Source organism: Polynucleobacter sp. MWH-Creno-3A4, assembly GCF_018881885.1.
GTDB lineage: Bacteria > Pseudomonadota > Gammaproteobacteria > Burkholderiales > Burkholderiaceae > Polynucleobacter.
Genome location: NZ_JACXSA010000001.1, coordinates 1,259,547 through 1,317,217, shown reverse-complemented (window position 1 = coordinate 1,317,217; position 57,671 = coordinate 1,259,547). Strand labels below are relative to the sequence as shown.

Below are 57,671 nucleotides of genomic sequence, written 5' to 3'. Positions count from 1 at the left end.
CGATGATGTTTTCATCTTCGGTAAGCATGGATGAATCTTTTTGATTGGTGGCCTTAATTAATACTGGACGCCCTACTTCCACTGAGCGCACGCCAGATAAGTTCACGGTTTCTTCTGACTGAATCGGCCAAGGCAGATGCCAATTAATACCTGGCTTAGCGGTGTAGTCATATTTACCGAAAGTCAGGATGACGCCAGCTTGACCTTCTTGAATAATGAAAAAGCCACTGCAAACCCAAATGAAAAATACTGCGGCAGCGCCAATCAAGACACTGGCCTTCGAACCAAATGGATTGGTGAAATTGAAATTTGGCATACCACCATTACCGCCATTACTACCGTTACCACCATTGCCTCGCTGTGATGGTGGTGGAATATCAGTGCTATTCGGTTTGTTAGCAGGCTTACTGGGTGATGCACCTAGGCCAGGTTTTTTTGGACCGCCAAAAATTCCAGCAATCCTGTCATTGAAATCTCTCCAGAGCTCATCTAAGTCTGGTGGGCCACTGGGTTTAGTGGGTTGCTGTGTTGGCTGAGTCTCTACCGGTTTATTGCTATCGGGCTCTACTTTTGGCGCCTGCTCATTTCCCTGCCCATCTTTGGCATCTTTAGATCCGGTATTGGGGGTATTACCCCAACCTGGGTCATTGACCGAAAACAGGCCTGTAAATTTACGCATCATTAGGAAAATAGCTTCGGTTGGGAATCGGATTAAATTCAGAAGTTGCTGGTCGTTCAGGTAAAGGCTCTAAAAACTCGTCCGGGGCCAATTGCTTCTTGGCACGGTTGTGCTCGACCCTTATTCTATCAGTCATTTGAGAGCATTCCGCGAGGGCTGAGCGTAGTAAATCCAGGCCCAGGCCGGTCTTGGCTGATAGGAAAATCTGGCTCGGAAAGCCCTCCCCATCCCGCTCCAAAACTGCCCCACGGGTAAAGGTTTGGGGCATCTGGTCAATCTTGTTCATGACCTCAATCCGCGGGATGTGGTCAGCTCCAATTTCCTCTAAAACTGCCTCTACTTCTGCCTTTTGCTCTCTAGCAACTGGGCTACAGGCATCAATCACATGCAAAATCAGGTCTGCATGGATGGTTTCATCTAAAGTAGCTCTAAAGGCCTCAACTAACTGGTGAGGCAGATCTCGGATAAATCCGACGGTATCTGAGACCACAATCGAGCCCACATCCTCTAAATGTACTTTTCTGGAAGTGGTATCTAGGGTGGCGAAGAGCTGGTCAGCGGCATATGTCCCTGCTTTAGTTAAGGCATTAAAGAGCGTTGATTTACCGGCATTGGTATAGCCGACCAAGGATACCGAGAACACATCCTTGCGATTGCGCGCCCTTCTTTGAGTTCTTTGTTGGCGCTGCAGTTTTTCTAGTTCAAGCTCTAGACGCTTGGCCTTGGTTGCCAGCATACGGCGGTCAAGCTCCATCTGCGTTTCACCTGGACCACCACGCACACCAATACCACCACGCTGACGCTCCAAGTGGCTCCATGCTCGCACTAGTCGAGACATGCGATAACGCACTTGCGCCAGCTCTACTTGCGTCTTACCAATATGGCTTTGCGCTCTTTGACTAAAGATATCCAATATCAAGCCCGTGCGATCCATCACATGGCGACCTAGATGACGCTCCAGGTTACGTTGCTGCGTTGGGGAAAGCGGATGATTAAAGATTGCGAGCTCAGCATCATGCTCTTCCATAGCCCGTTTGAGCTCATTGGCCTTACCCGAGCCAATAAATAAAGCAGGGTCGGTGCGACCTTTGCGGGCAATGACACTCGCTGCGGGTATAGAGCCAGCACTATCAGCCAATAGGCTAAGTTCGGCCATGCTATCTGCGAAATCTTCGCGTCCGGTATCTACCCCAACCAGGATGGCGCGAGCCGCATCTACACCTGTTTTATACAGAGCTAGCTTCTTCTATGCGAAAGTCAATCGCACGAGCAGGAACGATCGTGGAGATTGCATGTTTGTAAACCATTTGGGTCACCGTATTGCGCAACAACACAACATATTGATCAAAGGATTCAATATTGCCCTGCAACTTAATGCCGTTGACCAAATAGATCGAAACAGGAATATGCTCTTTGCGCAATGCATTGAGAAATGGATCTTGTAGTAATTGAATTTTGTTATTCATACTGCTCCTTATTTATCTTTTCTGATGCGTTTTTTATTTTGGGAGTCTTGCTTTTAATGAAAAATAATTTACTGCAAACAAGGTGTTTTTACAGCTACTGAACACTCTATATTGAGCCTAATTTTAAAAAAATCAAGCCCAAAATCAGCGCTTTTTACCTTTTTTGCCCTTGTCCTCATCTACATAGGGGTTTTTAGCGGTATTCATCTGGATACGCAGGGGCGTGCCCCGTAATTTGAAGACATCTCTAAAGCGTCCTTCAAGGTAGCGCTTATAGCTATCCGTTACACCACTCAAGGAGGTTCCATGGATCACCACAATCGGAGGGTTCATACCCCCTTGGTGTGCATAACGCAATTTTGGTCGACCCATGCCAACCCGTTTTGGCTGTTGATGCTCAATAGCTTCTTGCAAGATTCGTGTTAAACGTGGAGTTGGCAATTTCGCCATCGCTGCGGCATAAGCAGCATCAACGTCTTTAAAGAGCTCTTTCAGACCAGTACCCTTCTTAGCTGAAATTGGATGCACGTTCGCAAAATCCAAGAAACGCAACTTTTGTGCGATCTCTAAACGGGCACGCTCTTTTACATAGGCATCAAGGCCATCCCACTTGTTCACAGCAACTACTAAAGCACGACCAGCTTCAACAATAAAGCCGGCAATATGTGCATCTTGCTCAGAGATATCTTGTTGAGCATCGAGCATCAAGATCACGACATTGCAATCAGCAATCGCTTGCAAGGTTTTAACCACTGAGAACTTCTCAATCGCTTCAAATACTTTGCCACGACGGCGTAAGCCTGCGGTATCTACGAGGATATATGGTTTGCCATTACGCTCAAAAGGAACTTCAATCGCATCGCGTGTTGTACCGGGCATGTCAAATGCAATCACGCGCTCTTCACCAATCAATTTATTGATGAGCGTGGATTTACCCACATTAGGACGGCCCACGACAGCAATCTTCATGGGGCGGTTCGGATCGTTTGCCTGCTCTTCCTCGTCTGGCTCTTCAATACCCAAGGCATCTAGGGCATCGTCGATCAAACCACGAACGCCATCGCCATGCGCAGAAGAAATTGGGAAAGGCTCGCCTAAGCCGAGCTCATGAAAGTCAGCCGTAACAACCCCTGCTTGCATGCCTTCAGTTTTGTTCACCGCCAAAATAATTGGGCGACCAGTCTTTCTTAAGAAATCGGCGATCACGCGATCTTGTGGCGCCATACCAAGGCGACCATCGACCAAGAAAATCACCACATCAGATTCAGCAACCGCTTGTTTGGTTTGCTTGGCCATCTCCGCAACAATGCCGGTCTTTGCGACAGGCTCAAAACCGCCGGTATCTACACAAATAAATGCGCGCTCGCCAATGCGACCTTTACCGTAGTGACGATCCCGCGTTAAACCAGAAAAGTCTGCAACCAATGCATCGCGTGAGCGGGTCAGGCGATTAAAGAGTGTGGACTTTCCGACATTGGGACGACCGACAATAGTGATGACTGGATTCATTTAGGACTGTACGCCGCAATTTTTCCACCCTGAGATTGAATCAAGATGAGGCCGCCCACTGCAATTGGAGCGGCGGTAATGGGGCTGCTATCGTGACGCATGCGTGCAACCATTTCGCCTGTGGCTTGATTCAGAGCATGCACATAACCTTGTGCGTCCCCCATCAATACCACCCTACCAATCGCTAAGGACTCACCTAAATCACGGTTCACGAGTTGGGTGTTTTCCCAAACTTGATTACCGTCCTTGGTGGCAAATGCGGTGACATAGGATTTTTCATTGGCAGAAAATACCAGCTCTGCACTTTGTGAAGTGCCGGTATAGCTTGAGTAATCCTTAAACCAGAGAAGTGCGCCAGTCCGGGCTTGACCACAACCAATGCGGCCTTGATAAGAAACTGCACAAATAATATCGCCTTCCATACTAGGCTTAGCAGTCACATCATTTAAACGCTCAATTTCAGAGAAGCCTTTTGGGAAAGAAACTGGTGTTTCCCAAATCAAGCCGCCATTCGCAATCGCAATCATGCCAAAGCGTCCGCCCGCAAAGCCCGTGACAATCACTTCATTGCCGATTGCCAACATACCATAACCTACCCGTAATGACAGTGAGGATTGTTGACGTTGATAAGTCCATTTGCGTGCACCAGTAAGCGCATCCAAACCAATAAAGCGGTTGTCTAAGGCGCGCACAACCACAATGCCCGCAGCCACAATTGGCTCGCTCAATACTTCGCTACCAACATTCACATTCCACAGTGCTTTGCCAGTGTCGTCATAGGCATAAACAGTACCCTTGGTACTCACGGCCACCGTAGTACGGCCATCCGAACCTGGGCCAATGGAGAGGCGCTCAGGCACTGAAACTTCCCAAACTTTATTGCCGTTCGCTAAATCAATTTTGGCCAAGTTGCCCCGTTGTGAAGCTGCATAGACAGCATCACCCGCAACGACTGGGTGGAAATTAAAACCTTCAGAAGCGCCAACACTGGTCGACCAGACTGGCTGCATATCAAATTGATTCGTTACAGCGACCAGCTCTGCTGGCTTGCGTACACGTGAGTTACCTGAACAACCGACTAGAGCAACCGCAATGAAGCTCGCTAGCAGCGCAATACCGGCAAATCTTGTTATTTGCTTTTGTGAAATCATCACTGCGCTACTCCCCCTACGGCATCCAACTTCACCTTCAAGAGACGACGCGCCTCTTCAGGGAACTCTTTAGCTTGGTCCAATTTCTTCCAGGCATCTTGATAGCTGACTTTTGCTTCTGCGTTTTTCTTTTGGGCTAAGTACCAATCCCCACGGCGCTCTAGCCATAGAGCCTCAAAGCCTGCAATCGGGGTTTCTTTCAAGATCTGATCGGCTTCTGCAAAGTCTTTTTCACTGCCCTGCTCAATTAACTGTGTCACTAAGCGCAATTTTGCTAAAGCAAGATAGCCATCATTGGAGGCATTCTTCGCAGCCCAACGCAAATACTCAATTGCTTGGGTGCTATCCCCAGCATCTGCTGCAATGCGAGCAGCAATTAGGCTGGACATTGCAGCATAGGGAGTGCGTGGAAAATCTTTTTGCAAGTCATTAGTAGCACGCATTGTCACTTCTTTATCGCCTTTGGCAATGGCGACAACCATCGTCTCGTAAAGCTTGGATGCCTCTAGCGCCTGACTATTGCGCCACCACTGATAGCCACTATAAGCAGCATAAGCCAATAAAGCGGCAGTCAACACCCCAGTAATGAGGTTGCGGTATTTTTGCCAAAACGCTTTAAGTTGGTCTAACTGTTCTTGTTCTTCTAGATCTAAAGGCATGTGAATCCAAGCTGATTAATAGGTAATTTATGACGATTGCATGCAATGAATAGACTCATTCTATTCGGAGCTGCCTACTAAGGCATCAATTACAGCCTCTAGTACCCCATCCAGAGGTACGGCTTTTTGCTCCCCAGTGCCCCGCAGGTCTTTGAGTCCAGCCTCATTCTTCGCCAATTCATCTGGGCCAATAATGACTGCAAAAGCAGCGCCGCTAGCATCCGCTTTTTTCATTTGGGACTTAAAGCTGGCAGTTTGGCCATCTGGAGGGCAGAAAAGAATGGTGTCGATACCAGCACTGCGCAATCGTTCGGCAATGATCATGGCGGTTGTGAGGGTCTCACCACCTTGATGCAATACAAAGGTATCGCACTGTGCCTGGGTTTCTGGCAAAGAACCAGAAACTTTCATGAGTTCGAGGACGCGTTCCATACCCATCGCCCAGCCGCAAGCAGGGGCTGATTTACCACCCATGCGTTCAATCAATGGATCGTAACGGCCGCCGCCGGCAATCGTACCTTGTGCGCCGAGCTCATCCGTGATCCATTCGAATACGGTGAGATTGTAATAATCCAAACCCCGCACTAAGCGCGGATTAATCTTGCAAGGAATATTGTTGGCTTTGAGTAAAGCCTGTACCGCATTAAAGTGCGCTAGCGATTCTTCTCCCAAGAAATCCAATAACTTGGGTGCGCCTTCGATCAATCCCTGCATCTCAGGATTTTTAGAATCCAAAATGCGTAAGGGGTTGCTCGTGAGGCGACGCTGTGAATCTTCATCCAATTGCGCTTGATGTTTCTCAAAGTAAGTTACTAAAGCAGCACGATGCTCAGCCCGCTCATTGGCTTGACCAAGAGAATTGATCTCAAGGCGCACACCTTTGAGTCCAAGCTCATCCCAGAGGCGTTGACCCATGAGAATAATTTCCGCATCGATATCCGGGCCAGCAAAGCCTAGTGCCTCAATACCAAATTGATGAAACTGACGATAGCGGCCGCGCTGTGGACGCTCATGACGGAACATGGGGCCGGTATACCAAAGGCGCTTTGGTCCTTCATACAACAAATTATTCTCAATCACAGAGCGCACTAGCGCTGCAGTACCTTCAGGACGCAAAGTGAGTTGCTCGCCATTGAGTCGATCCTCAAAGGAATACATTTCTTTTTCAACAATGTCGGTAACCTCGCCAATCCCCCGTTGAAATACTGCTGTTGCCTCAACAATTGGTGTTCTTAAAAACTCATAGCCATAAGCACGTGTCAAATCACGCAGAACATGCTCAAGATGCGCCCACTGCGCAGCATCTGCCGGCAGTAAATCATTCATGCCGCGTACGCCATTAATCTTTTGCGTCTTTTGAACTTTGGTTTGATCAGTCATTTTTATTCTTGTTCTACTAATTTGGATCTATTAGGCTTTGGCAGCGTAGTTCTGTTTAACGTATTCATCGACGATGACCTGAAACTCTTCTGCAATTTTCTCACCACGCAAGGTTTTTACCTTTACCCCATCCACAAAAACTGGTGCAGCAGGCGTTTCACCAGTTCCCGGCAAGGAAATACCGATATTAGCGTGCTTACTCTCCCCTGGGCCATTCACAATGCAGCCCATCACAGCCACATTCATGTTTTCAACGCCAGGATGGGTTTTCTTCCAGACAGGCATTTGTTGACGTAAATAGGATTGGATGTTGGCTGCCAACTCTTGGAAAGTGGTACTGGTCGTTCTGCCACAACCAGGACAAGCAATCACCATGGGCGTGAAATTACGTAGGCCCATCGTTTGCAAAATCTCTTGGGCAACAATCACTTCATTCTCACGTGGTGCACCTGGGTCAGGCGTCAGCGAAACACGAATCGTATCGCCAATGCCTTCCTGCAACAAAATACCCATTGCTGCAGTAGAAGACACAATCCCTTTACTACCCATGCCGGCTTCAGTTAAACCAAGGTGCAGTGGATAGTCAGAGCGACGTGAAAGATCGCGATAGACCGCTACTAAGTCTTGAACATTGCTCACTTTGCAAGAAAGCAAAATTTGATTAGGGTTCATACCCAACTCAAGGGCTTTTTCTGCTGATTGCAATGCTGATTGAATCAACGCTTCAATCATCACTTCTTGTGCAGTCTTTGGATTCTCCAAGGCTGCATTGCTATCCATGATGGAGGCTAGTAGCTCTTGATCTAAGCTGCCCCAGTTCACCCCAATCCGAATCGGCTTATCGTATTTGCAAGCTGCTTCAATCATTTGCGCAAACTGTGGGTCACGCTTGGCGCCCTTACCCACATTACCGGGATTAATGCGGTACTTCGACAGTGCTTTGGCGCAATCCGGAAAATCATTCAATAAGGTGTGGCCGTTGTAATGGAAGTCGCCAATCAATGGCACCAACACATCCATCTTATCTAGCTGCTCACGAATATAGGGAACGGCTGCTGCAGCTTCTGGCGTATTGACGGTAATGCGCACCATCTCTGAACCCGCACGTGCTAATTCTTTTACCTGAATGGCTGTCCCTACTGCGTCTGCCGTATCGGTATTAGTCATCGACTGCACGCGCACGGGTGCATCACCACCAACAGTGATAATGTTTGTTTTCCACACAACCTTCGCCTGACGAGTTGATCTCTTAGGAGATGGTCCTAAGGGAAGCGGTGGTAAAGAATGATTAGAGCTCATGGGAATCTATTGATCAGGGTCTCATTTTTAATTTAATTTTTTAAGCCACTCAATGGGCTGCTCATTCGGCTGTTCATCTGACTCAACTTCGGCGATATCGATCTCGGCTTTATGAACAGCGCGTTCACGTACTCGGGTGCGATCTACAACATCGCCTGCCAGCTGGCCGCAGGCGGCAGCAATATCATCACCGCGAGTCTTGCGCACAGTAGCTACCATGCCTGCATCCAAAAGAATGCTAGCAAAGGCGTTAACCCGCTGGGCTGAGGAGCGCTTGAGGCCAGATTCTGGGAATGGATTAAATGGAATCAAGTTAATTTTGCACTTGATGTTCTTGAGTAAGCGCACGAGTTCTTTTGCTTGAATATCCGAATCATTCACGCCATCAAGCATGCAGTATTCAAATGTCAAAAAGTCTCTTGGCGCAAATGGTAAGTAGCGCTCACAAGCATCGAGCAATTCACGTAAGGGATATTTTTGATTGAGTGGCACCAACTGATCACGCAAGGCATCGTTCGGTGCGTGCAAAGATACGGCCAGTGCAACTGGGCAATCTTGGGCGAGGCGATCAATCATTGGTACCACACCTGAAGTCGAAACCGTGACGCGACGACGTGACAAACCATAGGCCCTGTCATCAAGCATCAAACGCAAAGCAGAAACAACATTGTCGTAATTGAGTAAGGGCTCACCCATGCCCATCATCACCACATTGGAGATGACGCGCCCAGTGTGCTCCCAACCTGGAGTGGGGTATTTTTCTATTCTGCGAATCGCTTCTGGATCACTGCGCAAGAGATGTTCAGCGAACCACAACTGACCGATGATTTCACCGGAAGTGAGATTGCGTGAGAAGCCTTGATGGCCAGTGGAACAAAAGCGGCAATTGACTGCGCAACCTGCTTGGGAAGAAATGCACAAAGTACCGCGATCATCCTCAGGAATAAACACTGACTCCACCGCATTACCGGCCCCAACATCTAGCAACCACTTACGGGTACCGTCTTGGGCGTGCTCATCTTTAATAACAGGCAGGGAAAGAACTTCAGTCTTATCTAGCAAGGTTGCTCGAAAGCTTTTTGCCAGATCACTCATATCGTTGATATCAGATACACCACGTTGGTGTATCCACTGCATGAGTTGTTTTGCCCTAAAGGGCTTTTCATTCAACCCCGCGACATACGCCGCCATTTGGTCGGCGTCAAAATCTAAGAGATTTACGCGCGGGGAGGTCAATGCGACTACTTATTAATCAATAGCTTTAGGAATACAGCGGATTAACGATTGAAAACTTGCATGCCAGGGAAGAAGAATGCAACTTCCACTGCAGCTGTTTCAGGAGCGTCAGAACCGTGTACCGCATTTGCATCGATGCTGTCAGCAAAGTCAGCACGAATTGTGCCTTTCTCTGCTTTTTTAGGATCGGTTGCGCCCATCAGATCGCGGTTCTTTGCAATTGCGCCTTCGCCTTGCAATACCTGAATCATCACAGGACCAGAAATCATGAAGCTCACCAAATCTTTGAAGAAAGGACGCTCTTTATGAACTGAGTAGAACTGCTCCGCTTCAGATTGGGAGAGATGCGCCATTTTGGACGCGACAATCTTCAAACCAGCAGATTCGAAACGGTCATAGATTTTGCCGATGACGTTTTTAGCGACAGCATCAGGTTTGATAATAGAAAGGGTGCGTTCAATTGCCATGCAATACTCCAATAGTGATTTCAAAGTTATTTGTTGGGTGGCTAAGAATCTGGGCTCAATCGCCCTGCCTACGCCAACGACCCCCAAATTATACATTGCTTAGCGGTATTTACCCCTAGACAAGTAGGGCTAAGCCCTTGAATTTACTGGGCATAAGCCCTTGTTTTGTAGGTCTTTATTTAAGGTTCTTGAAATTTGGCTCTTTTGTCTATACTTAATGTCAACAGCCCTTGATGGGCTTATGTAATCACTAGACAGAAGGAGTCAATATGAGTGATCTGAACTCTTACGGCTTCGGGCAAACCAGCTCGATCAGCACAGTACAGGTACGCAACCGCGTCCTACGTAATACCTATGCCCTCTTGGCACTATCCATGGTACCTACCGTGATTGGTGCGTGGCTTGGCGTTGCCATGGGTCTGGACTTATTCTCTGGCAGCCCTTTTATCGGCTTTATCGTATTTATGGCGGTGGCATTCGGTTTCTTTTGGGCTATTGAAAAGAACAAAGAGACTGGCGTAGGTGTCCTACTCTTGTTGGGCTTCACCTTCTTCATGGGCATCATGATGTCCCGCCTGATCGGCTACACCCTCAATAGCTATAGCAATGGCGCTGCGCTCATCATGCTGTCCTTCGGTGGCACAGCCGCAATCTTTGCTGTGATGGCAACGATTGCTACCGTGAGCAAGAGTGACTTTGCTGGCATGGGCAAGTGGTTGATGGTGGGCGTACTACTGCTGATCGTTGCCTCATTGGCCAACATCTGGTTGCAGTTGCCAGCATTGATGTTGACTGTGATGGTTCTCGCAATCGCCATCTTCTCAGCCTTCATCTTGGTTGATGTGCAGCGTGTCATCAACGGTGGTGAGACTAACTACATCATGGCTACTCTGGCTATTTACTTAGATGTCTACAACGTCTTTACCAACTTACTAGCCCTATTGGGTATTGTTGGCGGTAACCGAGACTAAGCGAGATTCAGAGAGTCAAAGTTACCTAGCAACTCTCGGTTGCTAACGCATATTGCTAAAGGCGCCCTCGGGCGCCTTTTGTTTTACTCAAGCTTTATTCTAGGTAGGTAACAAAAGCTTGAACAGCGCAAGACAGGGCAATTAAGATCACTACAACAGTGATGCTATCTGCGGCCTTCATGATCAACTCCTCTTCGGGAAAACTGGTTAGCAGCAAGATTTCTCTGCACGATTCCAATGTACCCCTCTAGCGAAACCTCCTAAAACCATATTGCACCGCAAAAAACTGATTTGCACCCATTTGGTGCCAAAACCCGTAAAAATCATTCTCAATCCGGGATTTAGTGACTCTTTGCTAGATCAAATACCGCCATAGACTCTACATGGGAGGTGTGAGGAAACATATTCACAATTCCTGCACTGCTTAGGATATAGCCTGCCTCATGACACAAAATCTCTACATCTCTGGCTAAGGTCTTGGGATTGCAAGAGACGTACACAATCCGTTTTGGAAGGAGATCACTTTTCATCAACTGTAGTTGCGCAAGGGATCTGCAAATCTCCAACGCCCCTTCTCGGGGTGGATCCATCAACCAGCGCTCTGCTTTGCCCCAAGATGCAATCGTCTCTGGCGTGACTTCAAATAAATCACTTTGCATGAAACTCACTTGCTTTGCTAAACCATTATGTTCAGCATTTGCATTAGCTCGATTCGTTAAGGTTTCAAGACCCTCGATCCCCAAGACCTGCTGTGCTTTTCTGGCAAGCGGTAAAGTGAAATTACCAATGCCACAAAACAAATCGAGCACGCGATCACTAGATTCCACTTCAAGTAAACGAATCGCCCTACTCACTAATGCACGATTCATCATGTGATTGACTTGGGTAAAGTCTGTGGGCTTGAACGGCATCTCGATTTCAAATTCGGGTAAGCGATAACAGAGCTTGCCAGTCTCTGGGTAAAAGGGTGTTACGGTTTCAATACCCTTGGGTTGCAACCAAATCCACACTTGATGCTCGTCTGCAAAATCACGGAGCTGCTGCTCATCTTCTGGCGTCAAAGGCAATAGATTGCGAAATACCAAGGCGGTGACTGGTTTAGATTTTGACGGATCATTCGGATCTTCCGGCTCACCGACTGCAATCTCAATCTGCGGCATCCGATCCACAATCGATAAGCCCATCACCAACTTTCTCAACTCGGGCAATAAATCCGATACGTGCTTAGGCAAAATTTCGCAAGCCGTCATATCGGCTACATATGCACTCTTGCCCTCATGAAAACCAATCAGTACTGTGCCTTTTTTGATTGAGCGGTTCACAACACTCAGTCGAGCACGATGACGGTATTCCCAAGTGGGGCCACCCATGGGGCGCAAAATTTCTAAGGGCTTTACTTTGGCAATGTGTTGCAGATCATCTTCGAGCACGCGCTGTTTCATGGCAACCTGCGCACGGATATCCAAGTGCTGCATGGTGCAACCGCCGCACACACCAAAGGCCTTGCATTTAGGCTCCGCTCTGAATACTGCAGGTTTAAGAATATCGAGGACCTTGGCTTTACTAAAGCGAGCCTTGTCTCGGGTAATGACGTAGGTGACCCTCTCAGTCGGCAGTGCACCTTGAATAAAAATGACCTTGCCGCCTTGGCCTTGAATAATTTCTTCCTCATTAGGGGCTAAACGGGCAATGCCTTGGGCATCTAAATCGAGTGCTTCAACTTGTATTGGCTCAGTCACGATGATATTGACTGGCTTCTCACCTCTACGCATCCGCAGTAAAACCTTGGAGGTACTCTTGCCACTGAGCGCCATTCGGCTCTTTGGCAGCTTTTTCTAAATAGGCTTTTACAAAAGCGATTTCTTCTTGGTACTCCGCCAATGAAAAGCCACCACGCAACAACTGAAAGCGGCAATACATGAGATAGGTATTGACCACATCAGTTTCGCAATAGCGCCGGATGTCATCAATCTTGCCATCTTGATAAGCAGGCCAGACTTGGCTGCCATCCATACCCATCTTGCCTGGAAAGCCACAAAGCTTTGCTAAACCATCCAAGGGTGCATTTGCACGGCCGTTAAATTTAGCCAGTAGATCCATCATGTCTAGGTGACGCATGTGATAACGACTAATGTAGTTATTCCATTTGAAATCTCGACTATCGGCTTCTTGGCTCTCACCCATCTCCCAGTAGCGTGGTGCTTGAATGTGATTGGCGAGCGCACGGTAATGCAGCACTGGCAAATCAAAGCCGCTGCCATTCCATGAGACTAATTGCGGTGTGTACTTTTCAATGAGATCAAAGAAAGCTTGAACTAAGACCTTTTCATCATCCTGCGGTGTTCCGAGGGTGCCTACCTTCAGTTGAGGCAAGCCCTCTTTCGTAGTTCTCCGAATCACACAAGAAATCGCAATAATCTTTTGTAGATATAAAGGTAAAAATTCACTACCTGTTTTGGCGGCACGCTCAGCCATGGCAGTGGCAGCTACTTCGGCATCACTCATGGTGGCTGGGTAGTCTTCTAGACGACGCAATCCCGCAACATCAGGAATGGTTTCAATATCAAATACCAGTACGGTGGCCATAGGCTTTTGCCAAACCCTTACTGTAAATACGGTGTTGGATTGACTGGCTTACCGTTAACGCGCAACTCAAAATGAAGCTTAGTCATGGTGCTGTCTGTATCACCCATCTCAGCAATCTTCTGGCCCTTACGCACGGTATCGCCCTCTTTCACCAAGAGCTTGCTATTGTGCGCGTAGGCTGTGAGATAAGTGTTGTCATGTTTGATGATGACTAAGTTTCCATAGCCCCGTAAGCTATTACCGGCATAAACCACCTTGCCATCAGAGGCTGCCAATATCGGCTCACCAACCTTGCCAGCGATATCAATGCCTTTGTTGGTCTCGTTAAATTCTGCAGTAACCTTGCCTTTTGCAGGCCAAGATAAACGAATGCCAGGTTCAGCAACAACGTCAGGCTTGCTGGATTCTGGTGCGGGTGTATCCACTTTGTCACTTGCAGGCTTCTTATCTGCAGTCTTGTCCGGGGCCTTTTCAGTTGCCTTAGCTACTTTTGATGCTGTTGGTGGCTTCACCAAAATCAAATCACCCACCTCAATGACATTCGGATTGAAGCTTGGGTTCAAAGCCGTATTCCACTGCGCAACATCTCGTGGTGCTTGACCATGATCTAAAGCAATGCGTGCCAAGGTGTCACCCTTCTTCACGCGATAGTAACCAGGAGGTGCTGGCTCTGAAGAACCAGTGCGGTCAATCACGTTTGCTGGCTTTGCTCTAGGAGTGGTGCTACAACCCACCATTAGAAAGCAGGAGGCAGCCAGAAGTGCGACTAGGCAACTTTTAAACAGGGTGTTTAGCATCGATATTGGCTTCATTCTGAATAGATCTCGCTTGATCTCACACTACCCCTGATTGTAAGGGGACAAAAAAGACCTCGTCCAGCACAGTTCTTTGATAGCGCTGGGAGCTCATCCGCTCGACCATGATGAGCTGCTGCTCTTTCTCATTTTTGGCAACTGGGGCAACCAAACGGCCGCCAATCGCCAATTGATCCAATAAAGCGTCTGGAATACCTAAACCTGCCGCGGCCAGAATGATCCCATCAAAGGGAGCGGCTTGGGGTAGACCCAAGATACCATCGCCATAAATGAGGCGCAGATTATTGATCCGAAAAGGACGCAATTTTGCTCTAGCCATATCGTGCAAAGGACGAATGCGCTCAATCGAGTACACCTCTTGTGCTAGCAAACTGAGTACCGCTGCTTGGTAACCGCAACCGGTACCAATCTCCAAGACCTTACCCAATGGATGACGTGGTTTATGTAATAGCTCAATCATGCGCGCTACTACCGATGGCTTAGAAATCGTTTGCTCATGACCGATCGGCAGTGCCGTATCTTCATAGGCTTGTGCATGTAAACCGGCATCCATAAATGCATGGCGCGGTACAGTGGCAATCGCTTCTAAAGTTTTACCGTGCTTTACACCGCTAGCATGTACTTTGGCTGCTAGTGCTTGGCGATAAGCGGCAAAACGCTCGACGGGTGCCTTCAACCGCGATCCCAGCCGTTTGCCCGCATCGCAGCTAAGCGAGCGTGATGACTTAAATCCAATTGCATTGGTGTAATCGAGATGCAGCCATCATCAATTGCATGAAAGTCAGTGCCTTCGGAGTTGTCCTTGACATGTCCTGCTGCACCAATCCAATAAATTTTCTCACCGCGCGGGCTATCTTGCACCACTACGGGTTGAGAGTGATGGCGATTACCCAAGCGGGTCACGCGCCAGCGATACAAATCTGCGTAAGGACGATTTGGAATGTTGACGTTAAGCAAAGTGGCAGTGCCTTCAGTGCGAGTCAAATTAGAAACGAGCATTTGTGCAACAACATCATGCGCAGCCTTGGCAGCATCTTCAATACGATTCCAACCCCGATCAATTTGAGAAAAGGCGATGCCGGGCACACCAAACATCACGCCCTCAATCGCAGCCGCGACTGTACCGGAATACAACACGTCCTCACCCATGTTCTCACCCTGATTGATACCAGAGATGACAAGGTCAGGTTTGTCATCTAAGAAACCGGTCATAGCCACATGGACACAGTCAGTCGGTGTACCGTTGATGAAGAAGAAACCATCACGCTCACCACCAGCCACTCGATGAATCGACAATGGTCTAGATAGCGTTAAAGAATTGGAGGCGCCGCTGTGATTTTGCTCTGGGGCAATCACAGTAATGCGACCTAAGGGTCGCACTGCGTTCACTAAAGCCAATAGGCCTGGAGCCAAATAGCCATCATCGTTGGAGATCAAAATATGCATCGTTCAATTATCCAATGATTTTGGATTAACCCCAGGAAATACTAGGACTCAAGCCGAACGATGCTCCCGCGAGCGGATCCAGGCGTAGAGCACTGGCAACACCAGCAATGTCAGCAAGGTAGTGGTGACCATACCACCCACAATCACCAGAGCCAATGGCCGCTGGGCTTCAGAGCCAATCGCATGCGAAATCGCTGCTGGCAAGAGGCCTAAGCCCGCCAACAATGCAGTCATCAATACCGGTCGCATCCGCAAGGAGGCACCCTCCACAATCGTATCTTTAATGCTGTGATGATCAGACTTGGCAAGTTTATTGATGTAGGAAATCAGAATCACCCCGTCCTGAATCGCAATACCAAAGAGCGATAGAAATCCAATGCCCGCAGAAATACTGAAGGTTTCGCCCGTGAGCAGCAGAATCAGAATGCCCCCAATTGCCGCAAATGGTACGTTCAACAAGACGATGAAGGCGTCACGGAAATTACCGAAGGCGCTGTAGAGCAACAATGCAATTGCGAGCAAGGTCAAAGGCACGATCATCATCAGCTTCTTCTGTGCCACTTTCATCTGATTAAACTGCCCATCCCAAGTAATGCGATAGCCGCTTGGTAAAGAGATGTTGGCATTCACCAATTTTTGCGCTTCGGTAACAGCACTACCCAGATCTCTACCCCGAACACTAAATTTAACGGCGATGTAGCGACGGCCAGATTCTCGATAGATGTAAAACGGTCCATCTGAGACAGCAACATTGGCCACCATCGATAAGGGTATGCGACTGCCATCAGGAGTATCAATTAAGAGTTCCTCGATGGAGTCGACCGTATTACGACTTTCTTTATTGAGACGGACAGCTAAACCAAACGTTTTCTCGTTTTCAAGAATATTGGTAATGGGTGCCCCACCAATCGAATAAGCTACTAGAGCCTGAATATCGCTGACGTTGATGCCAAAACGAGCACATTTCTCTCGGTTAATCTCGACGTTCAGGGTCGGCTGGCCCAACTCGGTGAAGATACCTTCATCTTTAATGCCGGGCACCTTACGCAACTGCTTAATCACATCCCGCGCTTGTCGATCGAGAATCTCTAAGTCAGTACCGAAAATTTTGACCGAGTTCTCGCCCTTCACTCCAGAGAGAGCCTCATTCACGTTATCTTGAATATATTGTGAGAAGGTATAGTCCAGTCCCGGTATTCCCTCAAGGTATTTTTCAAGGCGTTTCATCAACTGCTTTTTACCAGCACCAGCAGGCATATCTTCTGGTGACTTAAAGTAAATCCCATACTCTTGGTTGAATACACCAGTCGGGTCAGTACCGTCATCGGGACGACCAATCTGCACTGAAACATACTTCACTTCAGGATTGTTCTTGAATTCATTACGCAATTGATTGGCTAACTCAACCGAGTACTTCAAGTCCACGGTATTGGGTAGCGTTACCCGAATCCATAGATTATTTTCTTCCAGGGTAGGCAAGAACTCGGTACCAAGCTGTGTAGCACCCGCAATCGTTATCAACAACAAGCCTATCGCGGTCATGAGAACTTGCTTTGGCCTATCCACCAGGTAACGTAATAATTTTTTATAGCGTACCAATAGGTTATCAACAAATTTGGGTGGATGATGCTCTTCACCTTCCTTAAAGATGTAGGAGATCATGACTGGTACGAAGGTCAGACTCAAGATAATGGAGGCCAACAAAGCAAAGCCCATGGTAAATGCCATCGGTCGGAAAATAATTCCTTCTACGCCACCCATTAAAAAGAGTGGTGAGTAAGCAGTAATGATGATGCCGGTAGAGAACACCATGGCACGTTGCACTTCACTCGTACCGAGCACAATACTTTGATTGAGTTTGGTGCGTCTTTCCTCAAGGTGGCGCATGACGTTTTCCATCACGATCACCGCAGCATCCACGATCACCCCAAAGTCGATTGCCCCCAAAGAAATCAGGTTGGCTGGGACCTTAAATTGATCCATATTGAAGAAGGAAACGCATAAGGCTAACGGAATCACTGCAGCAACCACAGCTGCCGCCTTGAAATTTCCCAAGAAGATATACAGAATGATCAACACTAAGGAGATACCAAAAAACAGTGTGTGCTTCACTGTCTCTAAAGTGATATCCAGCAGTACTTGGCGATCATAAAACGGGAAGATATCAATACCTGGTGGCAAGATAGAGACGTTAATCTCTTTAATCTTTTCTTTAACGCGATCGAGCACTTCAGAGGCATTCTCACCCCGTTTCAGGAGAACTACGCCCTCCACTGCATCGGGATTGTTTTGATACTGAAACATCCCTTGACGCAATGCATTACCAACCACTACATCTGCAACATCGCCTACGCGGACGGCAACACCATTATTGACCGCAAGCACAATACGCTTAATGTCATCAACGTTTTGTAATAAGCCTACGCCGCGTACCACTAACTGTTGTTCACCAACAGGTAAAAGACCGCCACCCACGTTAATGTTGGAGTTGGTTACCGCATCAACCAATTGCTGTAAGGTGACATTTTTCGCCTGTAAGCTACCCGGTTTAATAATGATTTGATATTGGCGAGTCTTACCGCCAAAAGAGGAGATATCCGGCACACCTGGAATATGCTTTAACTCTTTGTAAATCTCATAATCTTGTAAGGTCTTGAGTGCCATCGGAGAGGCATACTCACTTTGCAAGACGTAACGCATGATCTCACCCGTTGCATCAGAGTCTGGACTCATCGCAATGGTGGCACCCATTGGCAGGTTCAAATTGTTCAGCGAACTATTGATCAACTGACGGGCTTTAAAGTTGTCTTCACCGTCTTTAAACTTCACTGTCACTACTGACAAACCAAATAGCGATACAGAGCGGAATGCTTGCACCCCGGCAATGCCCGCCAAGGCATTCTCGACGGGAATGGTGATTTGTTGCTCAATCTGTGCCGTACTTGCACCAGGCCACTGAGCAATAGCTTGCACTGTTAATGGGGCAACTCCAGGATAAGCCTGCAAAGGGAGTTTTAAGAAGCTATGAATACCGGCTATCAATAGGCAAATCGCCAACAAAATAATCAGCAGGCGTCGGCGCAGGACGGTATTGATATTCATGAAAAAACCTTAGTCTTCTTCACGTAAGAAGCGTTGGTTTAGCAAGGTAGCGCCTTTAGTGACGACAGTTTGGTGCGCCTCTAAACCATCGGTTACAGCAAATTCATTTGCATTTAAAGCAAAGCCATAGATTGGACGGCGACTAAATGAAGTATCGCCAGTTTTAATAATGGCGTAACGGATATTTCTTCCCTGAATCACAGCAGATGTCGGAATAACCACCGCTTCGGTTTTGCCAATCTCCAGAGTACCGCTCACAAACATCTCAGGCTTGAGCAGACCATCGCTGTTATCAATCTCGCAACGCACCACTAGAGCGTGGGTGACCGGGTCAATAGCAGCACCAACATAATTGGCTTTAGCAATAAATTCACGATCGGGATAGGACTCCACTTTGAGACGGAAGGTATCCCCTACTTTGATCTTCCCAACATCTTGCTCGTACACATTGCCTAAAAACCAGAGGTTCTTCGGATCGGCAATGGTGGCCAAAATATCGCCGGTATTGAGATAAGCGCCTGGATCAACCGCACGCTTAATGACTACACCATCAATTGGTGCCCGAATCGGAAAGGTTGGGGAGGCTTGACCAGTAGAGCGCAGGCGATTGATATCTTCATTGCTCGCCCCGAGCACACGCAAATGGTTTGCTGCCGCCTCTGCCGTGGACTGTGCGTCTTGATACAAGCCGCTGACTTGATTCTTTTGCAAAGCAGCAACCATCTTGGAGGAAAGAATAAATTCAGTTTGCGCAGAAACATAATCAGGACTGAAGTAATCGGCTAAGGCTTGCCCTGTTTTGACGATGGCACCGTCAAAAGCATAGATCCGCTCTACTCGACCTGGCGCTCTTGCAGAGATGACTTTTAAGCGCTCTGCATTGAACGCTAAGCGGCCAGGCACAGATAAATACATTGGTGCAGAACCTTCTGCAGTTTGCATAAATTCAAAGTTATCGGGCGATAAAACAACTCCCGGTAAATTGATATTGATAATGCCGTTTTTTTCTACATCAATCACTTTCTTCGAGGCACTGGTATCCGGTGCAGGAGGCGCAATCATCTTGCCAATATTCACCCCAAGGATCAGAGCGATGATTAAATAAGAAACCAGACGAAAACGGGGTTGAGCCCAGTACTTTCTTGCCAAGCCATCAACATGACGATAGAAGTGCATGCCCTTCTCGCGCAAAGTATGCGCAAGGGGTTGGAGCTTTTCTAGATAGGGCTTCAGTTTGTCTAAGTATTTTTTGAACATATGCCTATGACCTAATCAATGGGATCTTTGCCAGCCGCAGCAAATAGATTTGCCTTGGATTGCAATAAATTACTTTGGGCAATTGCGAGCTGAATTTCTAGGCTACGCAATTGCACTTGTGCTGTTAATAAATCCGTAAAGCCTGCGCCGTTAGAGGCATATTGAGCGAGGGCAACGCGATAAGCCGCTTCAGCCTGAGGAACTTGGCGATCTTTTAAGAACTCGGTATAGCGCTTGGCTTGCTCATATGCAGCATAAGCAGTGCCAACACCCAGAATCACTTGCTGACGATTAGAGATATCGGTAGCCTCAGCAGCCGATTTAGTACGCATCGCCTGCTCTACCCCATAGCGCTCTTTGGTAAAGAAGTACAAAGGAATCACTAAGTCCACTTCAAACTGATAGTAAGCAGCGCCATTATTAGAGGTAAATGGTCCACGGGGAGTGTAAGAGCTCGCCACCACCTGAAAGTCAGGCAAGTAGGCAGTTTTCGCAAGCGTTACCCCTTTTTTGGCAGCTTCTAATTGCAAACCAGAGCTTTTGAGTACTGGGTGGGCGCCTTCAGCGTAGTTCTCTAACTCGATTAAGGTAGGTACCTGCGTTGCACGTAAGCCATGATCAGATGCAAGGATGAGCTTATCGCGTGGATCACGGCCAATCAGGGCATTGATATTTTTATAGGCAACCGTTAATTGTTTCTCAAGAATGAACTTGTCAGACTCAGCAGAGCTTTGGGCTACTTGAGCATTCAGATACTCAACGTAAGCGGCCGCATGGTTTGAGTAACGCGCCTTGGCGATGTTTTTAATCAGCTCAGTACGAATAACGGTGTCACTTAGTACTTGTAATTGGCGTTGTGCAGACAAGGTGCTGAAGTACAAGGTTGATAACTGTGCGCCGAGCTGAAGATAGAGATTCTCATTCTGGGCTTGCAATGCTTCTGCGCCCTTGTCCGCGATGTCGGAAGCGAGTGATTTCTTACCCGGAAACTTAATCGGCTGAGCAAATGAGTAGCCACTGTTACCAGCGGGGTTAGTACCCGCAGTTCCTAATGCAAATGCTGAGCCCACAGGCATGCCAGACCAAATCAAACCGACTTGTGGATTGTCGGGTGCAGCAATTTGTGGAACCGTTGCTTTTGCTGCTAAGTAGGTTTCACGTGCAGCAATGAGTTGCGGGTTATTACTACGAAGCTCATTCCACAACTGACGTAAGTCAAAAGTGTTGGGGCTGGTTTTTTGATTAATCGTTTTTGAATCAGCCAGCAGTCTTCTGTCTGGTGGGCTTTTTGGCAAATACGATTCGGTAGTCGGCGGAGCAGTCACCGCATCGCTACCAGTCAGCACCTGAACAGACCCCACTCCGCTTTGCGCGAGGGATTGAACAGCATATGCACAACAAAAACTGAAAGCAAGTACCCGAACAGAAAAACCTGTCACAGAAGAATGGCCACTGTTGTTTTTATTGCTTTTTATCAAAGGTAACTCTAATCGGTAAAGACGATGTATTTATCAAAAAACATCTAATTGGAATAATAGGCCGATTATAGGGTACAAGGCAAAAAAGTAAGTATTTTGACAATCCCTATCTATCTGATTCTAAAGGGATTAAGGACTTATCAACCGTTCTATACCGCACTGATTTTGGCTGCGGCGAACCTACATCTCAATATGCGCCCGAATACCAAAGAAATTGACTGGGCCGCGTGCTGAGTTGTAAGCGGGGTTAGCAATGCGCTGATAGTCCGCAGAAAGATAGAGATCCTTATAGACCTTAGCACTGTAATAGGTCTCCAAAATTTGTTCGGTTTTGTAGCTTAACTTGCCATCACCAATAAACGCGGTCATACCGCCCTGCTGCAAATAAGTAATTTGCGATGCAGAAATACCGTTCACGGCAAAGCCCAGACCCACGGTGTCACCTGGCCTTGACCAAGAGGATCCTTTGATACTCAAGCCACCCGAAAGCGACTTACTAATATCGAGCGTTTGGGTCTCTGTAGTTCCTGGGTTCCAGCTCCAACGACCAAACACACCAATATCATCATTGATCGCTTGCTCCACATTCAAACCATAACCCCAAGAATTTGTCGCTGCTTGGCGCACATTGACAATATTCGGCGGTGGTGAATTGGTTTGCTGAGCCAAGTTGATCGCGTTTTGGTAATTACCCATAAAAGCACGCTGTTGATAAAACAAACCTCTCACGGCACCCGGTTGACCCCACAGTTCATGTGAACGAGTAAGCTCGACTTGGTTGCTGTAATCTTTCGACAGCGTGTAGTCCAATTGAGCGGTATTGGGCACGGTTGGCATCGCCAATCGTGCGAACTTCAAGATGTAATTGTCTTGATACCACTCGACTACACCACCGTAGGTATAGCCTTTGGTGTCCGCCGCGTAGCCATAGGCGCCCATCGAGAAAATCGCAAAGTTCTGAAACTGTGTGCGGCCATCATGGCTATAGGTATTGTCATCAAAGAAATCTAAGGTGGCAAATTTACCGTAGCTCACCACAATACGATTCTTATCCAAGTTGCCTGCCAATTGATTGGCTTCACCTTCAATATGCTCTTTACCGCCACCTAAGCCAAAGGTCTGGCGTAAAAATGCACGTGCTGTGAAGTAAGTTGGCGGAGCATACGCACCCTTTTGTAATTCTCCATTCTGAAAGCCACCCAAACCAGTCAACTGGCCACCGAATGGAGTACCTTCAAACATCTCGCCGTTCCAGTAAACCTCAGCCCCTTCCCACAGGCGAGTACCAACAAATGCGGTTGCGCTCAAAGAGTAACTCTTACTGCCGCTACCTTCAGATTTATTTAAGAGACTGTTCTCTCCATAGTAAGGAGAGTTGAAATTATTTTTCTGTTGCGCAATGTAAGTTGCTTGTCCATGAATGCTCCACTGCTCAGTCTCGCCCGATACTGCTACTTGACTATCAACAATCGGCTCATCGCTCACCGGCGAGACTGCTTTTGCCACAGGTGAGAAGATGCTTGCCATCAACGCCACTAGCAAGGCAATCGCAAATAAGCGCTTACCTTGCAATACAACAGTGGCGGAATGTTGAACAGTAGCTGGCATAGGAAATTCTAAAAGTGATAGGATTGTAAATGATAATGAATCTCATTTACTAGAATTGCTGGTATCTGTGATATTCCAGCTCATTTGGACCCAAAAAAACGGGTTTAGGGCAAGAAAAGATGCTCTTGAATGAGCACTGAAGAATATTCATGAAGAGCCATTGCGATGGAAATCTACAACACTAAGTCAGTTTTGTGACGTGGTCATGAACCCAACAAACTAGGCTCGTTGAAACTCTTAACGTCGATCGAGCAACGCTCTAGCGAGGGTGCCCGCATCAACATATTCGAGCTCACCCCCTACCGGAATACCCCTTGCGATACGAGTAACTTTAATGCCCTTCGCCTTGAGTACCTCACCAATGTAATGGGCAGTTGCCTCGCCTTCGCTGGTGAAATTCGTGGCTAACACCACTTCCCGAATCGGAATACCGGTATCCGGATTTTCAATGCGCGTCAGCAAACGATCAAAATGAATTTCATTTGGGCCCATGCCATCGAGTGGCGAGAGACGGCCCATGAGCACAAAGTAATTCCCTTTAAAGCTCAGCGTCTGTTCCACCATCACTTGATCAGCGGGCGTTTCGACAATACAGAGCAGTGATGGATCACGGCGCTCATCAGCGCATGTGCTACAAATTTGGGTTTCAGAAAACGTATTACAACGTGCGCAGTGACCTACAGTCTCAACTGCTTCACCTAAGGATTGGGCAAGTACTGCTGCGCCATTACGATCATGTTGCAATAAATAGAAGGCCATGCGCTGCGCAGACTTGGGCCCTACTCCAGGCAAGACGCGCAAGGCCTCGATCAATCGACCCAGAGCATCTACCGGTGCTTCATGACGTGCCATGAATTAAAACGGCAACTTAAAGCCAGGGGGCATTGGCATCCCTGCCGTGGCACCCGACATGACTTGCGCGCTTGCTGCCTCTACTTGCTTAAAAGCATCTGTATAAGCAGTGACGATTAAGTCTTCCAACATCTCGCGATCGTCCATTGCGCCTGGCTCAATCTGGACACGCTTCATTTCGTATTTACCAGAGATGGTGACTTTGACTAAGCCAGCAGCTTGGCCAGTAACTTCAAGGGCAGCCAATTGCTCTTGCGCTACCTTCATCTTCTCTTGCATCTGCTGAGCCTGTTTCATGAGGCCAGCAAGTCCACCTTTCATCATCGCTTTATTCCTTAGTGCTTATGAGTATTGCTATTTAAATTAAAGAGCTTGTATTAGAGTGAGCGCATTACAAGGGTTTAACTGAACCACCAACCACTTTGGCACCAAACTCTTTTTCGAGTTGCTGAATAAAGGGGTCAGCTGCAATCATTTGCTCAGCGTTCATTCTTTTCTCTTGATGAATCTGTGCATCCACCTTAGCAACCGTCTTGCCTTCGACTTCACCCTTTTCAATCACGATCTTCACTGGCTTACCAAAGTGCGCAGTAAGAGCATCAGCCAAGCGGGCAATCGATGCTTCAGAAGCCAACTGCGGCATTGGCGTCACAATGGTGGCGCGCACTCCAGTGGCAGAATCATTCCAATCTTGTAGCTCAGTCTGAAAAGCCAATTGCTGCACCATGCCCTTCACAGGTAATTGACGCATCAAGCCATGCCAATCTGGACGATCTGCTGCGCTGGCAGCAGGTGCGGGAGCTGGGGCAGGCGCTGGGACTGGAACTGCAGCCTTCACTGGTGCAGCTGCTGCAGGTGCTGCAGTTCTGGCTGCTGATGCAGTAGATGAAGGTCTAGCAGTATTGGCTGGTGGTGCTGAAGGTGTTGGAGCAGAACCGCTGCCTCCGTTGCCACCAGTGCCTGCTGGGCGGAAGGCCAACATGCGTAGCAAGGTCATCGCAAAGCCGGTTTGTTCATCGGGTGCGAGTGATAAATCAGGACGGCTGGTAATCGTAATTTGATAGAAGAGTTGCGCTTCTTCTTTGGTGAGTTGCGTAGCTAGGCGACGAATCTCTCCTGCTTCTGGCCAATCCTCTAATACAGACTCTGGCACAACTTGTGCTGCTGCAATCTTTTGCAAGAGGCTGGAGAGGTCTTGCAATGCTAGTGAGAAAGACATGCTGCGCTCACCCATTTCATTTGCGACCGCTAAAAGGCTTGCGCCATCTTTGGCAATGAGGCAATCCAGAATACGAATGAGATACGCATCATCGAGTGTGCCAAGCATGCCGCGTACTGACTCTTCAGTTACCTTACCTGCAGCATAAGCAATTGCTTGATCTGTCAGAGAGAGTGCATCACGCATTGAGCCTTGGGCTGCTTTAGCCAGTACCCGTAGTGCATTGACTTCGTAGCCAACTGTTTCAGCAGCAAGGACTTTTTCAAGATGCTCAACGATGAGCGGTACGGGCATTTGCTTGAGGTTGAACTGCAAGCAACGGGACAAAATAGTGACGGGGATCTTTTGGGGATCCGTTGTCGCTAGAATAAATTTGACGTGCTCTGGAGGCTCTTCCAATGTTTTGAGCATGGCATTAAAGGCATGATTGGTGAGCATGTGCACCTCGTCAATCATGTAAACCTTGTAACGTGCATTGCTGGGTGCGTAAGCCGCTTTTTCTAGTAAGGCAGCAATATCATCAACACCACGATTACTGGCAGCATCCATCTCAATGTAATCAACAAAACGACCAGCATCAATTTCCATACAAGCTGGGCATTTACCGCAAGGTTCAGAAGTCATCTTGCCTGAGCCATCAGCGCCAGTGCAATTGAGCGCTTTGGCCATAATGCGGGCAATGGTGGTCTTACCTACCCCACGCGTACCGGTAAAGAGCCAGGCATGATGCAAACGACCTTGATCTAGAGCATGCGTTAAGGCTTTAACCACATGGTCTTGTCCTACTAGCGCAGAGAATGTTTTAGGGCGCCACGAACGGGCTAATGCTAAGGCAGTCATGTCTTACATTCTAACAAGCTAAAATGGAAGTGGATGGGCCTCCCCGCATGGTGGGTTGGATAACCTGGTCAGGTCGGGAACGAAGCAGCCAAACCCAATTTCTGCCAGTGCCGGGGGTTTGGCTCATCCACCCTTCTTCCCATATATAAGCACTGAAAATGGACTGATTTAGAAGATTTTCAGCATCCTCAGAATTCCCGAAATCATCCAAATGATTGCCAAAACTAGAACAGTGCGGGCATCTAAATGAATCTTAAATAGCTGTAATCGCCTGTGGGAACACTCAATAGAAACTCGCAAAGCTAATCTCCTCTATATATAAGAGTTCAGCGTAGAGGATTGAGATGATGATGGGTAGTGATTAAGGCTGAATTGAGTGTAGGAAAGCATAACGCTCTCCTAGGCCCAAGAATAAATAAGGGAATAAGGAGTCCGTGATTTCCTTATTCCCCGAAAAAACCTGCTACAGCAATATGTTTTTTAGACTTATCTCTTAAATCCCCGAGTGGGACTTGCGATTAAATGCCTGTTTTGTGGCACTTTCATGACGCTTGGTGTTCTTCAGCACTGCACAGTACGACAGCACCATAATTGCTGCCAATGAGATGCCATTAAAGTTATTTAGTATGTCCATTTGCTTCTCCTTTGTATGTCGTTGGGGTTCTTTTATCTAGCTACCGGTAATTCATCCCACTGCGTGGTGTAGTTAGGTGATTTATTGCCTGAGCGCATTTGCCAGGCTTGTTTAGTTCTGTTGGTACCTGCAGCTGCCGATTTGATGGCGGTATTACCAAAACGGTTATTGATTTCATCCACAGCTTTCATGAGCTTGGCTGATTTGCCTCTGCTCTCGACATCATCAAAGAGTGATTGCTGCATGGTGGGCTTATCACTGATGAGGTTCAGAATCACGCCTGCCTTCTTATATCGAAAGTTAGCTTGATAAATTTGCTTCAGACCTGCTAAGGCTGCATTAGTTAATGTCAGCGTGTTATCTGTTGGATTAGCCAGTGGAATGGTGACGCTTTGATGATGCTGCGGTTCATTTTGCTTAAACGGATTCGTCTGAATAAATACCGTGAGTGCACCCGTAGTGCTGTTTTGCGTTCTGAGCTTTTCAGCTGCGCGGGCGACATGGGTAGCAACGGACTCAGCAAGCTCTATCTGACTGGTGACCAACTTGCCAAAGCTGCGTGAGGCAATGATTTGTTGTTTGGCTGGCGCCACTTCCTCAAGCTGCAAGCAAGAGATGCCGCGTAACTCATAGCAAAGGCGCTCCATCACGACGCCAAATTGCTGACGTATCGCTTGGGGCGAGGCCTGCAAGAGATCGAATACGCTCTGAATATGTTGAGCTTTGAGTTTTTTAGCAATTTGTCTACCAACACCCCATACTTCACCTACTTCAGTCTCGCTCATCCATTGATAGAGCTCTGGTTTAGCCATGGCATTGACATCGCAGACTCCAGCAAACTGTTTGTGTTTCTTAGCTAAGTGATTAGCCAGCTTCGCTAAGGTCTTGCTAGCACCAATGCCCACGCAGACTGGCAAGCCCGTTGTGTCTTTTACTTGCTGCTTGATGGTTTTCCCAAGCTCAATGGTGTTTGCGTATTGCTTCAGTACCGTCTCGATTTGTAAAAAGCTCTCATCGATGCTGTAGACCTCAAGATTGGGGGTGAAGCTTCTCAGCACTTGTACGACACGACTACTCATATCGCCATATAAGGTGTAATTAGATGAGTAGGCTTTAATGCCATGCTTCTTTGCCAAGGCCTCCATCTGAAACCAAGGGGTACCCATCTTCACGCCCAAGGTTTTTACTTCGGCACTGCGCGCCACTGCGCAACCATCATTATTCGAGAGCACGACCATCGGCACCGCTTCTAACTTGGGCTGAAAGACGCGCTCACAAGAAACGTAGAAGTTATTAACATCTACTAAAGCGAATAAAGCGTTTGAAGAAGACATGCTCATCACCTGCTCTCCTTCTGATATCTCGTGCTGGCATTGCTGTACTTGCGCACTACGCCAACGACGACGCCCCAGATTTGCAACTCACTACCCTCGTTAAAGGTGATGGGTTGGTAGCTAGGATTTTCTGGTTGTAGTTCGATGCGACCACGTAATTGATAAAGCCGCTTGATGGTGTACTCACCATCCACTACCGCTACGACGATATCTTTGTGTTTTGGCTTCAGGGCCTTATCCACCACCACTTTGTCACCATCACAAATGCCGGCGCCAAGCATGGAGTCGCCCTTCACGGTGAACATGAAGGTAGCGGGTTTGTTCTGCACCAAGTAATGATTCAGGTCTAAGCCCTCTTCAGCGTAATCTGCCGCTGGACTGGGGAACCCAGCCGAAATCCGATGGCTTAATAGCGTGGTCTCATAAGGGGCGAAATGCGCCGCCAAGGCCTGTGGTGCCTGGCTTAGGTTCACGATGGTGGTCTGGGTTTGTTGCGTCATAGTCATTAATATACTGTATGTTTATACAGTATATATAAAAACCGCAAAAATGAGGTCTATTTTGTTGTTTTGGGACTATTTGCCTAAACTTTAGGCAACAAAAAACCACCCGAAGGTGGTCTAGTACTGCCCTCTTATCCTTTTTGTTTGTTCAACAAAAAGCAAACGCCAGGATGGCTGGGTCATCTAAAAAGGCATTTGACAGATAAATGCTGGCGCGGTAAATCCAAGGCTGCACAAGTTCTACTAGTTCAATGAGGGGCGGGCGTTCCATGATTTGATAATAGTGCTTTATTTAACATTCTAGTGGACTTTTCTGAGAATTCCCATAATTTTTGTAGTTATATTAATTCATTGATGTTATGATTTAACGTAACTACAATATTTCCGATGAAATTCACTTATGATTCGGCAAAAAATGATTCAAATCTCAGAAAACATGGCCTACCCCTCTCAGATGCAAGTCTGCTTGATTGGAATACAGCCTTAAGCTGGATCGATGAAAGAAAGAATTACGGTGAAGAAAGATGCATTGCCTTGGCCGCAATGCATGAACGTCTGTATTGCGTAGTTTATGTTGAGTCGAAAGCAACGATGAGAATCATCAGTTTACGAAAAGCAAATAACCGTGAGATGAAGATCTATGAAGAAGAAACTAATTAGGCTGAGTGCCGAAGAAGATGCTGCAGTTACAAAAGCGGCGATGTCAGATCCAGATAGCCTTCCATTTACCGATGAAGAGTGGGAGAAAATCAGACCTAGACTAGTTCGTGGTCGTGGTAGACCCTTGGGTAGCGGAGTCAAAGAGCAAGTTACTCTCAGAATTGATAAAGATGTTTTAGACTTTTATAAGTCTAAAGGTGAAGGCTGGCAAACATTTATCAACCAAGTGCTTGGCGAAGTAAAAAGAGAATCGAAATCCATCTCGACCGTTGAAAAGAAGCTCAATAAAGGCGCTTTGATCACTAACAAGTTCAAAGCTGCTGCTTAAGCACTTACTTCACTTCGACGATCTCGCCTTCAGCAGAGATCAAGTACGCCTTGTACGGCTTATCTCCTCTGATGCGGGTGAGTTCAGCCCGATAGTTTTGGAGTTGCTTGCGATATTGTTCGTATTTGTCACTACCGACTTTAGGAATAGTGAGCTTGTAATCAATGATGACGAGGTGATCATCAAACTCCACTAGACGGTCCATGCGATAGCTCTTGCCAGCTTCACTAGCAATATCGAGCTCATTCCAAGCTTGCAGCCATTCGCCTGATGTGAGATAGCGTTTGAGCTCTGGAGTATCTAAGACTGTTTTAGTGCGAGTGAGCAATGTTTTCGCATGCTCTTGATCTACGCCTAACCAATTGATGAGTTCTTGCTCACTTGGGATGGGCGGCTTTGTTTGATTGCTAGAGTCTGGAGTCAGGAACTCCAATAGCTTATGAAAGTTCGTGCCCTCTTCCAGAATTTCTGGATCGGGTTCGGTTGCTGCGGGCGCACTAGCTTGCACAGTGGTGCCATTTTCAATATCCAGCAACTGCTGTTGATGGCTAAGCTTTGCTGGCTCCCATGCAATCTGAAAATCTTCAATGCTAAAGATATCAGAAGCCACATCTTTAATTGGAGCGCTTGCTTTTGCTACGCTTTGATTTTTTGACTGCTCTGCTTTATCACCACTATCCTCAATCCACTCTAAAGTAGGCAGCTTGCCAAACTGTACCCTGGCATACCAAGATTTTGGATCTAGACCAGTCGGATTATTGGTAGTGGGCTCTTTTGCTACTCCGCTAATCCATAAGCCTTGCTTGGCACGGGTCATTGCGACATAGAGCAAGTTCCAGTTCTCATTCTGACTAATGAGCTCTTCCTCTTCCCGAATGTGACTGCGCGGTGAAGTTAAGCTGGCCTTGGTATACATCGATAGGTGTGATGGACTGCGCTCATTGGGTGACCACTCTAGTAAAACGCCAGAATGATCAGAAGCGCCCACCGTATGATTAGCATCCAAAATGATCACAAAGGGAGACTCCAATCCTTTGGCGCCATGAATCGTCATCAGACGTACGCGCTTATGCTTATCTTCCTCTGACATCTCACTATCCTCATCGACTTCTGCGAGCTCGATATCGGATTCTGCCTCTACATCGCCTTCGTCTGGAGTTTCATCATCATCGCTGCGACGCATGGCATTGATCTCATCAATAAAGTGACTCAAACTAGGATAACGGCCACCATCTTGATTGAGAGAAAGCTCCAAAAAGGCATCGAGGTTAGCGATGACCTGCGCACGAGCCAAAGGCTGCGCACTACTTGCATACGCCACACGTAAATTACTCTCTTGATAAACTTGATCTAATAGGTCATGCACTGGCAAACGCTCTGCCAATACCCGCCAATGCTCTAAAAAGCGGGCTGCTCTTTGCGCAAAGGCATCTGGACTATCTTGTAGAACATCCCACCAAGATCGATATTGTGGATGATTCGCCTTGGCAATACTGAGGCATTGCATTTGCTGATCAGTAAAGCCAAAGATGGGGCTGCGTAGTACTTGCGCGAGGGGTAAATCATGGCGCGGTGACAACAACACAGTCAGTAATGCAATTAAATCGTCAATCTCAAGAGTATTCAGCAGTCCACCCAGTCTAGAACTGTCATAGGCTAGATCCGCTTCTCGCAAAGCCCTTTCAAACTGCGGTAAATATTTACGGCGCTTCACTAGCAATAGAAAATCACTTTCTCTAGCGGGACGCCAAAACTTACGACCCTCTTCTTCATCAATCACCTGCTGTGTTGCCATGACTTGATGAATCAATCGACTAATCGCCTGGCCTTCTGCATAGCGCTGGGTTGCTGCCACGGTTTGATTGACATCGGTGATCGGTGCATCAAAGGCATTACCCTCTCGCGGCGCCAACTCTTCTTTGACGTATGGCACTAACGGTAAGAGCGCTGCCTCACCTTCTTTGGCATAGGGCGCATTTGGCAAGCCCTCAAATAATGGCTCCCACAAAGTATCTTGCTCATGGAACTCATACGTAGGCGGCAATTGCGATGGCGCAAAGGTCTCGTTCACTGCGGTATTAATTTTGGGCGCATTGCGGCGTGTAGTGTCTTGGTCTAGTGCTACCGCACCCATCTCTGACTGTAAAAACGCTTTGGCACTGGCAAACAAACGGGGGTCTGCTCTGCGAAAGCGGTAAATAGATTGCTTAGGATCGCCCACAATAAAGACACTCGGCTTATCTTTGGCTTGGCCATAAGCCTCAAACCATGAACGCAAAATTTGCCACTGCAATGGATTCGTATCCTGAAACTCATCTACTAGAATATGTTTGTATCTAGCATCCAGTCGTGCCTGCAAATAGGCTGCATTAGCGTAGTCGGCCATCAATTTACTGACACCGATTTCTAAATCATCAAAGTCACGCACGCGCATGGCTTCTTTTGCTGCAGCTGCATGATCCATCATGCGCTCACTCATGGCAAACCATGCCAGATTGAGTTCATAGATATCTTTTTCTGCTTGCCAAGCGAGGTACTCTACAAATGCTTGTGCCCAAGCTTGTTTGTAGGCCACGTGATCATCTTGCAGATGTGCTTGGCCTTCAGCTTTGAGGTATTCCTGAACCGCGCTTAGGGCTCGGTTGGTGTTATCGCGTGGCTCACCATCACCATTTAAAAAGACTGTTTGCAAGGTCGCAGCGATTTCCATCACATCACCACCCCTCTGCATGCACTCGAGTGCATTGACTAATTGAGGGACAAAAGCCAACTCTTGCTTGCTGCTATGCGCAAAGCAGCGTACTAAAAACTCGAGGTTTGCTCTAGCAGTAGGTGCATTCCACATCCGCAGCAATGGATTTTCTAGATGAAGTCTCGGTAAGAATTGCTGGAAGTGCTCTATCGGGGTAACAGCCTGCTTCTTGCATGCCTCAACAAAGAAAGTCCAGGCACCTCTTTGCTTCATCAGGCCGTAATTGCCCATCAAGAATTTCTCGGTATTGCTTGCACCCAACTGTTTCAGCAAAATGTCATAGTGCGCCCTCAGATCCGGTGGCAGGTCACCCCACCAATCATCTAAGCACTCTTCTAAGAGTCTTTTGCCGTCTTCTCGCAAACTAAAGCCAGGCTGCACTTCTGCTGAGACCGGAGCTGCGTTTAATAATCTGCCAAACCAGCCATGGAAGGTATCAATCACAATCGACTGGGGGCTTGCGAGCACTTTGCCATAAAGCCCTTTAGCTTGGGGCAGTAATGCTTTAGCCTCGTTATTGTCTAAACCTCTTTTGCACAATTCTTCTATGAGCGCTATATCACTCATAGTTGAAAATTGCTCGAGCAAACTGTAAAGCCGATCACGCATTTCTTGGGCAGCTTTGCGTGTAAAGGTTAATGCCAGAATTTCTGATGGCTTAGCACCCGCAAGCAAGAGTCGAATCATGCGTGCGACCAATAACCAAGTTTTGCCACTGCCCGCACAGGCAGAAACAATCACCGATTTATTCGGGTCACAGGCGATGGCATTATTAAACTGCTTCACCACATCCCCTTTCTGCAAATTCCTCTTGCTTCACAGTATTTGCAGACACCATCTGGTGCAAATGCCGTCATAGGTTTTCTGGACCACAGGTTTTGCATGTCTACGGTAATTTGCTGATCAAACTGAGGCATTAATTGAGAAACATCTTCGATCTCTAGTGCTCTCTGTAGTTTTTTATCGCGCTTGATATCCACTTTGAGTGATATCCACTGGGCATGATCGACCTGGCGCCCCTGCAGATGGGCGCTGGTGGGGCTTTCATTGGCGGCGCGAGCATAGATGAGTAGCTGTGGGTCATCCAGGACATGCTCGGCCCGCTTTTTAATCTTGGCCATAGACTGATTTTTGTAATCAATCACTTCTGCTTGTTCTGGGTTCTGAAGATTGATGTCAAAACGATCGGCGCGCCCTTCAATACGAATAATGCGATGTTCGCCATCAAGGCCAACAAAATGCAGATCAAATCCAACCTTATGCTCTGCATTGTGATAACGCCAGCCTTGACTCTCTCTTTGCAGTTGCCAGGCGACAAAACTCGGGATTTGTTTTTGCCAATCTCGTAAGGTACCTAGTACTCTGCTATCACCCTCAATCATGCGCTTAAATTCTTTTTCAGAAATTGCCGATAACTCATGCTCCATCCATGCACGCCGCGCGGACATGTTATCAACGATGGGTGAACCCGCTTTTTGTTCTTCAGTCTTGAGTGCCTGATAAAAATTGCGTAGCAAAGCATGCAAAGATTGCCCCGCTAATGAAGCATCAAAGCCGTCTTCAAATGTTTTGGCTTCTCTTAGACCCAAGAGACTGCGCACATAGTATTTATAGGGGCAATCTCTCAAGGCCTTGTAGGCACTGGGACTCACGGAAAGTGGCAAAGGCAAATCCCGCTCTAGGCTGGCAACTGCCTGCTCAACAGGTTTAGCTAGGCCACTATACGCATCTGGTTTAGCAAGGTTTACCTTCCAAGCAGGTAACTGGATTTGTAAGCGCTGTATCCAGGCTGAAGGTCTGAGTGGTTCACCATTTTTACTTTTACTTTGCCAAAGCAAATCGACATTGGCACAACTGATTAAGAGTTGCGAGAAATCGCGTGCTTGTTGTACATACTGCGCATTGATCGTTGAAGTTTTCAGTAGACGATTTAATGCATCTGAGAAAAATAATGGTGGCTCTGAGAACGCCGGCAATTGTTGCTCATCACAACCGATGACTACCACTGCATCAAACGTTCTTAAGCGGGTTGAGCTCAGCGGCAAGATGCTCAGGTTTGCTTTTGCTTCTTTACCCGCCTCTTCATAAGAGGCATCTTCCAGCGCAGATTTAATCAGGCTAATCCACTCCGGCAGGCGCATAGCTACCCTTTGATAATCACTTGATCCCAGATCAAAGTTGTTCATCACCTCTAGTAACTGCTTGCCTGCGGCATCTTTCTCCAAAGACTGAGCCATGCCAGTGTCTTGTAAATTACGCTGCAAGAGTGCGAACGCATTTGCACAATTAAGGTTTAACGCTTGCCAAGCATGATGGCGCTCACGGATAAATTGCAGCAGCTTTAATAAAGACTCATTGGGCGATGCCTCGTGAGTAGCTGCATATGCATTCGCGCGCTCGATGGCGAGGTAGAAAGTTTCCCAACCCGCTTTTGCTTGACTGGCAATCAAGATGTCTTCGAGCTGCGCTACTAGGCCAATGCAAAGCTCAGGTGGTTTTTCTAAACAGGCGGCGATATTTAAGTAAGGGTTTTGTAAAAACTCCAGTAAAGCACTAGCCGTTGGACCCTCTTTGGGGGCGCGGATCAGTTCTAACCAACTATTCATTGCCGCAGCAGCTCTCGTGGTATCAATCTTCCAGCCGGTCTCATCACGAATATTTAATGCAGGGCCTAAGCGCGCTAAGAGTGCGCGCACCCTTCTTGCAGCCAGACGATCTTGTGCCACTAATGCAATATTGGTTTTGCCAGCAATTAAATGGGATTCGATCGCTTTGGTTGCGGCCCAAGCCAATTCTTCAAAACGCCTTGCAGAAATCAAACGCCAATCTTGATAATGTGCCGCTTGAATATTCTGTTGCAGTTGTTCTTCTTGATCGGCCGTGAGTTCAGCTAATTCACCAGCAGCGTTCACTCCAGCTAGTGCTTCAGACCATAGAGCAACGGATTGCCAATCCAATGAGACATCGACTACAGGGGCGAATTGAGCATAGTCACTTAAGTACTGACGAATCAGCTCTTGATCAATTGGCTTGGGGTCTGCAGTCTGTACCCAAATGAAGGGGCGAGCCTGATCTTGATTGGCTTTGGCTGTCTGTAAATGGGCTGCCATCGCAAATTGTTTACGAAATACAGCATCCCCTGCGCTACTCAAATAACGCCAGAAGGTCAGCAGCACTTCTGATTCTTGATCAACAACTTTTCGAGAGAGCGTTGGATAAGATTGAGCGATGATTTTTTCTAACATGACTCCTAGTTGTTGCGACCATACTTCTGCATCGAGCGTATTAGTCTCAATGAGTTGATTTAATTCTGCCTGCAATTGCACCATGATGGCTTCGGACAAAATGTCGCACGCATCAATGACGGACTTTGCTAAACCCCACGCACCCGAATCACTTTCTGCTTTAAACCAAGCTTTGAGCTTGGGGTGCTTACGCAGATTGATGTAGACCGATAGCCATCTCTCTAAATCACTTTGCTTTTTTGGAAATCTCCATGCGCCTGGCGCTGCTTCCAACCAATCTGCAAAACTAATCACTTGCGGTAAGAAAGCAATCTTGGGATCAAGACCTGGGGGGCAGTGCCTTTCAAGTGCTGCCCTGACGCCAATTAACGGGCCTGCAGTACTGAGCACCACTAAGGGGCGTTGTTTGGTTTGCAGCGCACAATGCCATATCCCTTTTGCTAACTGCTCAAGCGCGCTGGCATCAGGCGTAATTGCCCATTGCTGCACTTGCTTTTGATCAGAAATGGTGGGAAAAGGCTGGGACATTAATGGAGTAATTTATCTATTTTGAGCAGAGTGTGTCGCTTATTGCTAATATAAGCGTTGTAACGCCACAATTAAATAACTCGCTAAATAAGCTTAAACAAGGAATTTTCATGAGTGCCGGCATTAAATATGTAACTGACGCCTCCTTCGAACAAGACGTCCTCAAGTCCGATAAACCTGTTCTGCTCGACTTCTGGGCTGAGTGGTGTGGTCCTTGCAAAATGATTGGCCCCATCCTGGAAGAGCTTTCCGGTGAATATGGCGACAAGTTGCAAATTGCCAAAATGAACGTGGATGAGAACCAAGGCGTACCTGCCCAGTTCAATATCCGCGGCATTCCGACCCTGATCCTATTTAAAAATGGCACAGTAGCTGCTCAAAAAGTAGGCGCTTTGGCCAAATCTCAGTTGACTGCATTTATTGATAGTCATCTGTAAATCGTCTCAGACCACAGGTTCACTAGCTGAGCCTGTGGTTTTTACCTGATTCTAGTACTTGTCAGACCCGTTTTTTAGTGTAGTATTGCGTTTAACAGTAGTTCAGTGCTTTCAGGATTTTTAAGAAACGCACTCCTTTCCAGCAATTTACCTCCCCCTTCTTTTAGCAAATTCCAAAATTCTGTTTTCCCACATCTGCGTGATCTCAATCAGCGCAGCAACACCCCAAAACTCTTTTCCCCTATTTATCTTTATCAACACCCGAGAACCACATGCAATTAACTGAACTCAAAGGCCTCCACGTATCTGCCCTGCTTGAAATGGCAGCTGGCTTGGAAATTGAAAACACCCAGCGGATGCGCAAACAAGAATTGATGTTTGCCATTCTGAAGAAACGCGCCAAGGCTGGTGAAACCGTTTTTGGCGACGGCACTTTAGAGGTCTTGCCTGATGGCTTTGGTTTCTTACGTTCTCCTGAAGCCTCTTACATGGCTTCACCAGATGACATTTATATCTCTCCTGCACAGATCCGCCGCTTTAACTTGCACACTGGTGACAGCGTTGAAGGTGAAGTGCGTACCCCGAAAGATGGTGAGCGTTACTTTGCATTGGTCAAGGTAGACAAGATCAACGGTTTAGCGCCAGAAGCGCTCAAGAACCGCATCATGTTCGAGAACTTAACGCCCCTGCACCCGAACCGCGTCATCTCTTTAGAGCGCGACATCAAGGCTGAAGAGAACTTAACAGGCCGCATCATCGACATGATCTCGCCGATTGGTTATGGTCAGCGCGGCTTGATTGTGGCATCACCGAAGTCTGGTAAGACCGTGATGATGCAGCATATTGCACATGCAATCGCAGCCAATAATCCTGAAGCCATTTTGATTGTTCTGCTCGTAGACGAGCGCCCTGAGGAAGTAACCGAAATGCAACGCTCCGTGCGCGGCGAAGTTGTTGCCTCTACTTTTGATGAACCAGCAGTGCGTCACGTTCAAGTGGCCGAGATGGTGATTGAGAAAGCCAAGCGTTTAGTCGAGATGGGTAAAGATGTGATCATCTTGCTTGACTCGATTACGCGTCTTGCTCGTGCATACAACACAGTTGTTCCTTCATCAGGCAAAGTCCTTTCCGGTGGTGTGGATGCTAATGCCTTACAACGTCCAAAACGCTTCTTTGGTGCAGCCCGTAATATTGAAGAAGGCGGTTCACTCACCATCATCGCTACTGCTCTGATCGAAACCGGTAGCCGTATGGATGACCTCATCTACGAAGAGTTCAAAGGTACAGGCAATATGGAAGTACATCTTGAGCGTCGTTTGGCTGAGCGTCGTGTTTACCCATCGATTAACCTCAATAAATCTGGTACCCGCCGTGAAGAGCTCTTGGTTAAAGCTGAGAACCTCCAGAAGATCTGGGTATTGCGTAAATTGCTGGCTGATATGGACGATATCGAGGCGATGAATTTCATCGTCGATAAGCTCAAATCGACTAAAAACAACGGCGAATTCTTCGACCTAATGCGTCGCGGAGGCTAATTTAGGGGTCTAGAGGGCTGTTTTAGCCCTTTTTAGACCCTAAAGATGCGCTTTGTTGTTGATTTCATGGCATAATTTCGCCTTTACTGCTTTTAACTTGGGTAAGTATTTAGGTTAAGAACTTGTCAATAACTTAAACGGCTACCCGCTCATAGGACTCAAAATGAAACCTGGCATTCACCCCGAATATCGTGAAATCGTCTTTGTAGACGTTTCCAACAACTTCAGCTTTAAGACTCGCTCCACTATGTCCACTAAAGAGACAATCAAGTGGGAAGATGGCAATGAATATCCATTGGCCAAGATCGAGACTTCTTCTGAATCACACCCTTTCTACACTGGTACCCAGAAAATCATGGATACCGCTGGTCGTGTTGAGAAATTCCGTCAGAAATTCGGTACCAAAGCCGTTGCTAAGGCAACTGGTGATGGCGCTGCGAAGACTGCTGAGAAAAAAGCGGCTGCTGCAGAAGCTAAAGCTGCTGAAAAGACAGCAAAGAAGAAGGCTTAATACCTTTTCATTCGCAGGGTATGGCAATGCCCTTCTCTGCGAGATAATCAAGGCAGCGTTTGCTGCCTTTTTTATTTTGAACTTCGCCCATGGTCAAACTTACCGCCGCTGCTACTAGATCGATTCCGCGCATCATTATTTTTGCGCTGACCTTGGTCTATGGTTTTGCTGGTCTCTTCTTTCGGGATCCCTGGAAGAATGAAGATGCCATCGGCTTTGGTGGCATGTGGACTTTGTTTCGGGGCAACTCCATTGATTGGATAGTTCCCCATATAGCAGGTCGAGATGTTTCACTAGGAGCACCACTTCCGTATTGGATGGGTGCCACACTCATTAAATTATTTGGCCCTTGGATTGGTGCTGCTAATGCTGCCCGAATTTATTCTGCCATCTGCTTCTTTGCTGCAGCGCTGGCGATTTGGTATGCCACTTATCTATTAGGTCGTCGTCGCGAAGTACAACCGATGGCACTGGCTGTTGGCGGTCAACCAGACTCTAAGAGTTATGGCATGACTTTGGCTGATGGGGCGTTACTCATCTTCCTCGCTTGCATTGGTCTTGCACAGCGTGGTCATGAGACGACCCCGATGATGGCCCAATTGATGGGTATTAGCATCGTGCTCTATGGCACAGTGCGTGGCTTAGATAAGCCCTGGCAAGGCGGCTTGTGGACGGGACTTGGGATTGCCATCGTGGCACTCTCAAGCAATCTCACTTTAAGTTTGATGATTGTCACTGCCACCATCATGGCGGTGATTGCAAGCAATGCTAAATTGCGTTTTCGCTGGACCGTAACGAGCACAGTCATTGGATTGATTGGTTTTGCGATCTGGCCAGCCCTTTGGTACCTCACTGCTCTACCAGCCGAATGGCGTCATATTGCTGAAGAAGGCTGGCGCAATTTACCAGACATGCAATTTTTCCCATCGATTGAATCCATCGGATTCTTGAGTGTGAACTTTTGGGCCTACGCTTGGCCAATCTGGCCTTTGGCGATGATCTCACTAGCGCACTGGGGCCGCGCTAAAGATGCAGGAGCTTGGCGCGCACCGCACCTGTGTATTCCACTGAGTTTATTTATCGGCAGTTTGATTTATGTCTTGTTCCGTTCTGAGGCCAATGAACATGACTTACTCATTTTGATTCCAAGCCTCTCGATCATTGCTGCCTTTAGCCTCCCCGTTCTCAAGCGCAGCATGATTAGTTTTATCGATTGGTTCGCGATGTTCAGCTTTACGCTGATCGCGATTGCTATTTGGGTCATTTGGCTTGCTAAGGTCACTGGCTATCCAGAATCGACCGCAGCCAACTTAGCAAGATTGTTGCCAGGCTTTCAATTTCAATTTAATTTACTCGCCTTTGTGGTGGCACTTGTCATTACTGGTGCTTGGCTTGCGGTAGTGCGTTGGAGAACTTCACGCGCCCCAAAAGAAATCTGGCGTTGCCTCATCATCTCCGCATCTGGCACTACTTTAATGTGGGTCTTGTTGATGACACTTTGGTTACCCACTATTAACTACGCTAAAACCTATCGTCAGGTATCTGCACGCTTAGCTCAAGTAGTGCCTTCAGGTGGTGGCTGTATTAATACCAGCAGCATTGGCCCTGCACAGTTAGCGTCATTTAGTTACTTCACTAAGCTGACCTTGCGTGATGATCCCGATTGCCCTTGGATGCTGACCCACAATCAGACCGAAGCCAAGGCGTATGCAAAGCTGAATAATAAAAAACTCCACCTCATTTGGGAAGACCGTCGCGCTGCTGACCGCGATGAACGCCTACGTCTTTACGAAGTCACACCGGAGTAAATAGTGCTGCACTTTAAGCTATCGCGCCTGCGCGAGGATGTTCCATCCCTACTCAAACTTGCTGGCCCCTTGCTGATTGGCCAATTAGCGGTCATCGCCTTTGGTGTATTAGATACTGCCATGACTGCACGCTACTCAGCAGAAGACTTGGCTGCACTGGCAATGGCTTCTGCCATCTTCATTAGCATCTATGTTGGCTTAACTGGAGTGGTCTCTGCCCTAGCACCGATTGCGGGTCAACTCTTTGGCGCAAAACGCTATTCCGAAATCGGCGAAGAAGTACGCCAAGCTACTTGGTTGGCTTTAGGTCTGACAATATTAGGCTGCTATGTCTTACTCAATGCCGATCATCTCTTAGCCATCTCCCAAATTAGTCCGGATATTGAAGGCAAGGCAAGACTGTACCTCAGCATCTTAGCAATTGGCTTACCTGCCAGTATGGGCATGCGCGTTTTAATGGCATTACACAATGCGGTCTCGCGCCCTGCCGTGATTACCGTCGTGCAACTGATTGGCTTAGGATTAAAACTGCCACTGAACTTGCTATTTATTTATGGTGGTTTTGGGATTGAGGCCATGGGCGGCCCTGGTTGCGCAGTAGCTACGGTCATCATTAACTGGTCTTGGCTATTGATGACCTTAGGCTTTGTCATCTTGGATCGTTTTTACAAGCCCTTTGCAATCTTTGCGCGCTTTAGCATGCCAGATTGGCAACGTATTTGGACGCTCCTAAGACTGGGTGCCCCAATCGGCTTTAGCTATTTGATTGAGGTGACTTCATTTACATTTATGTCACTGTTTATTGCCCGCTTAGGCACTACCGCATTAGCAGGACATCAAATTGTGGCTAATATGGGCACCGTCATGTACATGGTGCCACTCTCACTCTCGATTGCGACTATGACCTTGGTATCGCAATCGATTGGTGCCAACAAGCCCGAGCGTGCTGAAGAGATTGGTTGGTCCTCTGTAGTCTTTACAACTGCCACCTGCATCACCATCGGCATTGCAGTGTGGTTTTTCAGAATGCAGCTATTGGATTTATATGATCCACCGGCAGAGGTGAAGGTCTTTTCGATTCCACTATTTTTATTTATTGCTTTTTATCAAGTCTTTGACGCTTTGCAAGTGACCGCAGCATTTATCTTGCGGGCTTACCGTATTGCGTTCTGGCCTATGCTGATCTACGCAGGTTCTTTATGGGGTGTAGGCCTGGGTGGTGGCTACCTGATGGGCTTTAATGTGTTTGGTAACGTGCCTAGCTTCTTACAAGGTGCCAACGGCTTTTGGGCTGGTAACAGCATTAGCCTGGGATTGGCTGCCTGCTTCTTACTCTATCTCTTCAGAAAAACGGCGGAGCGCTATGAGAGAACGCATCCGCCAGTTGAAGTCTAAAAATAACTAACGATCTACTTATAGACTTTTAAAGTGGTTGCATCATCATTAAGACGACGCTTGAGATTTCTCTCGTAGCCAGCAGATCCTGGATTATTGGTAATGAAGTTCTGCGCCGCCAAGTTCTTACGAACGTCCTCTGCCAAGTCCAAAGAAGCAAGCTTCATCAACTTTGCGGTGCTGGGCTTGAAATTATTGTCCTTGCCATCAATTCGGACTTCTTTACCCTCACCAGAGGCAATAAACGAGGCAACAATTTGATTGGATTGGGTATCCACTACATGAAAGTCTACCGTTACCTCTAGCGTGACTTGCTGTGCACTCGATTTTGTACCCGGAATATCGTCTACGTTATCCGTTACCGATAGCTCTGCCAATACACCATAGAGCACATAGTTGGCATCTCCAAAGTCGCCTGCTTTAATGCGCTTCACAATGTCAAAATACTCATCGCCTTGATTAGGAGTTGCTACTGAAGGCTTAGCCTGAACTACCTTATAACCAGACTGAATGAGTAATCCTCGGATGGGATTTGCTAGATAACGAATCTCGCTGTACTTCATCTTGCTCTCATAGCCTGATTTTTTGGAGCTTTGCGTTTCGCTATCGCTACTATTGCTTGAGCTTTGTGGGTCAACAGGAGTTACGGTTGGCGCAGTTGACTGTGGGTCTGCCAAATTAGTGAACTTCACTGGGAATTGCGAAGAATTAGGGCCACCGCTTAAGGCAGAAGCATTGGCTTTATCTGCATCTACCTCAATGGTCTTGGGAGTAATCGTTGAAGTGACGTTGTTATTGGTTTTATGACGAGTCTCTTCAATAAAGACTAAGTTCTTACCCTCTTTTTTAAAATAGATGTCTGTGACAGCAATCGATTTGGACTCCGTCTTCAGAGCTTCCGCAGTGATGACTGGATTCTTGGGTGGGTCTGCTGGCACCTGACCAACAATAGCCTGCTCTGGCGCAGCAGCAGGCAGCTTAGAGGCGCATCCAAGTAGCGATACCAGGCTAACACCAACACACACTAATAAAGTTCTGTTTATCAATTGCATAAAGTAATTCCTAAATTAGCGAGTGGCAGTCTTACGAATCTCTTTTTCGTCAGACCATTCCAGCAAGCCTGATTCATTATTAATGAGATTTAAGTTAAAGACGTAGTACACATCCTTCACGTCTTTAGTATTTTTCACAATAGATGCGATCGAGCCTTCAATGCGATATTGAGCGCCCTGCATATTGCCAGTTTTAGCTATTGTGCTTCCCTTGTAAAGACCAGATTGGTTCTGACGCTTTAATTCATCGGTTTGGTTTTGCATTTCTGTAACACTGACTGCAAAACGCACCTGGCCACTCTTCATGAGTTGCGTACGGATCTTGTCTGTAATCACCCGCGTGTCGATATATTCAGAAGTTTTGTTCTTGACGTCCGCCAAAGTCACGATAGGCGCATCTTTGCTGCCTGCAATTGCTTTTGACTGCAATAAGGAGCGCGTCATTGCTTCGGCAATCATCTGTAAATCTGTTGACCCATAATTGGCGTTCACTGTTTCTACTGCTTTGGGATCACCATATCGAACTTGAGGGCCAGAGCAAGCCGCTAACAAGACTGCGGTGAGTGCAAAAACAGATAAGTGAATAGTTTTAGTGTGCATTTTCATGATCATTCTTTAATTAACAATGAGAATAAATAGAGATTTACTTATATTGATTTAACTCAAAACGAAAATCGGTAGCATCAGGTGTTGGGGCAATCCCCATAATAACGGTCGTTTGACCTTTACCAACCGTTACCGGCTTCCAAGCTTCTTCATCAGTTACCACCATACCATTCTTACCAAGCCACTTAAATCGATAGGCAACTAAATTGGATTTGCTGTCATTGAGAATGGTGACTTGTGCGGTCAATACGCCATTGCGCATCAGACTACGCATATCAGTAATTTCAATACTGTCAGTATCACCCGTACGAATCGTCATCTCCTTCATGGAGGGAGTTGAGCTACAGGCAGCCAATACGAATGCTGACAATAAGATCAAGAGGTATTTTTTCATGCTCGTTTTCCTAATTAAAAAGCTGCTGAAGGCTATTGAGAAAGCTGGGTGACTCTTCGGGCTTCAACCCTTCCATATTACTGCTTGCAGGAGTTGGGGTGGTAGCCGGGTTTTCAGACACTGGCATAGCTACCGGGGCCACCGCAGGTGCTGGAGGAGTCGCTAGGGCTGTTGGTGGACTGACTAGAGGTTTTGGGGGAAGCGCTGCAGGGTCATTGGATGTCAGAACAACTGCCCTATTTTTGAACATCCGAATATAGACCACGTTATAGCCACCCACTAAATTGACAGTCTGATTTTGTGTCACGCCAGAAGGCAAAGTAAATTTCAAGGAAGTAGGCCCAATAGGTAAGCCCATTCTGGCCATATAGGTCTGGGCAGGCAAGGTTGACCAATGGCGTACATCTGCCACATTAATAGATTGCAGGCCATAGCCTGTGATCATGGCTGCAATGGCACCAACAATTGCTGCCCCACCACTGTTTTGGTTGTTCTGATTATTTCTTCTCGCTGCTTGTTGTGCAGTTTGATCGGCCATATATTGCGCCGCCAAAGATACCAAAGCCCTACTGGTCGCCCTCAAGACATAAGCTGGCATCTCATCTTTGAGATTTTTGCGTGCCATAGAATCAATATTGGCAACTAACTCCAGATTGGCGGTGCGATCACCTAACTGCACAAAGCTGGGCGTATAGTGATCAGTCGATTTTTCTATCACGGGTAATGTCAGCGTCACCAATCTTGAGCCTCCGCCAAAACCAAAAGATTGGCTGAGTTTTTGAGAGCTGATCTTGGGAATGTAGCCCGTATCCACAATCAATAAAGTATCTGCAAAACTTTTCTTGCTCTGGTTGGCGATATTGGAATCTAGCTTCGCAATACTGGTTTTAAAAAAATTCACATTTGGGCGCAACTCAATCGCTAAGCGATAGCCAGGCGCAGCCAAACTCGCCTCCCCTTGGGATTCGTGAATAAAGCCGGATAAGTAATAGGCGCCTGGATTTTGATAGGAATTTTTGAGATTGCGGGTTTCTTCATCATCCAATAAATCGACTGGGTAGCCCTGAATGTTTTGAATGCGGCTAGTGGATCCGCGAGTAGTGTGATTATTTTGCTGATCTTGCTCTACTTTAGAAACAGCAGCAACCTGACGTGCAATCAACTCTTCAATAACCTTTTCACGCTGCGCCATCTTCTTGGCTTCAACCATCGCATCATTCCAATGGCCTTGCGCAATATGATTCAATGCAATCGTTTGACTTAACATGCTCACTTCATAGGGCTTAGGATCATACGTACTACTAAATCCTTCGGACAGGACATACGAGCTTATATCTGAAAAAGAGCGTTTCAGCTTATCGCTAGTACTGATCTCCCATTGCCCCACCAATTGATCTGCTGCCAATAAGTTTTGCGTGCTATTGGGGATCTGCGAGGGGCCCTGAAGTCTTTGTACCTCTCCGAGCTCCATGTAGTACAGCGTATTTTTATCTTTAAATACACTTTGAATAGTAGCCGCGGTACTTTGCATGTCACCATTTTTGAACTGGTCCTTGGACTGATTCATCTTAATTTGCTGCGTTTGCGTAGCGCAACCCGCCATCAGAAAAATGCCTGATAGCAAGATTGCAAAGCGGAATTTAGAAAAGTCTAATGCTATGAATTTAAGCAAATTGGATCGATTTTGAAGATAACAAATGATGCTGTATCCAAAGAAATAGAATAACCACGCGACATCTGATGAGGTCCATTGCCTAATAACGCCCTAGATACACATAAGCTGACAAATAAACCGAATATTACTGGTCTAATTTAGCCCCAGATTGGATTACTACTCTACTCCACTTGCGTGACTCGGAAGCGATCAACTTACTAAGCTCTTGCGGGCTGCCAGGAGCGGGTTCTAGCCCCCCGGCCAAGAGCCGATTTTTAACACCCTGACTCTCTAAAGCTTGAAAAGTTGCGCGATTGAGTCGCTTCTGAATAGCGGGCGGCAAATTTGCAGGGGCCATCAATGAAAACCAGGAAACCGCTTCAAAACCGGGTAGACCCTGCTCTGCAAAAGTGGGGATGTCTGGTGCGGCTGGAGATCGTTTTAGGGTAGTGACTCCCAAGGCTTGTACCTCCCCAGCTTTAATCAGAGCCAAGGATGAAGACAAGTTATCAAACAGCATGGAAATTCTGCCGCTGACTAAATCCGGCAGAGATTGTGCGCGCCCTTTGTAAGGAATATGACGAATATGGATACCAGCCATCTCCTTTAATAACTCGCCCGACATGTGCAAGGAAGTGCCAACACCGGAAGAGCCAAAGGTCAATTGATTGGGTTTGGCTTTAGCCAATTCGATGAGCTCATGCAGATTACTCACTCCCAGCTGCTTATTCACAATCAACACATTGGGGGTGCTCGCTAGAAAACTAATGGGCGTGAAATCTTTTACGGGATCATAAGAGAGCTTTTGGTAAAGAGTGCCATTGATTGCATGGATACCTACAGTACCAATGAGCAAGGTATAGCCATCTGGCTCACTCTTTGCCACTAGATCAGCGCCAATATTGCCACCAAAGCCTGGGCGGTTTTCTACAAGCACTGGGACACCCAAACTTTGTTGCCAACTTTCCGCTAAAACGCGTGCCAATATATCGGGGGCACCACCAGGAGTAAAGGTCACTATGATCCGAATTGGCTGATTTGGCCAAGGACGAGTTGAAGACTTATCTTGAGCCTGCGCATGGCCGACACCAAACGCTAGCAAGCATAGAAACAAAAGGCTTTTTAACAGCCTAACCAGTAGCATCACAACAGTAAATTAGAAGCCTAGTCGACTGCGTAGCCAAAGCCAGCCATCGTATTTGACGGGATCATCCGCGCATGGGCCAAGGCCACACTCAAGTAATGTAGATAGTAAATTAGCAAAGACAATCAAAATAAACATGATGATTAATGCATTTGTAAACAGTGAGCGTGAACGCACATCACGATTAGGTAGCATTAACAGAATTGCCTGGCCTGCTAGGAGACCCATATAGCCGACAAAGGCCCAGGTGTAGAAATGCAATTCCAAGAAAGTGCTGCCAAATCCCTTATCGCCTGGCAAGATATGCAGGAAGACTTGGCGTAGTGAAACCATCATGCCAACTAAGCCACCGAGAATCCCCCAGCCGTAGTGAGCACTGTGCGCTCCACAACGAAGATTGAGAACCAAGGCAAAACCAATGATGACAAAGCCAACGCGCTGCATTAAACAGAGCGGGCATGGCAATTCACCAAAGTACAGTTGATCGACAAAGGCATACGATAAAACACCGATCACTGCCAGCAGAGATAGCTGATTACCCAGAGAGGCAAGCGAAGGAAGGCTAACTTTACTCACAGGCTAATATTGAGGTGAGAAGTTGCATGAAAGCGGAACCAGACCATCAGAATCCCGACAGTAATTGCCAAGACGAACATCCCTGCGATACGTTTCTCAAACCAGACTAGGATCAGTCCGAGAAACGCTGTCAGAAAAGGGAGGAACATATACATAAGGTAATTCTATCTCAGCTATTTGACCAATTAACGAATAGTGGTTTTTAGGCTTTCTAAGCCCTCAACGCTAGCCTCCAATACATCCCCTTTTTTCACTGGCCCTACTCCGGCAGGGGTGCCTGTAAAGATCAGGTCGCCAGGCAGCAAAGAAAATAAAGTCGATAGATAGGCAATCGTCTCTGGCACATCCCAAATGAGTTGATTGAGATTACCCTCTTGGCGCACTTCCCCATTAATGAGCAATTGAACCGTGCCTTTTGATAGGTGGCCACACTGCGCTACCGGTGTAATCGCGCCGCAGGGAGCTGCTTGATCAAATGCCTTACCAGTATCCCAAGGACGGCCAAGCTTTTTGGCTTCACCCTGAAGATCACGTCTTGTCATATCTAAGCCAACACCATAGCCATAAACATGCTCTAAAGCTTGATCGGCAGAAATATTCTCTCCACCTTTAGCGATGGCAACCACCATCTCGATTTCGTGATGAACATCATTTGAAAGATGGGGATAGTCCATATCTTTTCCATCCGTCACGATGGCACTAGCCGGTTTCATGAAAAAGAATGGTGGCTCCCGATCGGGGTCATGACCCATCTCACGTGCGTGCTCAGCATAATTACGACCAACGCAGAATATGCGATTCACAGGAAAGCGGCGGGCATTCCCGGCAACTGGTAGAGAGATGACTGCTGGCGGATCAATCACAAATGCTGAACTCATAGAACCTTCTGTAGGCGATACGAACAATCCATGTTTATGGCTTGCGTTTTAAAGAATGACGCAATTTCAGGATCAAGATACTCAGAGCCAAAGCAAACGTCAATGCATTTGCCAATATCAAGGGCCACTTTTCAATAATCAGTCCATAGATGAGCCATAAACCCACTCCAGTGGTAAACAGGCAATACATTCCTAAGGAAGCACCCGATAAGTCTCGCGTGCGCCAGGACTGAATGGCCTGAGGTAAAAAAGCAATCGTGGTTAAGAATGCAGCGCAGTAGCCAATGATTTCAATTTGGTGAGATACAAGATTCATTGATAAACTTTAACTCACCCTTAATCCAAGGGAATTGAAAAAATAGCCTTCAAGGTCAGAGAGTCCGTGCTGTTTGTAAAGCCTTTGCCGATACCCGCCTGAAACGCAAGGGGTTTGCCGTCGTAATACATCATTAAGAAACCTAATTGCTGAGTGTTTTGATAAGTAGTCGGTTGGCCAATTTGATTCAGGTTAGAGTAATACTCAACACCGAGCGCCAAATCAGGCATCACCTCTCGAGAAAGACGCGTAGCGGTTGAAAAATACGGCGCTTGATGGACATAAGGCTGAGACAGCGGCATATCAATAATCGGATTAAATGAGAACAGCCATTCATCAAATTGTTTACCAATAATAAAACGGGCTTCGCCGTTATATCGAGACTCATCAAACTGTGGCTGCACATTTGCTACTTCAAAGTTCACCCCTGCAAAAAAATCATCACCTTTATCCTGTCGGATTGGCAACCATTTCATGCGCAATTTAGTCGCAGCATATTGAAACTTGCTATCGTAGTTGACGTAAGAGATATAAAGACCGGCCTCAAGATCATGACCAAGGCCATAAGCCAGTTCTGGTGTAACACGCACCCCATTGTTATTCATCACCTCACCCGGGTAGGAAGGTGTTTGCACACCACGCGGGGTGCTATTCACATGAAGCTCAAGACTAGCCTCGCCCTTAGCATTAATTTCACTATCATAGACTTGAATCTCATCTTGCAAGACTGCAAAAGAGATCGCTGGCAGGCAAGAAAAAACAAGCGCCACCAAAAGGCTTGGCAGAATATGGATGGAAGAGTTTGCGCGAGTGGGCATAACCCATCATTTTAATGATTTGCATAACTTTTGCTTGGCCGCCCTATGATGGCGAGCAGTCAAATCCCAGCTAGGAACACTAGCCTAGGCCAAGGGCAACCGCGGTATGGTAGGTAACAAATGAAGCAAGGTAGGCCAAACCAAACAAATAGCTCACCATAATGACGGGGATCTTCCAGCCACCCGTTTCCCGCTTGACTGCAGCAATCGTCGAGAGGCATTGAGGTGCAAAGACAAACCAAGCCAGCAAAGAAAGTGCAGTAGCTAAAGGCCAGCTTGAGGAGATTAAGGGAATCAGTGCTTCTGCCGCATCTGCACTGGAGGTAGATAAGGCATATACGGTTGCCAATGAGCTCACCACCACTTCACGCGCAGCCATGCCTGGCACAAGGGCAATGCTAATTTCCCAATTAAAACCAATCGGTGAAAAAATATGGGCTAATAATTTACCCAGCATACCGGCAAAGCTATATTCAATCGCTGAGCCTGTAGCGCCCTCCGGTGGAAGTGGGAAGCTCGATAACACCCATAAAACCAAAGTCATGAACAAAATGATGCCGCCGACTCTACGCAAGAAGATCTCTGCACGTTGCCACAAGCTCATCGCCAAATTACCTAAGCGTGGCAGGTGATAGCTGGGCAACTCCATCATCAGTGCATTCATCCTGAATTGCGTACTCGTAAAATGTTTCAATATCCAAGCAATTGCCATCGCACCCAAAATTCCCGCTAGATACAGCGAGAACAGTACTAATCCTTGTAGATCGATACTCCCCCAAAGTTTTTTCTCGGGAATAAAGGCGGAGATTAGTAAGGCATACACCGGTAGGCGTGCTGAACAGGTCATCATAGGTGCGATCAAAATGGTAACCAAGCGATCGCGCGCATTAGAAATACTTCTAGTTGCCATAATGCCCGGAATAGCACAGGCAAAGCTCGACAACAAGGGAATAAATGATCGGCCTGATAGACCTACCGATCCCATGACACGATCTAGCAAGAAGGCAGCTCTAGGCAAATAACCAGACTCTTCTAACAAGAGAATGAAGAAGAACAAAATCAAGATTTGCGGCAAAAAGATAATGACTCCGCCAAGACCAGCCAAAATACCGTTAATCAATAAACTCCGTAGCCAAGTATTCGGCATGATCTCTGCGATTTGCCCACCTAGCAACTCTACACCTGCCTTAATCAAGTCCATAGGCAAAGTTGCCCAGCTAAATACGGCCTGGAAGATGAAGAATAGGAGCGCCACCAAAATCATCGGGCCAAACACCGGATGGAGTAATACTGAATCTAAGCGATCGCTGAGATGATCAGGAATAATTTGATCTAAGTTCAGAGTTTGCAGAATTTTCTGGACTTGCACATTGTCTGATTCAGTATGCGCGATATGGGATGCGGCATTTTCTAGCGTGGCATCACTGCTACCCGTTTGATATGCACTCAGATTGCGCCAATCTAGGTTGGATAAGAAATGTTTAATCTCATCTGCACCATCAGTTTGAATGCCAATACTCGTCAGTACTGGTAAACCCAATTGACGTGAGAGTGCAGCTGTATCAATTTGCAAGCCTTGTCGCTTGGCAATATCAAGCATATTCAGAACTACGATACAAGGTAAGCCCAAACGCTTGGCTGCAAGGACTAGCCGCAGATTGCGCCGCAAGTTCATTGCGCTCAGTACGCAGATAACTAAATCAGGACGCTTCTCCCCTTCAGCTCTACCTAGCAATACATTGCAGGTAACCCGCTCATCGAGAGAACGCGGATAGAGACTATAGGCACCAGGTAAATCGAGAATTCGGATTTGCTTGCCAGAGCTCAGACTTAACAGACCTTCCTTGCGCTCAACTGTCACACCAGAATAATTTGCTACCTTCTGACGACTGCCAGTGAGCAAATTAAAGAGTGCAGTCTTTCCACAATTTGGATTTCCCAGAAGCGCAACAAGTGGCTCATTGGGGAAAAAATGAATTTTAGATTCAGGCATGGGGTGCACATTCAACCGAGATCATGCGCGCCTCAGATTCACGCAATGCAAATGTCGAGGTGCCCACTCGAACCATGTAAGGACCTTTGCCAAGCAGTCCTTTACGCAAAACAGAAACCTGCTCGCCCGGTAAGAAGCCAATATCCTCCAACTGACCCTTTATTTGAGGGGCACCCTGAGGGGCAATGACCTTGATAACACGGTACAGAGCGTCGAGTTCGACTTGATCCAAATTCATGCAATCTGCTTATTTAGTGGCTTATAGCGCGATTATATCCCAAATGAGAATGAATATCATTCATGGAAAATCAGCGTTGTTCAGCTCATCATGGACCCTCTTGACTCAATGGAGCTTGATCTGCAACAAAAGAAAGTCGCTAATTGGGGTCGAGAGAAAACTTAGGGGGTGCTGTAACCGTACTTTTGCAGAATCGATTTAGCTTGGGGAGTTTGAATAAATTGATATAAAGCGATCGCCTCTCGGGGTGCGCCTTTGATTAAGACCATGCGCTGCTTGATAGGTTCATAAAGCTTGCTATTGACCAAGATGAAATGTGTATCTTTAGAAACTTCCGCAGACTTTGCCAACGATAGCGCAGTAAAACCCAGATCAGCAGCACCAGAGACAACATACATCGTTGCCACACCAATATTGTCGCCATAGATTAACTTCTCTTTAGCAAGATCCCACAGGCCTTCAGCCTTGAGATATTCAACGGCAGCCTTACCATATGGCGCCAATTCCGGCTTAGCAATCGCGATCTTATTTGCTTTGGAAATAGCTCTTGCTAAATCAGCCTTACTATCGAGCAACTTCATGTCAGAAGAATTCTTTGCAATCAGCGTCAATTTACCAATGGCATAAATTGCTCCCTCATCCACTGTCTTGCCCTGCTGATAAAGCTCCAGCGGGAAATGCTCATCTGCGGATATGAACAAGTTAAAGGGTGCTCCATTCATAATCTGAGCAGCAAAGTTTCCAGATGATCCATAGACCACCCTCAAGTCAGAGCCCCCTTTTGTTTTAAAAGCGACATTGATCTCGGCAAAAGCCTCTTTCATATTTGCGGCTACAGCAACCGTTACCGGTTGAGCGTAGAGCCCTTGAGAAAGGAAAAAGACGAGGGATAAAATAAATTTACGCAATGCAGCCCCAAGTAAAATTTTCAAGTCAGTTTATATTATTTAGCAGAGGTAAACTATCTCTTCCATCTTTCGTCACCCAAACAAATCAGGGCACAGATTCATGACATTCACCACCTGCCGTTTATTGGCCATCACGATTGCCGTATGCAACTTACTCATCACGCCTGCTCTAGCTCAAGAGAAGAGCATTGTGGTGTCCTCCACCACATCCACCGAACAGTCTGGCCTATTTGGTTTCATCTTGCCAATCTTCAAAATGAAAACCGGAATTGATGTAAAGGTGGTTGCGGTTGGAACTGGGCAGGCTTTAGATATTGGTCGTCGTGGCGATGCTGATGTCGTGTTTGTGCACGATAAGCCTGCAGAAGAGATTTTTGTACAGGAAGGTTATTCGACCAAACGCAATGAAGTGATGTACAACGATTTTGTCTTGATTGGACCTAAATCGGATCCAGCCAAAGTAGGTGGCGGCAAAGATATTCAAGTCGCTCTCCAAAAAATTTCTGCTGCACAAGCGCCATTTGTATCGCGTGGTGATAAGAGCGGTACGCATGCTGCTGAACTACGCTATTGGAAAGGTGCCAGCATTACTCCGACGGGCTCTTGGTATAAGGAAACAGGCTCAGGCATGGGCCCAGCCCTCAATACTGCTTCCGCTATGAACGCTTATATTTTGGCTGATAGAGGAACCTGGTTAAGCTTTAAGAACCGAGGTGATCTCGTGATTCTGGTTCAAGGGGATCCAAAGTTATTCAATCAATATGGTGTGATGTTGGTAAATCCAGCAAAGTTCCCGCATGTGAAAAAAGCGGAAGGCCAAGCCTTTATTGATTGGCTGATTTCTAAAAATGGTCAAGATGTAATTGCTAGCTATCAAATTGGTGGCGAACAACTCTTCTTCCCGAATGCTAAAAAATAGTTAGGCATACTTTATGCCAAACAAAAAGCCCGCATTTGCGGGCTTTTTTACTGCTTTCTGGCTTAAACCAGTAGGCGTAGATTACTTCTTCGGTGTTACGAAACCAATTGCTGTGTCATCAACAAACTCAACAATGACATCATCACCCGCCTTGAATTTCTCAAGACCTAAAACAGCCTGATCCACTTTCACTTTTTGCTTCTCGCCGCTTGGCAATGTGAAAGTCACGATACGGGTTTTCTGATCGATTGTTGAAATCTTCACTGTTGCATAAACAGTATCAGTCACTTCTTCAAATGGCTTAGCAGAACCTTTGCCAGCTACTGATACAGAACGTACACCAGAAACACCTGGCTTAGCATCTTTACCTGCTGCCGTTAAGCCAATAGCAATCGCTTGAGCATGCTCAACAACAAATACATCACCCTTTTTAACTTTATCCAAATCATTTACAGATTTAGCAACGTTCATTTGTACCAAATTACCGTTAGCATCTTTCAACACAACAATGCGCTTCTTTACATCAACAGAATCTACAGTAGCCGTCAGTACAGCAACTTCGGCTGCCAATGGCAACATTTTTGCAGGCAACTGAGCAGATGCAGATGCTGCAAAAGCTAGGCCAGCGGCAACAAACAAACCAGCAAGTAATGATTTTTTCAAGATAACTCCTAAGCAATTAAAAGGGTTCAAACGGAGCCCATCAGGCACCTGATTTCATTGTAACCATGGAAACATGACTGCCTGTCATATTCCTACATGGCCCTAATCAGCCCCTACGCTTTGGTACATTAAGGAAAAATCCCTATTTGGAGCATGGATCAAGGTGGAAATTGTTATTAAATCCTGGCAGCAAGCCTTTGAAGAGGCTTTCTCGATACGCAAGGAGGTGTTTATTGAGGAACAGGGTGTGCCCGAAGCCATGGAGATCGATGAATTTGACGCCCCGTCTCGGCATGCCTTAGCTTACGTAAATACCCTAGGTGTCGGCACTGCACGCTTAGTCAAAATAAATACGCATCGAGCTCAAATTGGTCGAATGGCAGTACTGATTGCCTTTCGGAAACAGGGCATTGGCACAGCATTATTAAGTAGCCTCATGGATTTAGCAAAAGCAGAAGGTCTGCAGACACTGTCATTACATGCTCAGGTATATGCGATACCCTTTTATGAAAAGCACGGGTTTGTTGCGGACGGTCCTGTCTATGATGAGGCCGGCATTCCCCATCGTAATATGATGCTCTTATTGCCACAGAATACTTAATCCGCCTTATCACCTAATGAATACTACCCACACACCTACTCCGTATATCCACCGCGTTTGCTATTCCGATACTGATGCTGCTGGATTTGTTTATCACGGCCGCTATCTTGAAATCTTTGAACGCAGTCGTGCGCAATGGTTGGCGCAGCGTGATCTGACCCCGACTATCCTCATTAATGAACATGGCATCTTGCTACCGGTGCGTGAACTGAGTATGCATTTTTATAAACCAGGTCGCCTTGATGATTTACTTTATATTGATCAAACGATTGAACATCGTGGGCGCTCTCAAGTTGTCGTTAAACAAAATGCCCAGCGAAAAGTTCTCAATGAAGGTGTCGAGGAGATGCAAGTCATTGCAAGCGCAACGCTACATATCGTTTGTGTCGATACGACCACCCTTAAGCCCAAAGCCTTACCTGACTGGCTCTTTTTGGTAGACCATACCCAATGACTTAAAATAGGGGCTCTTACTGCAAACGCTCTAGCGTGGCAGCTCACCCCATTGACCGGGATAGTCGTTTAATTGAATACGGGTCAATACTTTATTGGCCCTTATGTTATTTACAGATCTTGGTTTATCAGAACCCATTCTTCGCGCTATTGCAGAAGAAGGCTACACCAGCCCCACCCCAATTCAAGCGAAATCGATTCCTGCCGTTCTGCAAGGCGGTGATCTTTTAGCGGCTGCACAAACAGGTACTGGCAAAACTGCAGGCTTTACGCTGCCGATTTTGCAACGTCTTAGCACTAGCAAATCAAACTCAGGTAAGCGTCTACTGCGCGTCCTCATTCTGACACCTACTCGCGAACTGGCGGCACAGGTTCAAGAATCAGTTGTTACCTATGGCAAGTACACGGGTCTTAAGTCCACAGTGATTTTCGGTGGTGTTGGTGCGAATCCCCAAATTAAAGCCATTGCTGCTGGCTTAGATATCTTGGTTGCTACACCGGGACGACTGCTTGATTTGATGTCGCAAAAATGTGTCTCACTAAATGAGATTGAAATTCTTGTCTTAGACGAGGCAGATCGCATGCTGGATATGGGATTCTTGCGCGATATCAAAAAGATTTTGGCTGCCCTGCCAAAGCAACGTCAGAACCTCTTGTTCTCTGCTACCTTTTCGACCGAGATTAAGGCGCTTGCTGATGGGCTATTAAATTCTCCTGCATTAATTGAAGTAGCGCGGAGCAACAGCACTAACGAAGCGATTGCACAGCTCATTCATCCAGTTGATAGAAGCAAAAAGCATCCCCTACTGGCGCATCTCATTAAAACGAATGATTGGAAGCAAGTTTTAGTATTTACACGCACCAAGCATGGCGCTAATAAGCTTGTCACCCAATTAGAAAAAGATGGCATTACGAGTATGGCCATCCATGGCAATAAGAGTCAAACAGCTCGTACCAAAGCGCTGGCAGATTTCAAGGCAGGAAAATTGACTGCTCTCGTGGCGACCGATATCGCTGCGCGCGGTATTGATATTGACCAATTACCCCATGTAGTGAACTATGACCTACCGAATGTATCGGAAGACTATGTCCACCGTATTGGACGCACTGGTCGTGCAGGATCCAATGGCGTTGCAGTTTCTTTAGTCTGTGTAGATGAGCATCAGATGCTACGAGATATTGAAAAGCTGATTAAGCAAAAACTGCCACAAGAGATCATTGCGGGATTTGAGCCGGATCCAAATGCAGTAGCTCAGCCAATTCAGTTGCGCAGCCAACAACATCAACAATCGAGAAAGCCAAAAACGGCTGGTTCTGGTGCGGCGTCAGCCAAACGTAGCAGCCCACCTAAGCGAAGTTTTAATCGTTAATTCATGAGGCTATTCAGTAAAATAACAAAATATTGTTCTACTTTTTATATTGATCCAGACTACATTCAAAGAGACCAGATGACTATTACCCGTCGCTCCGCCATCAAAACCATTGCTAGTGCGAGCCATGTCGTGAAGAATTTGAGGAGCTCACTGAGCTACAAGAAAAATATGGGCTCAAGGGGCTCGTCGTCATAGCAGTGAATCTCGCAGAAATGAATCCACGCATCATTCAGTTTTTAAAAGGGAATGGCATTTCAGAAAACGCTATGGAGATATTGCTTGATCGCAATAGCATTGCCTATAAAACTTGGAAAGCACGTGGGATCCCAACAACTTTCTTGGTGGGTAAAACAGGAAAAATAGAAGGTGTCTGGATTGGCGCAATTGAAGACGTTGATAGCAATGAAGTCAAAAGCAAAATCGATGCTCTTTTACGTCAATAACCCCTGTTCTCATCTCTTCTGATACCCTTCAACCATGAATACCTCCAGTCAAGCAATGGAACCTCGTCTTACCTCCTTATCCCATGGTGGTGGCTGCGGCTGCAAGATTGCTCCTGGCGTCCTTTCTGAAATCCTCAAGAATGTTCCGCAGCTGCCCTTCCCCAAGGAACTGCTGATTGGTATTGAAACTTCAGATGATGCGGCGGTGTATCAAATTAGTGAATCTCAAGCGATCGTTGCAACCACCGATTTCTTCATGCCGATTGTGGATGACCCGTTTGATTTCGGAAAGATTGCCGCGACCAATGCCATCAGCGATATCTACGCCATGGGTGGTACCCCGCTATTTGCACTTGCCCTGGTGGGTATGCCCATTAAAGTCTTATCGAATCAAACGATTGCCCGAATTTTGGAGGGTGGCTCTGAAGCATGTCGCAGTGCTGGCATTCCGATTGCTGGTGGGCACACGATTGATTCCGTAGAGCCCATTTATGGTTTGGTAGCGATTGGTCTCGTCGATCCCAAGCGAGTAAAGAGTAATGCCAGCGCACAGCCTGGTGATGTCTTGATCTTAGGAAAACCGCTTGGCGTCGGAATTCTGTCTGCAGCCTTGAAAAAGGATTTGCTTGGTCCGGATGGTTATCGAGAGATGATTGCTAATACCACCAAACTCAATATTGCTGGACCTGATTTAGCCAAGCTCGCTGGCGTACATGCGCTGACTGATGTCACAGGATTTGGTTTAGCCGGCCACACTCTAGAGTTAGCCAAAGGTTCTGGCTGCACTGCCCATATCGATTGGAGTCAGGTGCCCCTGCTTTCCAATGTTCAATCACTAGCTGACGATGGGATTATCACAGGTGCATCTGAGCGCAATTGGCAAAGCTATGGATCTCAAGTAGGCCTCCCAGCAAGCTTTACTCCGGCACAACAGGCTTTACTGACTGATCCG

General features: G+C 47.0%; 54 protein-coding genes, 1 other RNA gene and 2 pseudogenes (2 of these 57 cut by a window edge). 15 read left to right on the top strand and 42 right to left on the bottom strand.

Annotated elements, in window-relative coordinates:
• From hflK to ndk, 10 genes are all read right to left on the bottom strand, one after another.
• A protein-coding gene (hflK, locus tag IEN92_RS06755; RefSeq protein ID WP_216161823.1) for an FtsH protease activity modulator HflK crosses the window boundary here: on the bottom strand, positions 1-682 show its start. It extends 821 nt beyond the left edge of the window; the window shows 682 of its 1,503 coding nt (coding positions 1-682); the start codon lies at positions 680-682; its stop codon lies beyond the left edge, outside the window.
• Positions 672-1,880 carry a GTPase HflX gene (gene hflX / locus IEN92_RS06750; protein ID WP_370623906.1) on the bottom strand — a complete coding sequence of 403 codons (1,209 nt, stop codon included), beginning with the start codon at positions 1,878-1,880 and terminating at the stop codon, positions 672-674. The genes hflK and hflX overlap by 11 nt, the downstream gene beginning before the upstream one ends.
• A gap of 25 nt (positions 1,881-1,905) precedes the next feature.
• Positions 1,906-2,145, bottom strand: coding sequence for an RNA chaperone Hfq (hfq, locus tag IEN92_RS06745; RefSeq protein WP_215376134.1), 240 nt, complete (start codon positions 2,143-2,145; stop codon positions 1,906-1,908).
• A gap of 144 nt (positions 2,146-2,289) precedes the next feature.
• Positions 2,290-3,654, bottom strand: a complete 1,365-nt coding sequence (gene der / locus IEN92_RS06740) for a ribosome biogenesis GTPase Der (protein WP_216161820.1) — start codon at positions 3,652-3,654, stop codon at positions 2,290-2,292.
• Positions 3,651-4,805 (bottom strand): outer membrane protein assembly factor BamB, encoded by a 1,155-nt coding sequence (gene bamB / locus IEN92_RS06735; RefSeq protein ID WP_215376128.1) that lies wholly within the window; start codon positions 4,803-4,805, stop codon positions 3,651-3,653. Before bamB ends, der begins: the two co-directional genes overlap by 4 nt.
• A complete protein-coding gene (locus tag IEN92_RS06730) occupies positions 4,805-5,464 on the bottom strand; it encodes a tetratricopeptide repeat protein (RefSeq protein WP_216161817.1) in 660 nt (219 codons plus the stop codon). The genes bamB and IEN92_RS06730 overlap by 1 nt, the downstream gene beginning before the upstream one ends.
• Before the next feature lie 60 nt (positions 5,465-5,524).
• Positions 5,525-6,844, bottom strand: a complete 1,320-nt coding sequence (gene hisS, locus IEN92_RS06725) for a histidine--tRNA ligase (protein WP_216161814.1) — start codon at positions 6,842-6,844, stop codon at positions 5,525-5,527.
• Positions 6,845-6,874: 30 nt separating this feature from the next.
• Complete coding sequence (ispG, locus tag IEN92_RS06720; RefSeq protein WP_216161810.1) at positions 6,875-8,143, bottom strand: flavodoxin-dependent (E)-4-hydroxy-3-methylbut-2-enyl-diphosphate synthase; 1,269 nt, start codon at positions 8,141-8,143, stop codon at positions 6,875-6,877.
• Between the two features lie 27 nt (positions 8,144-8,170).
• Positions 8,171-9,379, bottom strand: a complete 1,209-nt coding sequence (rlmN, locus tag IEN92_RS06715) for a 23S rRNA (adenine(2503)-C(2))-methyltransferase RlmN (RefSeq protein ID WP_216161807.1) — start codon at positions 9,377-9,379, stop codon at positions 8,171-8,173.
• Positions 9,380-9,420: 41 nt separating this feature from the next.
• A complete protein-coding gene (ndk, locus tag IEN92_RS06710) occupies positions 9,421-9,846 on the bottom strand; it encodes a nucleoside-diphosphate kinase (RefSeq protein ID WP_215376114.1) in 426 nt (141 codons plus the stop codon).
• 269 nt (positions 9,847-10,115) lie between these two features.
• Between ndk and IEN92_RS06705 the strand changes: the two genes are divergently transcribed.
• On the top strand, positions 10,116-10,817 hold the full coding sequence (locus tag IEN92_RS06705; RefSeq protein WP_215376111.1) for a Bax inhibitor-1 family protein: 702 nt from the start codon (positions 10,116-10,118) through the stop codon (positions 10,815-10,817).
• Positions 10,818-10,911: 94 nt separating this feature from the next.
• Here the strand turns inward: IEN92_RS06705 and IEN92_RS08925 are convergent, their stop codons facing one another.
• The 13 genes and pseudogenes from IEN92_RS08925 to dnaX all read right to left on the bottom strand — a co-directional run bounded on the left by IEN92_RS08925 (position 10,912) and on the right by dnaX (position 26,020).
• A complete protein-coding gene (locus IEN92_RS08925; protein ID WP_255539780.1) occupies positions 10,912-11,034 on the bottom strand; it encodes a hypothetical protein in 123 nt (40 codons plus the stop codon).
• A 124-nt stretch (positions 11,035-11,158) separates the two neighbouring features.
• Positions 11,159-12,589 (bottom strand): 23S rRNA (uracil(1939)-C(5))-methyltransferase RlmD, encoded by a 1,431-nt coding sequence (rlmD, locus tag IEN92_RS06700; protein ID WP_216162275.1) that lies wholly within the window; start codon positions 12,587-12,589, stop codon positions 11,159-11,161.
• On the bottom strand, positions 12,582-13,403 hold the full coding sequence (locus IEN92_RS06695; RefSeq protein WP_216161805.1) for a 3'-5' exonuclease: 822 nt from the start codon (positions 13,401-13,403) through the stop codon (positions 12,582-12,584). Before IEN92_RS06695 ends, rlmD begins: the two co-directional genes overlap by 8 nt.
• Positions 13,404-13,420: 17 nt before the next feature.
• Positions 13,421-14,200: a peptidoglycan DD-metalloendopeptidase family protein gene (locus IEN92_RS06690; RefSeq protein ID WP_216161802.1), complete on the bottom strand. Its 780-nt coding sequence runs from the start codon at positions 14,198-14,200 to the stop codon at positions 13,421-13,423.
• Between the two features lie 37 nt (positions 14,201-14,237).
• Positions 14,238-14,861, bottom strand: a pseudogene (locus tag IEN92_RS06685) (protein-L-isoaspartate(D-aspartate) O-methyltransferase); the annotation flags it as partial.
• 29 nt (positions 14,862-14,890) lie between these two features.
• The gene (gene surE / locus IEN92_RS06680; RefSeq protein ID WP_216161797.1) at positions 14,891-15,664 is read right to left on the bottom strand and encodes a 5'/3'-nucleotidase SurE; all 774 of its coding nucleotides are present in this window, start codon (positions 15,662-15,664) and stop codon (positions 14,891-14,893) included.
• Positions 15,665-15,712: 48 nt separating this feature from the next.
• Positions 15,713-18,766 carry an efflux RND transporter permease subunit gene (locus IEN92_RS06675; protein WP_216161795.1) on the bottom strand — a complete coding sequence of 1,018 codons (3,054 nt, stop codon included), beginning with the start codon at positions 18,764-18,766 and terminating at the stop codon, positions 15,713-15,715.
• A gap of 9 nt (positions 18,767-18,775) precedes the next feature.
• Positions 18,776-20,023 carry an efflux RND transporter periplasmic adaptor subunit gene (locus tag IEN92_RS06670; protein WP_216161792.1) on the bottom strand — a complete coding sequence of 416 codons (1,248 nt, stop codon included), beginning with the start codon at positions 20,021-20,023 and terminating at the stop codon, positions 18,776-18,778.
• A gap of 11 nt (positions 20,024-20,034) precedes the next feature.
• Positions 20,035-21,462, bottom strand: a complete 1,428-nt coding sequence (locus IEN92_RS06665) for a TolC family protein (protein ID WP_216161789.1) — start codon at positions 21,460-21,462, stop codon at positions 20,035-20,037.
• Between the two features lie 219 nt (positions 21,463-21,681).
• A complete protein-coding gene (locus IEN92_RS06660) occupies positions 21,682-23,109 on the bottom strand; it encodes a carbohydrate porin (protein ID WP_216161785.1) in 1,428 nt (475 codons plus the stop codon).
• 237 nt (positions 23,110-23,346) lie between these two features.
• Positions 23,347-23,961, bottom strand: a complete 615-nt coding sequence (gene recR / locus IEN92_RS06655; protein WP_215376088.1) for a recombination mediator RecR — start codon at positions 23,959-23,961, stop codon at positions 23,347-23,349.
• A gap of 3 nt (positions 23,962-23,964) precedes the next feature.
• Positions 23,965-24,285, bottom strand: coding sequence for a YbaB/EbfC family nucleoid-associated protein (locus IEN92_RS06650; RefSeq protein ID WP_215376085.1), 321 nt, complete (start codon positions 24,283-24,285; stop codon positions 23,965-23,967).
• 67 nt (positions 24,286-24,352) lie between these two features.
• On the bottom strand, positions 24,353-26,020 hold the full coding sequence (dnaX, locus tag IEN92_RS06645) for a DNA polymerase III subunit gamma/tau (RefSeq protein ID WP_216161783.1): 1,668 nt from the start codon (positions 26,018-26,020) through the stop codon (positions 24,353-24,355).
• Positions 26,021-26,052: 32 nt separating this feature from the next.
• Here dnaX and ffs point away from each other — a divergent pair.
• An RNA gene (gene ffs, locus IEN92_RS06640) (signal recognition particle sRNA small type) lies at positions 26,053-26,151 on the top strand.
• Positions 26,152-26,513: 362 nt separating this feature from the next.
• Here the strand turns inward: ffs and IEN92_RS06635 are convergent.
• From IEN92_RS06635 to IEN92_RS06625, 3 genes are read right to left on the bottom strand one after another with little or no spacing between them, the layout of a single operon-like run.
• The gene (locus IEN92_RS06635; protein ID WP_215376080.1) at positions 26,514-26,654 is read right to left on the bottom strand and encodes a hypothetical protein; all 141 of its coding nucleotides are present in this window, start codon (positions 26,652-26,654) and stop codon (positions 26,514-26,516) included.
• 32 nt (positions 26,655-26,686) lie between these two features.
• Positions 26,687-27,988: a Y-family DNA polymerase gene (locus IEN92_RS06630; protein WP_255539779.1), complete on the bottom strand. Its 1,302-nt coding sequence runs from the start codon at positions 27,986-27,988 to the stop codon at positions 26,687-26,689.
• 5 nt (positions 27,989-27,993) lie between these two features.
• Entirely contained in the window at positions 27,994-28,494 is a 501-nt protein-coding gene (locus IEN92_RS06625; protein ID WP_216161777.1) for a LexA family transcriptional regulator, read from the bottom strand.
• Positions 28,495-28,878: 384 nt separating this feature from the next.
• Here IEN92_RS06625 and IEN92_RS06620 point away from each other — a divergent pair, with 384 nt between their 5' ends.
• Complete coding sequence (locus tag IEN92_RS06620; RefSeq protein WP_215376072.1) at positions 28,879-29,151, top strand: BrnT family toxin; 273 nt, start codon at positions 28,879-28,881, stop codon at positions 29,149-29,151.
• Positions 29,132-29,479, top strand: coding sequence for a BrnA antitoxin family protein (locus IEN92_RS06615; RefSeq protein ID WP_216161776.1), 348 nt, complete (start codon positions 29,132-29,134; stop codon positions 29,477-29,479). The genes IEN92_RS06620 and IEN92_RS06615 overlap by 20 nt, the downstream gene beginning before the upstream one ends.
• 4 nt (positions 29,480-29,483) lie before the next feature.
• Here IEN92_RS06615 and IEN92_RS06610 read toward each other — a convergent pair whose 3' ends face one another.
• A complete protein-coding gene (locus IEN92_RS06610) occupies positions 29,484-33,017 on the bottom strand; it encodes a UvrD-helicase domain-containing protein (protein ID WP_370623884.1) in 3,534 nt (1,177 codons plus the stop codon).
• Positions 33,014-36,004: a PD-(D/E)XK nuclease family protein gene (locus IEN92_RS06605; protein WP_216161773.1), complete on the bottom strand. Its 2,991-nt coding sequence runs from the start codon at positions 36,002-36,004 to the stop codon at positions 33,014-33,016. Before IEN92_RS06605 ends, IEN92_RS06610 begins: the two co-directional genes overlap by 4 nt.
• A gap of 110 nt (positions 36,005-36,114) precedes the next feature.
• Here IEN92_RS06605 and trxA point away from each other — a divergent pair, with 110 nt between their 5' ends.
• The 5 genes from trxA (at position 36,115) to IEN92_RS06580 (ending at position 41,690) form a co-directional block, all read left to right on the top strand.
• Entirely contained in the window at positions 36,115-36,441 is a 327-nt protein-coding gene (gene trxA / locus IEN92_RS06600) for a thioredoxin TrxA (protein ID WP_068948270.1), read from the top strand.
• Positions 36,442-36,713: 272 nt separating this feature from the next.
• Entirely contained in the window at positions 36,714-37,976 is a 1,263-nt protein-coding gene (rho, locus tag IEN92_RS06595; RefSeq protein ID WP_215376063.1) for a transcription termination factor Rho, read from the top strand.
• 163 nt (positions 37,977-38,139) lie between these two features.
• Entirely contained in the window at positions 38,140-38,487 is a 348-nt protein-coding gene (locus tag IEN92_RS06590) for a type B 50S ribosomal protein L31 (protein ID WP_114637034.1), read from the top strand.
• Between the two features lie 89 nt (positions 38,488-38,576).
• Complete coding sequence (locus IEN92_RS06585) at positions 38,577-40,295, top strand: glycosyltransferase family 39 protein (RefSeq protein WP_215376060.1); 1,719 nt, start codon at positions 38,577-38,579, stop codon at positions 40,293-40,295.
• A 3-nt stretch (positions 40,296-40,298) separates the two neighbouring features.
• Positions 40,299-41,690 carry an MATE family efflux transporter gene (locus IEN92_RS06580; protein WP_216161770.1) on the top strand — a complete coding sequence of 464 codons (1,392 nt, stop codon included), beginning with the start codon at positions 40,299-40,301 and terminating at the stop codon, positions 41,688-41,690.
• Between the two features lie 14 nt (positions 41,691-41,704).
• Here IEN92_RS06580 and IEN92_RS06575 read toward each other — a convergent pair whose 3' ends face one another.
• From IEN92_RS06575 to modA, 13 genes are all read right to left on the bottom strand, one after another.
• The gene (locus IEN92_RS06575; RefSeq protein WP_216161768.1) at positions 41,705-42,742 is read right to left on the bottom strand and encodes a hypothetical protein; all 1,038 of its coding nucleotides are present in this window, start codon (positions 42,740-42,742) and stop codon (positions 41,705-41,707) included.
• Positions 42,743-42,757: 15 nt separating this feature from the next.
• Positions 42,758-43,348: a penicillin-binding protein activator LpoB gene (lpoB, locus tag IEN92_RS06570; protein ID WP_216161765.1), complete on the bottom strand. Its 591-nt coding sequence runs from the start codon at positions 43,346-43,348 to the stop codon at positions 42,758-42,760.
• A gap of 37 nt (positions 43,349-43,385) precedes the next feature.
• Positions 43,386-43,742: a YcfL family protein gene (locus tag IEN92_RS06565; RefSeq protein WP_216161762.1), complete on the bottom strand. Its 357-nt coding sequence runs from the start codon at positions 43,740-43,742 to the stop codon at positions 43,386-43,388.
• A 10-nt stretch (positions 43,743-43,752) separates the two neighbouring features.
• Positions 43,753-45,414, bottom strand: a complete 1,662-nt coding sequence (locus tag IEN92_RS06560; RefSeq protein ID WP_216863909.1) for a COG3014 family protein — start codon at positions 45,412-45,414, stop codon at positions 43,753-43,755.
• Between the two features lie 127 nt (positions 45,415-45,541).
• A complete protein-coding gene (locus IEN92_RS06555) occupies positions 45,542-46,510 on the bottom strand; it encodes a tripartite tricarboxylate transporter substrate binding protein (protein ID WP_255539777.1) in 969 nt (322 codons plus the stop codon).
• A gap of 42 nt (positions 46,511-46,552) precedes the next feature.
• Positions 46,553-47,116 (bottom strand): disulfide bond formation protein B, encoded by a 564-nt coding sequence (locus IEN92_RS06550; RefSeq protein WP_216161755.1) that lies wholly within the window; start codon positions 47,114-47,116, stop codon positions 46,553-46,555.
• Positions 47,113-47,271 (bottom strand): DUF5993 family protein, encoded by a 159-nt coding sequence (locus tag IEN92_RS06545; protein WP_216161753.1) that lies wholly within the window; start codon positions 47,269-47,271, stop codon positions 47,113-47,115. The genes IEN92_RS06550 and IEN92_RS06545 overlap by 4 nt, the downstream gene beginning before the upstream one ends.
• 30 nt (positions 47,272-47,301) lie before the next feature.
• Positions 47,302-47,994: a fumarylacetoacetate hydrolase family protein gene (locus IEN92_RS06540; protein WP_216161750.1), complete on the bottom strand. Its 693-nt coding sequence runs from the start codon at positions 47,992-47,994 to the stop codon at positions 47,302-47,304.
• Positions 47,995-48,028: 34 nt separating this feature from the next.
• A complete protein-coding gene (locus tag IEN92_RS06535; protein ID WP_216161747.1) occupies positions 48,029-48,310 on the bottom strand; it encodes a SemiSWEET transporter in 282 nt (93 codons plus the stop codon).
• Between the two features lie 20 nt (positions 48,311-48,330).
• Entirely contained in the window at positions 48,331-49,128 is a 798-nt protein-coding gene (locus tag IEN92_RS06530) for a transporter (protein ID WP_216161744.1), read from the bottom strand.
• Positions 49,129-49,207: 79 nt separating this feature from the next.
• On the bottom strand, positions 49,208-51,121 hold the full coding sequence (locus tag IEN92_RS06525; RefSeq protein WP_216161742.1) for a ferrous iron transporter B: 1,914 nt from the start codon (positions 51,119-51,121) through the stop codon (positions 49,208-49,210).
• The gene (locus IEN92_RS06520) at positions 51,114-51,359 is read right to left on the bottom strand and encodes a FeoA family protein (protein WP_216161739.1); all 246 of its coding nucleotides are present in this window, start codon (positions 51,357-51,359) and stop codon (positions 51,114-51,116) included. The genes IEN92_RS06525 and IEN92_RS06520 overlap by 8 nt, the downstream gene beginning before the upstream one ends.
• Positions 51,360-51,520: 161 nt before the next feature.
• On the bottom strand, positions 51,521-52,291 hold the full coding sequence (gene modA, locus IEN92_RS06515) for a molybdate ABC transporter substrate-binding protein (RefSeq protein ID WP_255539776.1): 771 nt from the start codon (positions 52,289-52,291) through the stop codon (positions 51,521-51,523).
• A 76-nt stretch (positions 52,292-52,367) separates the two neighbouring features.
• Here modA and IEN92_RS06510 point away from each other — a divergent pair, with 76 nt between their 5' ends.
• Positions 52,368-53,186 (top strand): substrate-binding domain-containing protein, encoded by an 819-nt coding sequence (locus IEN92_RS06510; protein WP_216161736.1) that lies wholly within the window; start codon positions 52,368-52,370, stop codon positions 53,184-53,186.
• An 81-nt stretch (positions 53,187-53,267) separates the two neighbouring features.
• Here the strand turns inward: IEN92_RS06510 and IEN92_RS06505 are convergent, their stop codons facing one another.
• Complete coding sequence (locus IEN92_RS06505) at positions 53,268-53,849, bottom strand: hypothetical protein (RefSeq protein ID WP_251366781.1); 582 nt, start codon at positions 53,847-53,849, stop codon at positions 53,268-53,270.
• A gap of 163 nt (positions 53,850-54,012) precedes the next feature.
• Here IEN92_RS06505 and IEN92_RS06500 point away from each other — a divergent pair, with 163 nt between their 5' ends.
• From IEN92_RS06500 to selD, 5 genes and pseudogenes are all read left to right on the top strand, one after another.
• Positions 54,013-54,450, top strand: coding sequence for a GNAT family N-acetyltransferase (locus IEN92_RS06500; RefSeq protein ID WP_370623883.1), 438 nt, complete (start codon positions 54,013-54,015; stop codon positions 54,448-54,450).
• Positions 54,451-54,466: 16 nt separating this feature from the next.
• Complete coding sequence (locus IEN92_RS06495) at positions 54,467-54,904, top strand: YbgC/FadM family acyl-CoA thioesterase (RefSeq protein ID WP_215376023.1); 438 nt, start codon at positions 54,467-54,469, stop codon at positions 54,902-54,904.
• Positions 54,905-55,007: 103 nt separating this feature from the next.
• Positions 55,008-56,273 (top strand): DEAD/DEAH box helicase, encoded by a 1,266-nt coding sequence (locus IEN92_RS06490; RefSeq protein ID WP_216161733.1) that lies wholly within the window; start codon positions 55,008-55,010, stop codon positions 56,271-56,273.
• 131 nt (positions 56,274-56,404) lie between these two features.
• Positions 56,405-56,719, top strand: a pseudogene (locus IEN92_RS06485) (TlpA disulfide reductase family protein); the annotation flags it as partial.
• 34 nt (positions 56,720-56,753) lie between these two features.
• Positions 56,754-57,671: the 5' portion of a selenide, water dikinase SelD gene (gene selD, locus IEN92_RS06480; RefSeq protein WP_216161730.1), read on the top strand. 144 nt of this gene lie beyond the right edge of the window; only the first 918 of its 1,062 coding nucleotides appear in the window; its start codon is at positions 56,754-56,756; its stop codon lies off the right edge, out of view.

Bases quoted from the DNA above. Each gene is read 5' to 3' on its own strand.
- surE (WP_216161797.1), bottom strand. From the start codon at position 15,664: ATGCATATTTTGATCTCCAACGATGATGGCTATTTGGCTCCAGGCCTA.
- IEN92_RS06660 (WP_216161785.1), bottom strand. From the start codon at position 23,109: ATGCCAGCTACTGTTCAACATTCCGCCACTGTTGTATTGCAAGGTAAG.
- IEN92_RS06695 (WP_216161805.1), bottom strand. From the start codon at position 13,403: ATGGCCACCGTACTGGTATTTGATATTGAAACCATTCCTGATGTTGCG.
- IEN92_RS06565 (WP_216161762.1), bottom strand. From the start codon at position 43,742: ATGAAAAAATACCTCTTGATCTTATTGTCAGCATTCGTATTGGCTGCC.
- IEN92_RS06520 (WP_216161739.1), bottom strand. From the start codon at position 51,359: ATGAATTTGGATCAAGTCGAACTCGACGCTCTGTACCGTGTTATCAAG.
- IEN92_RS06495 (WP_215376023.1), top strand. From the start codon at position 54,467: ATGAATACTACCCACACACCTACTCCGTATATCCACCGCGTTTGCTAT.
- IEN92_RS06620 (WP_215376072.1), top strand. From the start codon at position 28,879: ATGAAATTCACTTATGATTCGGCAAAAAATGATTCAAATCTCAGAAAA.
- dnaX (WP_216161783.1), bottom strand. From the start codon at position 26,020: ATGACTGCCTTAGCATTAGCCCGTTCGTGGCGCCCTAAAACATTCTCT.
- ispG (WP_216161810.1), bottom strand. From the start codon at position 8,143: ATGAGCTCTAATCATTCTTTACCACCGCTTCCCTTAGGACCATCTCCT.
- IEN92_RS06730 (WP_216161817.1), bottom strand. From the start codon at position 5,464: ATGCCTTTAGATCTAGAAGAACAAGAACAGTTAGACCAACTTAAAGCG.
- IEN92_RS06650 (WP_215376085.1), bottom strand. From the start codon at position 24,285: ATGATGAAAGGTGGACTTGCTGGCCTCATGAAACAGGCTCAGCAGATG.
- IEN92_RS06625 (WP_216161777.1), bottom strand. From the start codon at position 28,494: ATGACTATGACGCAACAAACCCAGACCACCATCGTGAACCTAAGCCAG.
- trxA (WP_068948270.1), top strand. From the start codon at position 36,115: ATGAGTGCCGGCATTAAATATGTAACTGACGCCTCCTTCGAACAAGAC.
- IEN92_RS06530 (WP_216161744.1), bottom strand. From the start codon at position 49,128: ATGCCCACTCGCGCAAACTCTTCCATCCATATTCTGCCAAGCCTTTTG.
- IEN92_RS06510 (WP_216161736.1), top strand. From the start codon at position 52,368: ATGACATTCACCACCTGCCGTTTATTGGCCATCACGATTGCCGTATGC.
- IEN92_RS06605 (WP_216161773.1), bottom strand. From the start codon at position 36,004: ATGTCCCAGCCTTTTCCCACCATTTCTGATCAAAAGCAAGTGCAGCAA.
- der (WP_216161820.1), bottom strand. From the start codon at position 3,654: ATGAATCCAGTCATCACTATTGTCGGTCGTCCCAATGTCGGAAAGTCC.
- rho (WP_215376063.1), top strand. From the start codon at position 36,714: ATGCAATTAACTGAACTCAAAGGCCTCCACGTATCTGCCCTGCTTGAA.
- lpoB (WP_216161765.1), bottom strand. From the start codon at position 43,348: ATGAAAATGCACACTAAAACTATTCACTTATCTGTTTTTGCACTCACC.
- IEN92_RS06590 (WP_114637034.1), top strand. From the start codon at position 38,140: ATGAAACCTGGCATTCACCCCGAATATCGTGAAATCGTCTTTGTAGAC.
- IEN92_RS06690 (WP_216161802.1), bottom strand. From the start codon at position 14,200: ATGCTAAACACCCTGTTTAAAAGTTGCCTAGTCGCACTTCTGGCTGCC.
- IEN92_RS06535 (WP_216161747.1), bottom strand. From the start codon at position 48,310: ATGAATCTTGTATCTCACCAAATTGAAATCATTGGCTACTGCGCTGCA.
- recR (WP_215376088.1), bottom strand. From the start codon at position 23,961: ATGGCACGTCATGAAGCACCGGTAGATGCTCTGGGTCGATTGATCGAG.
- IEN92_RS06635 (WP_215376080.1), bottom strand. From the start codon at position 26,654: ATGGACATACTAAATAACTTTAATGGCATCTCATTGGCAGCAATTATG.
- IEN92_RS06670 (WP_216161792.1), bottom strand. From the start codon at position 20,023: ATGTTCAAAAAATACTTAGACAAACTGAAGCCCTATCTAGAAAAGCTC.
- IEN92_RS06705 (WP_215376111.1), top strand. From the start codon at position 10,116: ATGAGTGATCTGAACTCTTACGGCTTCGGGCAAACCAGCTCGATCAGC.
- IEN92_RS06630 (WP_255539779.1), bottom strand. From the start codon at position 27,988: ATGTCTTCTTCAAACGCTTTATTCGCTTTAGTAGATGTTAATAACTTC.
- ndk (WP_215376114.1), bottom strand. From the start codon at position 9,846: ATGGCAATTGAACGCACCCTTTCTATTATCAAACCTGATGCTGTCGCT.
- hisS (WP_216161814.1), bottom strand. From the start codon at position 6,844: ATGACTGATCAAACCAAAGTTCAAAAGACGCAAAAGATTAATGGCGTA.
- IEN92_RS06585 (WP_215376060.1), top strand. From the start codon at position 38,577: ATGGTCAAACTTACCGCCGCTGCTACTAGATCGATTCCGCGCATCATT.
- IEN92_RS06540 (WP_216161750.1), bottom strand. From the start codon at position 47,994: ATGAGTTCAGCATTTGTGATTGATCCGCCAGCAGTCATCTCTCTACCA.
- rlmD (WP_216162275.1), bottom strand. From the start codon at position 12,589: ATGCGTAGAGGTGAGAAGCCAGTCAATATCATCGTGACTGAGCCAATA.
- IEN92_RS06545 (WP_216161753.1), bottom strand. From the start codon at position 47,271: ATGTATATGTTCCTCCCTTTTCTGACAGCGTTTCTCGGACTGATCCTA.
- IEN92_RS06675 (WP_216161795.1), bottom strand. From the start codon at position 18,766: ATGAATATCAATACCGTCCTGCGCCGACGCCTGCTGATTATTTTGTTG.
- hfq (WP_215376134.1), bottom strand. From the start codon at position 2,145: ATGAATAACAAAATTCAATTACTACAAGATCCATTTCTCAATGCATTG.
- IEN92_RS06525 (WP_216161742.1), bottom strand. From the start codon at position 51,121: ATGCCTGAATCTAAAATTCATTTTTTCCCCAATGAGCCACTTGTTGCG.
- bamB (WP_215376128.1), bottom strand. From the start codon at position 4,805: ATGATTTCACAAAAGCAAATAACAAGATTTGCCGGTATTGCGCTGCTA.
- IEN92_RS06575 (WP_216161768.1), bottom strand. From the start codon at position 42,742: ATGCAATTGATAAACAGAACTTTATTAGTGTGTGTTGGTGTTAGCCTG.
- IEN92_RS06490 (WP_216161733.1), top strand. From the start codon at position 55,008: ATGTTATTTACAGATCTTGGTTTATCAGAACCCATTCTTCGCGCTATT.
- IEN92_RS06615 (WP_216161776.1), top strand. From the start codon at position 29,132: ATGAAGAAGAAACTAATTAGGCTGAGTGCCGAAGAAGATGCTGCAGTT.